The sequence below is a fragment of the Micromonospora sp. NPDC051227 genome (assembly GCF_044455385.1).
Classification (GTDB): Bacteria; Actinomycetota; Actinomycetes; order Mycobacteriales; family Micromonosporaceae; genus Micromonospora.
This window is the reverse complement of record NZ_JBITET010000004.1, coordinates 230,145-286,932: the sequence shown is the minus strand read 5'-3', so window position 1 is coordinate 286,932 and position 56,788 is coordinate 230,145. Positions and strand designations below refer to the sequence as shown.

50 protein-coding genes, 2 pseudogenes and 1 riboswitch (2 of these 53 only partly in view) are annotated in these 56,788 nt (G+C 72.6%); of the genes and pseudogenes, 22 read left to right on the top strand and 30 right to left on the bottom strand.

The genetic code is table 11. The features are described from left to right. A protein-coding gene (locus ACIA47_RS12760) for an aminotransferase class V-fold PLP-dependent enzyme (protein WP_396707709.1) crosses the window boundary here: on the top strand, window positions 1–1,237 show its 3' portion. The gene continues 32 nt to the left of window position 1, outside the view; 1,237 of the gene's 1,269 nt are visible here — the last part of the coding sequence; its start codon lies beyond the left edge, outside the window; it ends in the stop codon at window positions 1,235–1,237. A gap of 23 nt (window positions 1,238–1,260) precedes the next feature. Here the strand turns inward: ACIA47_RS12760 and ACIA47_RS12755 are convergent, their stop codons facing one another. Next, a complete protein-coding gene (locus ACIA47_RS12755; RefSeq protein ID WP_396708224.1) occupies window positions 1,261–2,520 on the bottom strand; it encodes an aromatic acid exporter family protein in 1,260 nt (419 codons plus the stop codon). A gap of 82 nt (window positions 2,521–2,602) precedes the next feature. Here ACIA47_RS12755 and ACIA47_RS12750 point away from each other — a divergent pair, with 82 nt between their 5' ends. After that, window positions 2,603–3,259 (top strand): metal-dependent phosphohydrolase, encoded by a 657-nt coding sequence (locus ACIA47_RS12750; RefSeq protein WP_396707707.1) that lies wholly within the window; start codon window positions 2,603–2,605, stop codon window positions 3,257–3,259. On the opposite strand, the gene ACIA47_RS12745 is transcribed toward ACIA47_RS12750, so the two are convergent. Beyond that, entirely contained in the window at window positions 3,231–3,515 is a 285-nt protein-coding gene (locus ACIA47_RS12745; protein WP_396707705.1) for a DUF4031 domain-containing protein, read from the bottom strand. The genes ACIA47_RS12750 and ACIA47_RS12745 overlap by 29 nt on opposite strands. A gap of 68 nt (window positions 3,516–3,583) precedes the next feature. Between ACIA47_RS12745 and ACIA47_RS12740 the strand changes: the two genes are divergently transcribed. Then, window positions 3,584–4,984 carry an FAD-binding oxidoreductase gene (locus ACIA47_RS12740; RefSeq protein ID WP_396707703.1) on the top strand — a complete coding sequence of 467 codons (1,401 nt, stop codon included), beginning with the start codon at window positions 3,584–3,586 and terminating at the stop codon, window positions 4,982–4,984. A gap of 10 nt (window positions 4,985–4,994) precedes the next feature. Here the strand turns inward: ACIA47_RS12740 and ACIA47_RS12735 are convergent, their stop codons facing one another. Both ACIA47_RS12735 and ACIA47_RS12730 read right to left on the bottom strand, forming a co-directional pair. After that, window positions 4,995–5,531: a hypothetical protein gene (locus ACIA47_RS12735; RefSeq protein ID WP_203121732.1), complete on the bottom strand. Its 537-nt coding sequence runs from the start codon at window positions 5,529–5,531 to the stop codon at window positions 4,995–4,997. Window positions 5,532–5,619: 88 nt separating this feature from the next. Further along, window positions 5,620–7,485 (bottom strand): glycerol-3-phosphate dehydrogenase/oxidase, encoded by a 1,866-nt coding sequence (locus ACIA47_RS12730; RefSeq protein WP_396707701.1) that lies wholly within the window; start codon window positions 7,483–7,485, stop codon window positions 5,620–5,622. A 212-nt stretch (window positions 7,486–7,697) separates the two neighbouring features. Here ACIA47_RS12730 and ACIA47_RS12725 point away from each other — a divergent pair, with 212 nt between their 5' ends. The 3 genes from ACIA47_RS12725 (at window position 7,698) to ACIA47_RS12715 (ending at window position 11,600) form a co-directional block, all read left to right on the top strand. Then, window positions 7,698–10,268 (top strand): S8 family serine peptidase, encoded by a 2,571-nt coding sequence (locus ACIA47_RS12725; RefSeq protein WP_396707699.1) that lies wholly within the window; start codon window positions 7,698–7,700, stop codon window positions 10,266–10,268. Between the two features lie 69 nt (window positions 10,269–10,337). Further along, window positions 10,338–11,273: a GNAT family N-acetyltransferase gene (locus tag ACIA47_RS12720; RefSeq protein WP_203126259.1), complete on the top strand. Its 936-nt coding sequence runs from the start codon at window positions 10,338–10,340 to the stop codon at window positions 11,271–11,273. Between the two features lie 78 nt (window positions 11,274–11,351). Beyond that, entirely contained in the window at window positions 11,352–11,600 is a 249-nt protein-coding gene (locus ACIA47_RS12715; protein WP_396707697.1) for a hypothetical protein, read from the top strand. A 56-nt stretch (window positions 11,601–11,656) separates the two neighbouring features. Here ACIA47_RS12715 and groL read toward each other — a convergent pair whose 3' ends face one another. The 3 genes from groL to ACIA47_RS12700 form a co-directional block, all read right to left on the bottom strand. After that, entirely contained in the window at window positions 11,657–13,279 is a 1,623-nt protein-coding gene (gene groL / locus ACIA47_RS12710; RefSeq protein WP_030490078.1) for a chaperonin GroEL, read from the bottom strand. A 269-nt stretch (window positions 13,280–13,548) separates the two neighbouring features. Beyond that, window positions 13,549–14,712 carry a hypothetical protein gene (locus ACIA47_RS12705; RefSeq protein ID WP_396707695.1) on the bottom strand — a complete coding sequence of 388 codons (1,164 nt, stop codon included), beginning with the start codon at window positions 14,710–14,712 and terminating at the stop codon, window positions 13,549–13,551. A 94-nt stretch (window positions 14,713–14,806) separates the two neighbouring features. Next, window positions 14,807–15,010 (bottom strand): cold-shock protein, encoded by a 204-nt coding sequence (locus ACIA47_RS12700; RefSeq protein WP_091402914.1) that lies wholly within the window; start codon window positions 15,008–15,010, stop codon window positions 14,807–14,809. 323 nt (window positions 15,011–15,333) lie between these two features. On the opposite strand from ACIA47_RS12700, the gene ACIA47_RS12695 reads away from it, so the two are divergent. Beyond that, entirely contained in the window at window positions 15,334–15,864 is a 531-nt protein-coding gene (locus tag ACIA47_RS12695) for a GNAT family N-acetyltransferase (RefSeq protein WP_396707692.1), read from the top strand. Window positions 15,865–16,051: 187 nt separating this feature from the next. Here the strand turns inward: ACIA47_RS12695 and paaN are convergent, their stop codons facing one another. From paaN to ACIA47_RS12665, 6 genes and pseudogenes are all read right to left on the bottom strand, one after another. Further along, window positions 16,052–17,725 carry a phenylacetic acid degradation protein PaaN gene (gene paaN / locus ACIA47_RS12690; protein ID WP_396707690.1) on the bottom strand — a complete coding sequence of 558 codons (1,674 nt, stop codon included), beginning with the start codon at window positions 17,723–17,725 and terminating at the stop codon, window positions 16,052–16,054. A gap of 100 nt (window positions 17,726–17,825) precedes the next feature. After that, window positions 17,826–18,846, bottom strand: a pseudogene (locus tag ACIA47_RS12685) (GNAT family N-acetyltransferase). A gap of 266 nt (window positions 18,847–19,112) precedes the next feature. Continuing rightward, the gene (gene thrC, locus ACIA47_RS12680) at window positions 19,113–20,399 is read right to left on the bottom strand and encodes a threonine synthase (RefSeq protein ID WP_203124475.1); all 1,287 of its coding nucleotides are present in this window, start codon (window positions 20,397–20,399) and stop codon (window positions 19,113–19,115) included. A 10-nt stretch (window positions 20,400–20,409) separates the two neighbouring features. Then, window positions 20,410–20,545: riboswitch (SAM riboswitch) on the bottom strand. Between the two features lie 44 nt (window positions 20,546–20,589). Next, window positions 20,590–20,829 (bottom strand): hypothetical protein, encoded by a 240-nt coding sequence (locus tag ACIA47_RS12675; RefSeq protein ID WP_396707688.1) that lies wholly within the window; start codon window positions 20,827–20,829, stop codon window positions 20,590–20,592. After that, a pseudogene (locus ACIA47_RS12670) lies at window positions 20,826–21,086 on the bottom strand (YbaB/EbfC family nucleoid-associated protein); the annotation flags it as partial. The pseudogene ACIA47_RS12670 and the gene ACIA47_RS12675, both read right to left, overlap by 4 nt. A 28-nt stretch (window positions 21,087–21,114) precedes the next feature. Beyond that, on the bottom strand, window positions 21,115–22,077 hold the full coding sequence (locus ACIA47_RS12665) for a DMT family transporter (RefSeq protein ID WP_203124469.1): 963 nt from the start codon (window positions 22,075–22,077) through the stop codon (window positions 21,115–21,117). Window positions 22,078–22,168: 91 nt separating this feature from the next. Between ACIA47_RS12665 and ACIA47_RS12660 the strand changes: the two genes are divergently transcribed. Then, entirely contained in the window at window positions 22,169–22,474 is a 306-nt protein-coding gene (locus ACIA47_RS12660) for a helix-turn-helix transcriptional regulator (RefSeq protein ID WP_112601087.1), read from the top strand. A gap of 77 nt (window positions 22,475–22,551) precedes the next feature. Here the strand turns inward: ACIA47_RS12660 and ACIA47_RS12655 are convergent, their stop codons facing one another. Then, the gene (locus ACIA47_RS12655) at window positions 22,552–23,007 is read right to left on the bottom strand and encodes a DoxX family protein (protein WP_396707685.1); all 456 of its coding nucleotides are present in this window, start codon (window positions 23,005–23,007) and stop codon (window positions 22,552–22,554) included. Window positions 23,008–23,272: 265 nt separating this feature from the next. Here ACIA47_RS12655 and ACIA47_RS12650 point away from each other — a divergent pair, with 265 nt between their 5' ends. Next, complete coding sequence (locus ACIA47_RS12650; protein ID WP_396707683.1) at window positions 23,273–23,953, top strand: DUF4232 domain-containing protein; 681 nt, start codon at window positions 23,273–23,275, stop codon at window positions 23,951–23,953. A gap of 9 nt (window positions 23,954–23,962) precedes the next feature. Here the strand turns inward: ACIA47_RS12650 and ACIA47_RS12645 are convergent, their stop codons facing one another. Next, window positions 23,963–24,829: an ABC transporter permease gene (locus tag ACIA47_RS12645; RefSeq protein WP_112582927.1), complete on the bottom strand. Its 867-nt coding sequence runs from the start codon at window positions 24,827–24,829 to the stop codon at window positions 23,963–23,965. Continuing rightward, window positions 24,829–27,693: an alpha/beta fold hydrolase gene (locus tag ACIA47_RS12640; protein WP_396707681.1), complete on the bottom strand. Its 2,865-nt coding sequence runs from the start codon at window positions 27,691–27,693 to the stop codon at window positions 24,829–24,831. The genes ACIA47_RS12645 and ACIA47_RS12640 overlap by 1 nt, the downstream gene beginning before the upstream one ends. 372 nt (window positions 27,694–28,065) lie before the next feature. Between ACIA47_RS12640 and ACIA47_RS12635 the strand changes: the two genes are divergently transcribed. The 8 genes from ACIA47_RS12635 (at window position 28,066) to ACIA47_RS12600 (ending at window position 36,914) form a co-directional block, all read left to right on the top strand. After that, window positions 28,066–29,244, top strand: a complete 1,179-nt coding sequence (locus ACIA47_RS12635) for a hypothetical protein (protein ID WP_396707679.1) — start codon at window positions 28,066–28,068, stop codon at window positions 29,242–29,244. After that, window positions 29,231–31,849 (top strand): nitrate- and nitrite sensing domain-containing protein, encoded by a 2,619-nt coding sequence (locus ACIA47_RS12630; protein WP_396707677.1) that lies wholly within the window; start codon window positions 29,231–29,233, stop codon window positions 31,847–31,849. The genes ACIA47_RS12635 and ACIA47_RS12630 overlap by 14 nt, the downstream gene beginning before the upstream one ends. After that, complete coding sequence (locus ACIA47_RS12625; protein WP_091402960.1) at window positions 31,846–32,319, top strand: roadblock/LC7 domain-containing protein; 474 nt, start codon at window positions 31,846–31,848, stop codon at window positions 32,317–32,319. Before ACIA47_RS12630 ends, ACIA47_RS12625 begins: the two co-directional genes overlap by 4 nt. After that, window positions 32,316–32,804, top strand: a complete 489-nt coding sequence (locus ACIA47_RS12620) for a DUF742 domain-containing protein (protein ID WP_396707674.1) — start codon at window positions 32,316–32,318, stop codon at window positions 32,802–32,804. Before ACIA47_RS12625 ends, ACIA47_RS12620 begins: the two co-directional genes overlap by 4 nt. Continuing rightward, on the top strand, window positions 32,782–33,537 hold the full coding sequence (locus tag ACIA47_RS12615; RefSeq protein WP_186718233.1) for an ATP/GTP-binding protein: 756 nt from the start codon (window positions 32,782–32,784) through the stop codon (window positions 33,535–33,537). The genes ACIA47_RS12620 and ACIA47_RS12615 overlap by 23 nt, the downstream gene beginning before the upstream one ends. Window positions 33,538–33,575: 38 nt before the next feature. Next, on the top strand, window positions 33,576–34,076 hold the full coding sequence (locus ACIA47_RS12610; protein WP_396707672.1) for a hypothetical protein: 501 nt from the start codon (window positions 33,576–33,578) through the stop codon (window positions 34,074–34,076). A 36-nt stretch (window positions 34,077–34,112) separates the two neighbouring features. Further along, window positions 34,113–36,326 (top strand): AAA family ATPase, encoded by a 2,214-nt coding sequence (locus tag ACIA47_RS12605; protein WP_396707670.1) that lies wholly within the window; start codon window positions 34,113–34,115, stop codon window positions 36,324–36,326. 93 nt (window positions 36,327–36,419) lie between these two features. Further along, window positions 36,420–36,914: a hypothetical protein gene (locus tag ACIA47_RS12600; RefSeq protein WP_396707668.1), complete on the top strand. Its 495-nt coding sequence runs from the start codon at window positions 36,420–36,422 to the stop codon at window positions 36,912–36,914. A 51-nt stretch (window positions 36,915–36,965) separates the two neighbouring features. Here the strand turns inward: ACIA47_RS12600 and ACIA47_RS12595 are convergent, their stop codons facing one another. The 9 genes from ACIA47_RS12595 to ACIA47_RS12555 all read right to left on the bottom strand — a co-directional run bounded on the left by ACIA47_RS12595 (window position 36,966) and on the right by ACIA47_RS12555 (window position 43,880). Continuing rightward, window positions 36,966–37,475: a GNAT family N-acetyltransferase gene (locus tag ACIA47_RS12595; protein WP_203126534.1), complete on the bottom strand. Its 510-nt coding sequence runs from the start codon at window positions 37,473–37,475 to the stop codon at window positions 36,966–36,968. 149 nt (window positions 37,476–37,624) lie between these two features. Continuing rightward, window positions 37,625–38,512: a hypothetical protein gene (locus ACIA47_RS12590; protein ID WP_203126532.1), complete on the bottom strand. Its 888-nt coding sequence runs from the start codon at window positions 38,510–38,512 to the stop codon at window positions 37,625–37,627. Continuing rightward, window positions 38,481–39,188, bottom strand: a complete 708-nt coding sequence (locus tag ACIA47_RS12585; protein WP_396707665.1) for a DUF3618 domain-containing protein — start codon at window positions 39,186–39,188, stop codon at window positions 38,481–38,483. Before ACIA47_RS12585 ends, ACIA47_RS12590 begins: the two co-directional genes overlap by 32 nt. A gap of 22 nt (window positions 39,189–39,210) precedes the next feature. Continuing rightward, entirely contained in the window at window positions 39,211–39,609 is a 399-nt protein-coding gene (locus tag ACIA47_RS12580; protein WP_396707663.1) for a phage holin family protein, read from the bottom strand. After that, a complete protein-coding gene (locus tag ACIA47_RS12575) occupies window positions 39,606–40,244 on the bottom strand; it encodes a hypothetical protein (RefSeq protein ID WP_203126525.1) in 639 nt (212 codons plus the stop codon). The genes ACIA47_RS12580 and ACIA47_RS12575 overlap by 4 nt, the downstream gene beginning before the upstream one ends. A 214-nt stretch (window positions 40,245–40,458) precedes the next feature. Beyond that, window positions 40,459–40,839 carry a DUF3263 domain-containing protein gene (locus tag ACIA47_RS12570; RefSeq protein WP_396707661.1) on the bottom strand — a complete coding sequence of 127 codons (381 nt, stop codon included), beginning with the start codon at window positions 40,837–40,839 and terminating at the stop codon, window positions 40,459–40,461. A 110-nt stretch (window positions 40,840–40,949) separates the two neighbouring features. Continuing rightward, window positions 40,950–41,966, bottom strand: a complete 1,017-nt coding sequence (locus ACIA47_RS12565) for an ABC transporter permease subunit (protein WP_203126521.1) — start codon at window positions 41,964–41,966, stop codon at window positions 40,950–40,952. Next, entirely contained in the window at window positions 41,963–42,973 is a 1,011-nt protein-coding gene (locus ACIA47_RS12560) for an ABC transporter ATP-binding protein (protein WP_396707659.1), read from the bottom strand. The genes ACIA47_RS12565 and ACIA47_RS12560 overlap by 4 nt, the downstream gene beginning before the upstream one ends. Window positions 42,974–43,094: 121 nt before the next feature. Beyond that, a complete protein-coding gene (locus ACIA47_RS12555) occupies window positions 43,095–43,880 on the bottom strand; it encodes a DeoR/GlpR family DNA-binding transcription regulator (protein ID WP_091403015.1) in 786 nt (261 codons plus the stop codon). A 200-nt stretch (window positions 43,881–44,080) separates the two neighbouring features. On the opposite strand from ACIA47_RS12555, the gene ACIA47_RS12550 reads away from it, so the two are divergent. The 3 genes from ACIA47_RS12550 to nagA are packed head-to-tail and all read left to right on the top strand — an operon-like array spanning window position 44,081 to window position 47,122. After that, window positions 44,081–45,010 carry an SIS domain-containing protein gene (locus ACIA47_RS12550; protein WP_203126520.1) on the top strand — a complete coding sequence of 310 codons (930 nt, stop codon included), beginning with the start codon at window positions 44,081–44,083 and terminating at the stop codon, window positions 45,008–45,010. Between the two features lie 55 nt (window positions 45,011–45,065). Further along, entirely contained in the window at window positions 45,066–46,016 is a 951-nt protein-coding gene (locus tag ACIA47_RS12545; protein WP_396707657.1) for an ROK family protein, read from the top strand. Beyond that, window positions 46,013–47,122 (top strand): N-acetylglucosamine-6-phosphate deacetylase, encoded by a 1,110-nt coding sequence (nagA, locus tag ACIA47_RS12540; RefSeq protein ID WP_396707655.1) that lies wholly within the window; start codon window positions 46,013–46,015, stop codon window positions 47,120–47,122. Before ACIA47_RS12545 ends, nagA begins: the two co-directional genes overlap by 4 nt. A 57-nt stretch (window positions 47,123–47,179) precedes the next feature. Here nagA and ACIA47_RS12535 read toward each other — a convergent pair whose 3' ends face one another. Continuing rightward, a complete protein-coding gene (locus tag ACIA47_RS12535; protein WP_396707653.1) occupies window positions 47,180–48,403 on the bottom strand; it encodes a DUF4032 domain-containing protein in 1,224 nt (407 codons plus the stop codon). Between the two features lie 119 nt (window positions 48,404–48,522). Between ACIA47_RS12535 and ACIA47_RS12530 the strand changes: the two genes are divergently transcribed. Next, window positions 48,523–49,260, top strand: coding sequence for a phosphatase PAP2 family protein (locus ACIA47_RS12530; protein ID WP_203126452.1), 738 nt, complete (start codon window positions 48,523–48,525; stop codon window positions 49,258–49,260). 11 nt (window positions 49,261–49,271) lie between these two features. Next, window positions 49,272–50,507, top strand: coding sequence for an APC family permease (locus tag ACIA47_RS12525; protein ID WP_396707651.1), 1,236 nt, complete (start codon window positions 49,272–49,274; stop codon window positions 50,505–50,507). A 16-nt stretch (window positions 50,508–50,523) separates the two neighbouring features. On the opposite strand, the gene ACIA47_RS12520 is transcribed toward ACIA47_RS12525, so the two are convergent. The 4 genes from ACIA47_RS12520 to ACIA47_RS12505 form a co-directional block, all read right to left on the bottom strand. Beyond that, complete coding sequence (locus tag ACIA47_RS12520) at window positions 50,524–51,309, bottom strand: ABC transporter permease (protein ID WP_396707649.1); 786 nt, start codon at window positions 51,307–51,309, stop codon at window positions 50,524–50,526. Next, the gene (locus ACIA47_RS12515; protein WP_396707647.1) at window positions 51,306–52,295 is read right to left on the bottom strand and encodes an ATP-binding cassette domain-containing protein; all 990 of its coding nucleotides are present in this window, start codon (window positions 52,293–52,295) and stop codon (window positions 51,306–51,308) included. The genes ACIA47_RS12520 and ACIA47_RS12515 overlap by 4 nt, the downstream gene beginning before the upstream one ends. 30 nt (window positions 52,296–52,325) lie before the next feature. After that, on the bottom strand, window positions 52,326–55,169 hold the full coding sequence (locus ACIA47_RS12510; protein ID WP_396707645.1) for a BTAD domain-containing putative transcriptional regulator: 2,844 nt from the start codon (window positions 55,167–55,169) through the stop codon (window positions 52,326–52,328). A 367-nt stretch (window positions 55,170–55,536) separates the two neighbouring features. Beyond that, window positions 55,537–56,788, bottom strand: partial view of a potassium channel family protein gene (locus tag ACIA47_RS12505; RefSeq protein WP_396707643.1) — the 3' portion only. 719 nt of this gene lie beyond the right edge of the window; 1,252 of the gene's 1,971 nt are visible here — the last part of the coding sequence; its start codon lies off the right edge, out of view; its stop codon occupies window positions 55,537–55,539.

Genomic DNA, 56,788 nt, shown 5'->3' with positions numbered 1-56,788 from the left:
CCTGCCCACCGTGCCGTCGGCGCCGTCCGCGCCGCTCGACGTCCTCGGCGTGCCCGGCGAGATCAACCTGGACTACGCGGCCAGTGCGCCGTGCGCCCGGGCCGCCGCCGACGCGGTGGCCGAGCTGCTGCCCTGGTACGCCAGCGTGCATCGCGGAGCGGGAGCGCTGTCGCGGCGATGCACCCTCGCGTACGAGCAGGCCCGGCAGACGATCGGCGACCACTTCGGCGCTCGCGCCGACGATCACGTGATCTTCACCCGCAACACCACTGACGCGCTCAACCTGCTGGCGCGGGCCGTGCCGGCCGGCACGACGGTGGTCACGAACGCCGGCGAGCACCATGCCAACCTGCTGCCCTGGCCGCGCGGGTCGGTGCGGCTGCCGGTGCCCAGCGACAGCGCCGGGGCGGTACGCGATCTCGCCGCCGCCCTCACCGAGCTGCGCCGGGGCAGCAGCCCGGCGTTGCCGGTGCTGGTAGCGGTGACCGGTGCGAGCAACGTGACCGGTGAGCGGTGGCCGGTCGCCGAACTGGCGCGGGTGGCCCACCTGCACGGTGCCCGGATCGTGCTCGACGCCGCGCAGCTCGCCCCGCACGCCCCGGTCGACCTGCTCGCGCTCGACGTCGACTACCTGGCCGTGTCCGGCCACAAGCTGTACGCGCCGTTCGGCGCGGGCGTGCTGATCGGTCGGGCCGACTGGTTGGACGCCGCCCCGCCCTACCTGGCCGGTGGTGGCGCCACCAGCCACGTCGGGCCGGCCACCCACGACGTGACCTGGGCGACCGGCCCGGCCCGCCACGAGGGCGGCACCCCGAACCTGCTCGGAGCGGTTGCGCTGGCGGCGGTGTGCAAGGCGCTCGACGAGGCGGACCAGGGCGCGCTGGCCGCCCACGAGCAGGCCCTGCTGACCCGGCTACGGACCGGCCTCGCCGCCCTGCCGCACGTCGTCGAGCTGCGCACCTTCGGCCCGGACGCGCCCCGGGTCGGCATCGTCTCTTTCGTGGTCGCCGGCCGGGACTCCGCCGAGGTGGCCACGCGGCTGGCCGCCGAGCACCACATCGGCGTACGGGACGGGTTGTTCTGTGCCCACCCGCTGGCCCGGCGTCTGCTCGGCGAGGCGGCGGGTCGTACCGGCCGTCGGGACCTGCCGCCCACCGCGCTGCGTGCCAGCATCGGGCTGGGCAGCACTGCCGCTCAGGTGGACCGGTTGCTCGCGGCCCTGGCCGAGTTGGGCTGAGGCCGCCCGGCGGCGGTCACCGCTCAGCCGACCGGCGGGGCGGTGGGTGGCTTCGGTGTCTCGCCGGGCTCGGCGGGCTCACCGACCGGGCGCTCCTGCTCCCCGAAGGCGGTGCGGATCCACCGGTTCGCCTCCTCCTGCTCGATACCGGAGGCGACCAGCAGGTCGCTCGCGGTGGTGCGGACCTGGGCGACCACCACACTGCCGGAGAAGCCCACCCCGTCGCCGTACGCCCGGCCGGCCTCGCTGACCGCCCGCAGCGACCGCTCCCGGGCCTTCTCCGGCTCCTCACCGGCGGCGAACTCGTGCTTGAGCAGCCGGACCGACTCGGCGAGGTGACCGATCGCGTCCGGCATCGGATCGGGCACCGGTTCCTCGTCCTCGACCAACGTGACGGACCGGCGGATCAGCGTGCCGCTGTTGCGCATCGCCCGGTCGATCGGGTCGGCCGCCTCCGCGTAGTGGGTCAGTTCGTCGCGGCGGTGCCAGCGGGCCGGGGAGAGGGTGGCGGTCTCCTTCGCCCCCTCGATCGCCTCGCCCAGCGTGGCCAGTTCCTCCTTGTTGTTGCGCAGCTTCTCCAGGGCGCCCTGGAGAGTGGCGCGGTCCCGGTTGCGCAGCCCGTCCGCTGTGGCGTCGAGTTGGGCGGCGAGCAGGTCCAGGGCGGGTCGGGCGGCCCGGTTGATCACTCGCAGCGGGTTCAGTGGCAGCAACACCGCCGTGACCAGCAGCGCGATCCCACCGCCGAGGAACGCGTCGACGAAGCGCGGGATCTCCAGATTCTGGGTCGACGGGCTCAGCGTCACGATCAGCACCGCAGTGGCCGCCGCCTGGATGACGATGGCCACGCTCGCCCCGGCGAAGATGGTGAGCAGGATCGCCACTGTGACCACCAGGCCGAGCTGCCACGCCCCGGTGCCGAGCAGGTAGATCAGCAGGTCGCCGACGGCCACCCCGACCCCCACCCCGACGATCAACTCGATGGTCCGGCGGAACCGCTGGCCGACCGACGCGGCAAGGGTGCCGACCGCGGAGATCGGCGCGAAGACCGGTTGCGGGTTGCCGAGCACCTTGTGCGAGATCAGGTACGCGAGCCCGGCCGCCAGCCCGGCCTGCACGGCGAGCCCGCCGGCCATCCGTACCCGGTGCAGCCGGTCGTGCAGGGTGGCCCGGCCGCGGTGGCGCAGCTGTTCGGTGGCCTCGGCGATCCGCGCGCCGTCGATGTCTACCAGCCCTTCGCGCAGCGCGGTACGTCGCACCACCGGAGGTCGCTTGTCCCGGGCCACGGCCATGGGCGCGACTACCCGTGGTGGGCCGGCTGAACCCTCCCTTCGGGCGCGTCGCGGGCCGATGCGGGAGACTCGGGCGGTGGTTGATCTGTTGGACCGATGGCGGGCGGCGGCCCGGGGTGCCGGCGCGAGGCCCGATCCGGATATCACCCGGGCCGGCGAGCAGTTGATCGTCCGGTGGCGGGAGCCGCACCGGCACTACCACACGCTGACCCACCTGACGGCGGTGCTCGATGTGGTGGACCAGCACGCCGACCTGGCCACTCGGGCCGACGCGGTCCGGCTGGCGGCCTGGTTCCACGACGCGGTCTACGACCCCCGGGCCGCCGGCGACGCCAACGAACGGGACAGCGCCGCGCTGGCCGAGAACGTGCTCACCGGGCTCGGGGTGCCGGCGCCCACTGTGGCCGAGGTGCGCCGGCTGGTGCTGCTCACCGCCGGGCACACGGCGGCACCGGGCGACCGGGACGGTGTGCTGCTCTGCGATGCGGACCTGGCCGTGCTGGCCGCGCCGCCGGCCCGCTACGAGCGTTACGCGGCGGCGATCCGCCGGGAGTACGCCCATGTGCCGGAGCAGGCCTTCCGGGTTGGGCGGGCCGCCGTGTTGACCGGCCTGCTGGCGCTGCCCGCGCTGTTCCGGTCGCCACCGCTGGCGAGCCGGTGGGAAGAGCCCGCCCGGGACAATGTGCGCCGCGAGCTGGCCGCCCTCACCGCGGAGCCGGAGAACGCGGGCTGACCAGGTGCTTCGGTCGACGCAGGTCGGCGGTGCGGAGCAACCGGACCAGCTCCCGGCTCGGCACCACCTGGGCACCGAGCCACACCGCCGCCGCGAACCGGTCGGCCGGAATGTCGTAGTGGTCCCGGTCGAAGCCGCGCCGGGGCGCACCGAGCGCCTCGGCGAAGGCGTGCAGCTCGGCGTACGAGACGTCACTGATCAGGTGCGACCAGAGCCGACCGCGCCACGGCCAGGCCGGCCGGTCCAGGTAGAGCATGGTGCCCAAGTTATCCCGCCCAGTCGATCATGTTGATGATCGCCCGGTACCGCCTTAACCTCGGCTGCATGGCCCCCACCGCGCTCCTCGACGACCTGCGCGCCGCGCTCGGTGACGACGCCGTGCTCACCGACCCGGACCTGCTGCGCATGCACCAGCGCGACGAGGCCGACCTGTGCGCCGCCGGCGTTCCGCTGGTGGTGACCCGCCCGCGCGACACCGAGCAGGTGGTCGCCGTGATCCAGGCGGCGGCGCGGCACGGCGTACCGGTGGTGCCGCAGGGGGCGCGGACCGGGCTGGCCGGCGCGGCGAACGCGGTGGACGGCGCGGTCGTGCTCAGCACCGTCGCGATGACCGAGATCCGCGAGATCGACCCGGTGAGCCGGATCGCGGTGGTCCAGCCCGGGGTGGTCAACGCGGCGCTGGCCGGAGCGGTGGCCGAACAGGGCCTCTGGTACCCGCCGGACCCCGGCTCCTGGGAGTCGTCCACGATCGGCGGCAACGTGGCCACCAACGCCGGCGGCATGTGCTGTGTGAAGTACGGAGTGACCACCGAGTACGTGCTCGGCCTGGAGGTGGTGCTCGCCTCCGGCGAGGTGCTGCGCACCGGCCGGCGTACGGCCAAGGGGGTGGCCGGCTACGACCTGACCCGACTGTTCGTCGGTTCGGAGGGCACCCTCGGCGTGATCACCGAGGTGACAGTGGCGCTGCGGCCCGCCCCGGCCGAGTCGCTGACGCTGGTGGCGGTCTTCGGATCCACCGCCACGGCCGGCGCGGCGGTGGCGGAGATCGCGGCTCGCGGGCTCACCCCCAGCCTGCTGGAGTTGCTGGACCAGACCCACCTGCGGGCGATCGAGGCGTACCAGCCGATGGGGTTGCGGACCGACGCGCAGGCCCTGTTGCTGGCCGCCGCCGACACCGGCTCCCGGGCGGCCGACGACCTGGCCGTGCTGGCCGAGGTGTGCGAGGCCGTCGGCGCCGACGAGGTCTACGCGGCCACCGACGCGGTGGAGGCGGCGGCGCTGCTGCAGGCTCGCCGGCTGGCCCACCCGGCCATGGAGAAGTTCGCGGCGGACGCCTACCCGGGCGGCAACGGCGGTCTGGTGATCGACGATGTGGCGGTGCCGCGCGGCGCGCTCGCCGCGCTCCTGGACGGGGTCGCCCGGATCGCGGCCGAGTGCGACGTGCCGATCGGCGTGGTAGGGCACGCCGGGGACGGCAACATGCACCCGAACATCGTTGTCGACCGGGCCGACCCGGCGAGCGTGCAGCGGGGTCGACGGGCCTTCGACGAGATCATGCGGCTCGGCCTGGACCTGGGCGGCACCTGCACCGGCGAGCACGGGGTGGGGCTGCTCAAGCGGGACTGGCTGGCCCGGGAGATCGGGCCGGTCGGTGTCCGGGTGCATCAGGCGATCAAGTCGGCGCTCGACCCGGCCGGCCTGCTCAACCCGGGCAAGGTGCTCTGACCGGCTTCCGTCAGCCCTTGACCTCGGCCGGGGTCGCCTGGGTGAGCAGCAGCAGGATCTCCCCGGCGACCGGCGTGAGCTCCTCACCCGGGCAGTCCTGCGAGGTGATCAGCCCGGTCGAGGTGATGAGGCTGGACGTCAGCGCGTCGATGCAGGTTGTCCGGTACCGCCGGGCCTGATCGGTCTCGTCGGCCAGCGCCGGGTTGGCGAGCAGCACCTGGAGCCGTTCGGTCAGCTCTGGTGCGAGGGTGCCCCGGGAGGTCACGCCGTCGCCGGCGCAGTCGACGCACTGCCACGCGCCGTTCCGCTCGACGCTCAGGGTGCGCATCGGCCCGTCTTCGCCGAGCCGCTGGAGCAGGCTGACCTGACCGGCGGCGACAGTGGTGGGGATCTCCAGCTGCGAGCTGCCACCCGCCGTGCCGGCGGTCGGTTGCGCCACCGGGGTGCGCGGCTTGTCTCCGTCGAAGAGGGAGCACCCGGTCAGGGCGCCGACGAGCGCGACGGCGAGCAGGGGTACGAGCAGACGAGGGCGCGCGCGGGCTAGCACGCGCGGAAACCTACCCCACCGTAGGTAGCGTTCGAAACCACCATCCGGGTCGGTATCGATGGTTACCCATCGGTAACGTCGCAATTCGTCATCGAGCGGACGGGCGCAGCTCCGCCTGGTCGTCGTCACCCCGGTCGGCCGCGTAACCCCGGACGTCCGGAGCACCGAGCCGGGCCGCGTCCGCCGCCGCGTCGTCCGGCATCAACTGGGACTGCCGCTCCGCCTCGACCCGAGCCCGGTAGTGCTCGACCTCGCGGGCCCGGGTGGTCGCGTCCCAACCGAGCACCGCGCCCATCAACTCGGCGGTGTGCTCCGCCGACTCCAGCCCCCGGTGGCTGGTCTCGAACGAGATCCGGGTCCGCCGGGTCAGCACGTCCTCCAGGTGCAGCGCGCCCTCGGCCCGCGCCGCGTAGGCGACCTCCGCCGCCAGATACTCCGGAGCACCAGCCAGCGGGGACGCCAGCAGAGGATCGGCGTCTACCAGCGCCAGCAGGTCCAGGGTGAGGGTGCCGTACCGCTCCAGCAGGTGCTCAACCACGCCCACCGGCACGCCGTGCCGGCGCGCCAGGTCGGCCCGGTCCCGCCACATGGCCGGGTACCCGTCGGCGCCGAGCAGCGGCAGGTCGGCGGTGCGCGACGAGCGGGCGCCGCCGAGCCGGCGAGCGGCCCGGTCGACCACGTCGGACGCCATCACCCGGTACGTCGTGTACTTGCCGCCAGCGACCAACAGCAGCCCGAGCATCGGCTCGAAGACCGCGTGCTCACGGGAGAGCTTCGAGGTCGAGTCGGCCTCGCCGGCCAGCAGCGGCCGCAGCCCGGCGTACACGCCCTCGATGTCGGCGGTGGTCAGCGGCCGGTCCAGCACGGTGTTGACCTGCTGGAGGAGGTAGTCGATGTCGCGGGCAGAGGCGGCCGGGTGGGAACGGTCCAGCCGCCAGTCGGTGTCCGTGGTGCCGATGATCCAGTGCCCGCCCCACGGGATGACGAAGAGCACCGAACTCGCCGTACGCAGGATGAGCCCCGTCTCGCCGGTGATCGCCGAGCGGGGCACCACAAGGTGCACCCCCTTGGAGGCGCGCACCCGGACGCCGGGCCGCAGGCCCACGTCGTTGAGCATCCGGGACATGTCGTCGCTCCACACGCCGGTGGCGGCGATGACGGTGCGAGCCTGCACCTCGAACTCCGCGTCCGGCGAGCCCGGCGGCGCCTCCAGGTCCCGGACGCGGACGCCGGTCACCTCGCGCGCCTGCCGGATCAACCCGACGGCGCCGGCACTGCTCACCACAGTGGCACCGAGACTGGCCGCGGTGCGGGCCAGGGTGACCACCAGCCGGGCGTCGTCGACCTGCCCGTCGTAGTAGCGGATCGCCCCGGCCAGCGCATCGGCCCGCAGACTCGGGAAGATCCGCCGGGCGCCCTCCCTGGTCAGGTGACGATGCAGGGGCATGCCCCGGCCACCGCCGAAGATCCCGGCGAAGGCGTCGTACGCGGCCACCCCGGCGCCGTAGTACGAGCGGCGGAAGACCCGGGCCGGCAGGTCCCGCAGGCCCCGCCCGGCCGGCAGCGGCACCATGATCGGCACCGGGCGCACCAGGTGCGGCGCGAGCCGGGTGGCCAGCAGGCCGCGCTCGGTGAGCGCCTCGTGGACCAGATGGAACTCCAACTGCTCCAGGTAGCGCAGGCCACCGTGGATCAGTTTGCTGGACCGGCTGGAGGTCCCGGCGGCAAGGTCACGGGCCTCGACCAGCGCCACCTTCAGGCCCCGGGACGCCGCGTCCAGGGCGGCACCGGCTCCGGTCACCCCGCCACCGATGACCAGCACGTCGAAGCGCTCCGCACGCAGTCGACGCAGGTCGGACGCACGGCGGACCGGTGAGAGCTGACCGGCGACGGATCGGGAGACATTGGGGTCGCGCACCCGTCCACCGTATCCGTCGAGCCACCGTCCCGACATTCGCCGCCCGCCCCGGGGCGACCTTCACGTCTCGCTGCCACACCTCTGGGCGGTCCGCGCGCCCTGTCCGATTAAGGCGGATGCCGTGCGTCGACCGATCGGAGATCTTGGACAGTTTTCGTTACGAGCTAACGGAAACTGTCCGAGATCTGCGCGCCTCTTCGAGGAGGCAGTCGGTTCGAAACCGTTCACCATGGTCGTAAGGTTCTCGGATGCACGCTCAACCTGCGCAACCCGGACTCAGCGACCGCACTTCCCCGTGGCCGGTCGTCGCGGCCGTGCTGGTCGGCTGCTGGACGGTTGCGGTCACCGTGGGCACCCAGACCGGTGGCTGGCTCACCGATCAGGTGCTTCTGGGCTTCGGACGGGACCGGCTCGGCTGGCTCTGGCCGGTGCTCGGCCTGGCCACGGTCGTGCTGGTGGGCACGCCCGCCCTGCTGCTGGCCGTGCTGCCCCGGTCGGGCGCGGTCCGGGCCACCGGGCGGGCCTGGTTGATCGGGGCACTCGCGCTCGGCGTGCTCACACTGCTGCGGGTCGTGCCGCCGGTGCACCATGAGGCGTACCTCGCCGCGCTGGCCGGCGCCGCGTTGCTCAGCAGGCTCGCCGTGCGCTGGTCGGCGCGCTGGTGGGCGTACCCCGAAGCGGCCGGCGCTGTCGGCGGCCCGGCACCCACCGGAGACCGCGACGCCACGCGGTCCGAGGCCATCGGAGACGGCGACGCCACACAGCCCGAGGCCACCGGAGACGGCGACGCGACGCGGTCCGCGGTTGTCGGGGACCTGGCGTCGGTCGGACGGCGCGTGCGCCGGGTTGGCCCGGTGCCGCTGCTCGCGGTCGCCGCCGGGCTGGCGCTGCTGCTGCCGTGGGCCTGGTTGGGCGCGCTCGGCGGCCTCCTGGAGACCGCACTCGCGCTGGTGGCGGCCGCCGCGCTCGGGGTGCTGGCCGCGACCCTGCTGGATGCCCCCTTCTGGTCCCTGTTCGCGGCCGGGCGACCGCCCCGGCCGGCTCGGCTGGTGCTGGTGGGCGGCCTGGTCGCCGGGGTGGCGCTGCTGCTGCTCGCGGCCGGGGCCGGCCAGTCCGGCGCGCAGTTGCCCGCGCTACTGACCCTGCCGCCGGTGGGTTTCGCGCTGGCCGCGCTCTGGGCAGCGACCTGGCGGCCCGCCGCCGATCCGGCCGAGGCCATCCGCGCCGGTCGAACCGCGACCGGCTGGCTCGTGGCCCTGGCCGCGCTCGGCCCGCTGGCCTTCACCGACCCGGAAGAGATCAGCCTGCTTCTGGTCGGCACCCGGGACATCCCGTTCTGGGTGGCGGCCGCCGCCGGCGTCGGGCTGGCCGTCGCGGTCCTGGTCGCCATCGGGTACGCGGTGCTGCTCGCCCGGCCGACGGCACGCACCCCGAACAGGCGGGTCGCCGCGGTGGCGGCCGTGGTGCTGCTGGTCGCGTTCGCTGTGGTCGACCTCGGCCCCGGCCAGCCGGGCCTGTACGGCGAGCGGCTGTTCGTGGTGCTGCGTACGCAGGCCAACCTGAGCGATCTTCCGACCGCCGCGCCGGGTCGAGCGGGACGGGACGCCCGCGCGGCGGAGGTCTACCGGCGGCTGGTGACGACCGCCGAGCAGAGCCAGCGCGACCTGCTCCGAGGTTTGAATCGGCTGCGTCTCGACCCGGTGTCGTACTACCTGGTCAACGCGGTCGAGGTGGACGGCGGCCCGGCGGTGCGGGCCTGGCTCGCCCGCCGACCGGAGGTGGCGCGGGTACTGGTCAGCCAGCGCCTGCGGCCACTGCCGGCCCCGGCCGGGCAGAACCGGGGCACAGCACCCGAGCCCACCGGCCCAGAGTGGAACATCCGCCAGATCGGTGCCGACCGGGTGTGGTCCCAACTCCGGGTCACCGGCACTGGCATCGTGGTCGGCAGCTCCGATTCGGGGGTGGACGGCACCCATCCGGCGCTACGAGCCGGGTTCCGTGGTGGAAACGACTCCTGGTACGACCCGTGGGACGACACTCGGAGCCCGACCGACCAGGGCGGGCACGGCACCCACACGGTGGGCAGCGCGGTCGGGCGGGACGGCATCGGGGTGGCACCGGACGCGCAGTGGGTGGGCTGCGTCAACCTGGACCGCAACCTGGGCAGCCCCGCGCACTACCTGGACTGCCTCCAGTTCATGTTGGCGCCCTTCCCGGCTGGCGGCGACCCGTTCACCGACGGCCGTCCGGAGCGCGCCCCCCAGGTGCTGACCAACTCGTGGGGCTGCCCGCCCATCGAGGGTTGCGACCAGCGCGTTCTGCGGCCGGCCACCGCCGCCCTCGACGCCGCCGGGATCTTCGTGGTCGCCGCGGCCGGTAACACCGGCCCGTGGTGCGCGTCGATCGACGATCCGCCCGCCCCCTACCCGGACGTGCTGACAGTGGGCGCTGTGGACGCCCAGCGGCGGGTCGCCGAATTCTCCTCGCGGGGGCCGGTGCCGGGCGGCTCGGGTAAACCGGACGTGCTGGCACCGGGGGTGGGCGTGGTGTCGGCCATGCCGGGCGGCACGTACGCCGCGCTGGACGGCACGTCGATGGCGACCCCGCAGGTGGCCGGGGTGGTCGCGCTGATGTGGTCGGCGAACCCGGCGCTGGTCGGCGACGTGACCCGGACCCGGCAGATCCTTCGGGACACCGCCACGGCGGCGACGCCCACCTACCGCTCCGACAGCCCCTCCGACGCCTGTGGTGCCCCGTCGAACGTCACCGGTGCCGGTCAGGTCGACGCCTACGCCGCCGTTCGCGCCGCCCAGCAATAGGCAGGTTTCCTTCCTGAAGCGCTGAGCCGGGGGTGCGCCTCCCCACCCGGTGATCTAGGGTCGGCGACCATGGACGCCGAGATCACCGTCACCGAGCTGACCGCCGACCTGGTCCCCACCGTCGTACAGCTCTGCCAGCAGGCTCTCGACCTGCCCGAGGACGCCGCCGAGGCGGCTGCCATCGTGGACGTGCTCTGGACCCGGGCCATCGCCGACCGGCCGGTGGTCGGGCTGGGCGCGTACCGGGGTGGGGACCTGGTGGGGGTGCTGATCTGTTCGGTGTCGTCGACCGAGCCGGGGATCGGGCACGTCGACCTGGTCGCGGTCCCTGCGGATCAGCGGCGTCGGGGCGTCGGCCGGGCGCTGCTCCAGCGGGCCGAGCGGGTGCTCGCCGAGCGCGGGGCGACCGAGGTGCTGCTGGCCGGAAACCCGCCGTACTACGCGTGGCCGGGAATCGACGTCCGCTACACGCCGGCGGTCTGCGCCGCCCTCGCGCTCGGCTACCAGCACGACCGGACCGCCTGGAACATGACAGCGGACCTGTCGTACGACGGGTCGCCGGCACTGCGGTCCACCGAGGCGACGGAGCGGCGGCTCGCCGATCAGGGCGTCACGGTACGCCGGGCGGAGCCGGCGGACCTGCCGGCGCTGTCGGCGTTCGCCCGGTCCACCTTCGGCGGAACGTGGGACGGCGAGCTGGCCGGGTCCGTGGGGCGCGCCGACGCGGGTTGCCACCTGGCGGAGCGGGACGGCGAGGTGCTCGGCTTCGCCGCGTACGGGTCGTCCCGGCCGAGCTGGTTCGGGCCGATGGGCACCGCGCCGGCCGCGGAGGGGTCGGGCATCGGTGGGGTGCTGTTGCGGCGCTGCCTGCGCGACCAGCGGGCGGCGGGGCTGGATCGGGCACAGATCGGCTGGGTGGGGCCGGTGCCGTTCTATTCGGGCAGCGCGGGCGCGCGGATCGAGCGGGTCTTCTTCCTGTACCGGCGAAGCCTACCGACGGCATAACCGGGGCAAACAGGACATGGATCCATTCGCCCGCATCGGCCATCGACGCCCCCTACCGTTTTGGTAGAGGAGGCAGCCATGACCACGGATGACAACCAGACCGAGGACGGCCCGCCGATCACCTGGAAACCGGTCGGTGAACTCCCCGGCCAACTGCCGTTCGACCGGCTCGACTACGGCGACGCCGAACAACTGGCCGAGATGACGACCGACGCTGAGCCGTCGGTGGTCGAGGAGCCGCGGGAGATGGTGGACGCGCCGATCCAACTGCTCCCGCCGTACAACCGGGCACAGAAACGGCGTAACCAGCGCCCACTACCAACCTGACGACGAACGGGGCGGACCGCGTCAGCGGCCCGCCCCGTTCGGTGTCGGAACTGGACTCAGAAGTCCATGTCCCCGCCACCCGGGCCAGCCGGGGCAGCCGGGGTCTTCTCCGGCTTGTCCGCGACAACAGCCTCGGTGGTGAGGAAGAGCGCCGCGATGGAAGCGGCGTTCTGCAGCGCCGAGCGCGTGACCTTGGCCGGGTCGATGATGCCCGCGGCCAGCAGGTCGACGTACTCGCCGTTGGCGGCGTTCAGACCGTGACCCGCTTCGAGGTTACGGACCTTCTCCACCACGACGCCGCCCTCAAGGCCGGCGTTGACGGCGATCTGCCGCAGCGGGGCGTCCAGCGCCACCTTGACGATGTTCGCACCGGTCGCCTCGTCGCCGACCAGGTCGAGCTTGTCGAAGGCGGTCTTGCCGGCCTGCACCAGCGCGACGCCACCACCCGGGACGATGCCCTCCTCGACGGCGGCCTTCGCGTTGCGAACGGCGTCCTCGATGCGGTGCTTGCGCTCCTTGAGCTCGACCTCGGTGGCCGCGCCGACCTTGATCACCGCAACGCCGCCGGCCAGCTTGGCCAGCCGCTCCTGCAGCTTCTCCCGGTCGTAGTCGGAGTCGCTCTTGTCGATCTCGGCCCGGATCTGGTTGACCCGGCCCTGGATCTGCTCGGCGTCACCGGCACCGTCGACGATGGTGGTCTCGTCCTTGGTCACCACGACCTTGCGGGCGCGACCCAGCATGTCGAGGCTGGCGGCGTCGAGCTTGAGGCCGACCTCCTCGCTGATGACCTGGCCACCGGCGAGGATGGCGATGTCGGTCAGCATGGCCTTGCGGCGGTCACCGAAGCCCGGCGCCTTGACGGCGACCGACTTGAAGGTGCCACGGACCTTGTTGACCACCAGGGTGGCGAGGGCCTCGCCCTCCAGGTCCTCGGCGATGATCAGCAGCGGCTTGCCCGACTGCATGACCTTCTCCAGGATCGGGAGCAGGTCCTTCACCGACGAGATCTTGCTGTTGGCGATCAGGATGTACGGGTCGTCGAAGACGGCCTCCATACGCTCCGGGTCGGTCATGAAGTAGGCCGAGATGTAGCCCTTGTCGAAGCGCATACCCTCGGTGAGCTCCAGCTCGAGCCCGAAGGTGTTGCTCTCCTCGACGGTGATGACGCCTTCCTTGCCGACCTTGTCCATCGCCTCGGCGATGATCTCGCCGACGGTGCTGTCGCCAGCGGAGATGGAGGCGGTGGAGGCGATCTGCTCCTTGGTCTCGACGTCCTTGGCGAGCTTGGACAGCTCCTCCGAGACGCTCGCGACCGCGGCCTCGATGCCCCGCTTCAGGGCCATCGGGTTGGCGCCGGCGGCCACGTTACGCAGGCCCTCGCGAACCAGGGCCTGGGCCAGGACGGTCGCCGTCGTCGTGCCGTCACCGGCAACGTCGTCGGTCTTCTTCGCGACCTCCTTGACCAGCTCAGCGCCGATCTTCTCGTACGGGTCCTCGAGCTCGATCTCCTTGGCGATGCTCACACCATCGTTGGTGATGGTGGGGGCACCCCACTTCTTCTCGAGCACGACGTTGCGGCCCTTCGGGCCGAGGGTCACCTTTACGGCGTCGGCGAGCTGGTTCATGCCACGCTCGAGGCCGCGGCGCGCCTCTTCGTCGAACGCGATCATCTTTGCCATACGGCGTTGTCCTCCTGGACACTCACGGCCACCCGAGTGTGTGTCCCGGATGGGCCGCCTGGTGTACGCACTTGGGACGTCGCCACCAGGCGACGACGACGTCCTTCGGCCGGGCCGGATAGCCCGCGACGACCGGCCATGTGCCGCCCCGGCGTCTCCACGCCGGTGCAACCTGGCCCCACCGTCCCGACCGCTGGCACTCACGGTATGCGAGTGCCAATGACTTGTTTAGCACTCTCCCCTGCCGAGTGCAAGCACGATGGGGCCGCTCAGCCGAGTTCCGCGGCCAGTCCGGCAGTGTTCACCGGCGCCTCATGGGCCCTCTGCTCTGCGTACGTCACCAGCAGACCGATCATCTGGGCGAGGTGCGCCGGCAGGGCCAGCACGGCGGTGATCGCGATCACCACCACCGTCCCGGCGGCGGTACCCGCCGAGGAGAACGGATCCGTTCCGAGCGCGGAGGTGCCGATCCCTTCCAGGCCACCGGGGATCAGGGTCCCGACGATCACCGCCACGGCCACCAGGGCCACCCGTCCGAGCAGCAGGCCGAGCCGGTCGTGGAACATCCGGAACGATCGACCGATCGGGTTGTGCCGTTCGAAGAGATAGACCGGGCCGGCCATGCTCAGCGCGAAGGCCAGGTAGATGCCCGGCAGCACGCAGAAACAGACACCGACGCCGATCAGCAGACTGACCAACAGGGTCCAGCCCCACAGCCCGAGTGCCCGACGCAGGCCGTAGCGCAGCGCAGACTCCAGGCTGGCCGGCTGACCGGCCGCCTGTTGGGTGATCACCCAGGTGCCGGCGGCCCACCCGACGGCCTGCACCAACCCGACCACCAGGCTGCCGCCGACCAGTAGGACCAGGAGGCTCAGCAGCTCGGCGGCGAAATTGTCCGGCAGCGTGGGGGTCGACGTCGATTCGGCCTGGGCGGCCCACTTCGCCGACGGGTCCAGCCCGAGGGAGACCACCGAGAGCACCGCCGCCGGCAGCACCTGGGTGAGCAGCATGATCGGCACCAACTGCCGCCAGCCCCGACGCAGCGCTCCCCCGCACCGGTTGAACCAGCCGCCGATGCCGGCACCGGGCGGAGTGACCAGGGCGTCGTTCGGGTCGAACCCGTATCCCGGCGGGTACCAGCCGACCGGCGGCCCCGGGTACCACGGCTGCCCGCCGTAGGGACCCGACCCGGGCGGGTAGCCCCCGGTAGGCGGGAACGCCCAGCCCTGCGGCGGCGGGGCCGCACCCCAGGCGCCCTGCCCGGGGTCCCACCCGGGCGGCGGACCGGCGGGGCCGGAGGACGGGCCGGCCGGGGGCATGCCCGGCCCCCAGCCGGGGGGCGGACCGGCGTGGCCGGGGCTGCCTGCGGGCGAGGACGGGTCCGGCTCCCCCGACCCGGGGGACGGAGTGGACGGGGGCGGCTGGTCGGTCATGAACGCTCCTCACATCGGCTGGAACGGTTCACGATCTTCCCGGCTGCGCGCCCCTGCCGCAGCCCCGACTCACGGGGCCGATCGGCCAGGAAGCTCAGCCGATGACGCGTACGTGCTCTGCCTGTGGGCCCTTCTGGCCCTGGGTGATCTCGAACTCGACCCGCTGACCGTCGTCCAGCGCCTTGTAACCGTCCATCTCGATCGCGGAGAAATGGACGAACACGTCCTGACCGCCGTCGACGGCGATGAAGCCGTAGCCCTTCTCGGCGTTGAACCACTTCACGGAGCCCTGTGCCACGGTGCACTTCCCTCACTCTGCGCGGCGTTGCCTGACTCGGCGCACGGCACGGCCGGGCGCCCCGGACCACCGACTCAGCGATCGATGACCGCCATTGAAGCAGGTGACCGAAATCGCACGCTACACGAGGAGTGACGGCCGCGCACGGCCACAATCAGACAGACTTCGGGGCGTCCCGACCGCGCTGATCGGCCGGGTTCTCGAGCCACCGGATTCGCCCGCGTCATTGCGAATGGAGGGATGGTCGCAGGGTGGCCCCGAGTTGACGGCGGTCGGGCCCAGCTCGCGAAACGCCATCTCTGCCCTGTGGTAGGCATGCGGACATGACCACCGACATGGGCTCACCGGCCCTGCGGCTCGCGGAGATCCGCCGGGTCCGGCCGGAGGACGCCGCCCGGATGCGGGCGCTGCGCCTGGAGATGCTGGCCGACGCGCCGTTGGCCTTCCTGGAGACCCTGGCGGACGCGGCGGCCCGACCGCACAACGAGTTCGCCGCCCGGGTCGCGTACACCTCCGCCGGTGCCGGTAACGCGCAGTTCGTCGCCGACCCGGGCGGCCGGCTGGTCGGGCACGCCGGTGGTACGACCCACCCGAACGAACCGGGGCTGACCGTGATCTACGCCGTGTACGTCACGCCGGCCTGGCGCGGCAGTGGCCTGCTCGGCGAGCTGATCGACGGGGTGGCAGCCTGGTCGCGAGCCTGTGGCCGACCCGAGCTGCTGCTGGAGGTGGTGGTCGGTAACGACCGCGCCTACCGCGCCTACCAGCGCCTGGGCTTCAAGGACACCGGGGTACGAGTCCCCCACCCGACCATCCCAGCCCTCACCGAGCTACAGATGCGCCGCCCCGCCTAGCCTCCCCAGGGCAGAACCCCGGTGATGCCCCCAAGGTCGGACGCGTCAGCGGCAACCGTGCCCACAAAGGGTTTCCGGGGCAGCCCGCCTCGCGCAGGGATCAAGCCTGACCGCCCGGAGCGGCGCGGGCTGCCCCGGAACCCCCAACCGCGAGGAACGGGACAGCCCCGGAAACCGCAACCAAAGGTCAGACGTGCCGCCGAGACTGCACGATCCGGAACCGGTTGGCGACGTACGCCCCGTCGGTCAGCGCCGAGTTGGCCGCCGCGTTGGCCCCACTGCCGTGGAAGTCGGAGAACGCCGCCGACTGGTTGACGAAGACACCGCCGGTGAGGTTGCAGGACAGGTGCACCCCGACCTCGACCGCCACCGCCTCGGTTGCGTCCAGCACGGCCTCGTCGGTCGAGTAGACCCCGGCGGTGAGCGCGCCCTTCTCGCCGACCGTCCGGCGCAGCAGCTCCAGGCTGTGCGTGGTGGAGTCGGTCGCGATGGCGAACGAGATCGGCCCGAACCATTCCCGGCCGTACGTCTCCGCGTCGTCCGCGGTCAGCTTCACGATCGTCGGGGTACGTACCACCGCGTCGGCGTACGACGGGTGGGCCACGGCCCGCGACTCCAGCACCGGCTCGCCGACCTTGGTCACCTCGGCGAGCCGCTCCAGCACCCCGTCGTTGACGATGGCGCCGGTCAGCTCCACACCTCGGGCCGGGTCGGCGGTGAGCTTGCCGACTGCGGCGGCGATCCCGCCGGCCACCTCGTCGAAGCTCTTGTGCCCCTGGTCGGTCTCGATGCCGCCGGCCGGGATGAGGATGTTCTGTGAGGTGGTGCACATCTGCCCGCTGTAGAGGGTCAGCGTGAAACCGAGGTTGCGGCACATGCCGGCGAAGTCGTCGGTGGAGTCGATGACGACGGTGTTGAGGCCGGCCTTCTCGGTGTAGACAGATGCCTGCCGGGCGTGCGTCTCCAGCCAGTCGCCGTACTCGGTGGAGCCGGTGAAGTCGACGATCTTGACGGAGCGGTGCAGGGCCAGGTCGCTGGCGAGCTTCTCACCGGGCGCCTCGGCCGCCAGCATGATCAGGTTCGGGTCGAACCCGGCCTCGGCGAGCACCTCCCGGGCGTACTTCACGGTGATGGCCAGCGGCAGCACCGCGCGCGGGTGCGGCTTGACGATCACCGGGTTGCCGGTGACCAGCGAGGCGAACAGGCCGGGGTACGAGTTCCAGGTCGGGAAGGTGTTGCAGCCGATCACCAGCGCCACCCCACGCGGCACCACGTGGAACGTCTTGGTCATCCGCAGCGGGTCACCCTTGCCGGCGGCCTTTTCCCAACCCGCCGTGCCCGGGTGCCGGGTCATCTCGGCGTACGCGTACGCCAGCGCTTCCAGCGCCCGGTCCAGCGCGTGCGCGCCACCGGCCTGGAAGGCCATCACGAACGCCTGCCCGCTGGTGAACTGCACCGCGTTGGCCAGCTCGAAGATGTGCTTGTGCAGCCGGTCGAGGATCTCCAGGCAGACGCCCACCCGGGCCTGCGGGCCGGCGTCGCGCCATGCCGGCAGCGCGGCGGAGGCGGCGGCGACCAGTTCGCCGGTGCCGGCGTGCGGGTACCGCACCGCCAACTCCACCCCGAACGGGCTCGTCTCGGTGGCGACCCGGTCGCCGCTGCCGGGCTGGTCGAGCGGGAAGTCACCGCCGAGGTACGCCTCGAAGGCGGCCTTGCCGTCGGCGGCGGCGGTCTCGCCGTACACCCGGGGGCTGGGGGATTCGGGATAGGCGGACCAGTAGCCCCGCTCCGTGATCGCGGTCAGCGCACGGTTGAGGGTGTCGGCGTGCCTGTCGTACAGGGGATGCGGGGTCTCCGTCATGCCCGCCATCATGCCTGAGTCACGTCCGCGAGCAGTAGCGCGAATGCCCGGCAGCGGCGCATGCCTGAGTCAGGTCCGCGAGCAGTAGCGCCGATACCTGTCAGAGGGTGAGCTGCCAGTCGGTCCAGCAGTCCACCGGGCGGAAGCCGAGCTGCTCGTTGATCGCCACCATGTAGCTGTTGCTGGCTGCGTTCCAGGTGTCGATCACCTGTACCGCCGGCTCGTGGGTGAGCAGGTGGTGCAGGTTCTCCGCCTTGGCGATGAGGCCGAGCCGGTGGCCACGGTGGGCCGGGTCGACGATGGTGATCTGCTGGAACGCGTGCCAGTCGACGGCGGCACCCACGTCCAGCAGCGTCCAGGCGACCAGCCGGCCGGACGCCTCGTGCCGCATCCCGAGGTGGTAGCGCCGCCGGCCGCGGGCGTCCAGTGCCCGCTCGTTGCCGCGGATCCGCTCGGCGTCCACCTGCTCCGGCTCCCACTGCACGTCGCCCATGGGCGCGTCCATGAGCAACCGGCCGTCCAGGTAGGCGATGTCCGCCACGTACTCCTGCGGCGTGGTGCCCTGCCAACAGACGGAGTGATAGCCCTCGGCTCGCGGTCGGGCCTGGGCGAGCGCCGCGCGCAGGGCGACCCGGTCGATCTCGCCGACGTCGAGCCGGCGACGCACCTCGGTCAGGGCGGGCTGGGCACCGGTCGCGGCGGCGAACGCGTCACCGGCCACGCTTCGGGCCGGCCCGTCGGGCAGCGCGGAGACGGCCATCGCCACCACCCGCTTCCGGCCGTGCTGGCGGAGCAGGCGCAGTCCGTACTCGTGCAGGGCCCGGCCAACGCCCCGGCGCCGCAGCTGCGGATGCACCAGCAGCTCGGCGGTGGCGTTGTCGGTGTTGTCGAGTTGCGGCAGGTCCAGTTGGAGGTAGCCGGCCGGCACGCCGTCCAGCCGGGCCAGCGCCCAGATCGACCGGGTGCCGGGCATCGGCGTGTGGAACAACGCGTCGAAGCGGCGCCGGCAGAAGGGCGGGAAGTCCGGGAGATCGGCGTCGTTCGCCGCCGACCCGATCCGGTACGCCTCGTCGACCGAGGTGCCGGTCGGCGCCGTCGAACGACGCGATGGTGATGCTCATGCCGGTGAGCGTGCACCGTGCAAAAGCGATCGGGCCAGCGAATTACTCGCTGGCCCGATCGAACGTTGGTCGGGAGGGACACTCGCACAACGCCTCCGGCGTTGGGTCGCAAGAACTTCAAAAGTCTTCGGCGAAATGCCCTCCCGCACGGAGCATCTTGCGCCGTCCGGTTCCTGTCGTCAAGTCCGTAGCGGCGGGTTTTCCACACTCACAGCGAAAACCCAGTTACCCAGTGATCGACTCGGCCCCGGGTCGGAGCGAGCCCGTCAGCCGAGGAGGCCGGCGTCGCGGGCGGCGCGTAGCGAGGGCTTGATGTGGTGGGTCGGCCCGACCTGGCCGGCCACCGCGTCGATGGTCTTCAGACCCTCGCCGGTGTTGAAAACGACGGTCTCGGCCGTCGGGTCGAGACGACCGGACTCGACCAGCTTGCGCAGCACGGCCACTGTGACCCCACCCGCGGTTTCGGCGAAGACCCCGGTGGTCCGGGCCAGATCGCGAATGCCCGCGCGGATCTCGTCGTCGTCGGCGTACTCCATCCAGCCGCCGGTGCGGCGGACCGCCTCCAGGGCGTAGAGGCCGGCCGCCGGGTCGCCGATGTTGAGCGACTTGGCGATGCCGGTGGGCTTGACCGGGACGATCGTGTCGGTCTCGGCGTGCAGGGCGACGGCGATCGGGTTGCAGCCGGCGGACTGCGCGCCAAAGACCTTCCAGCCGTCGGCGGGCGCCTCGACCAAGCCGATCTCCACCAGCTCGGAGAACGCCTTGTCAATCTTGGTGAGCAGCTCGCCGCTGGCCATCGGGATGACCACCTGCGCCGGGATCCGCCAGCCGAGCTGCTCGGCCACCTCGTAGCCGAGGGTCTTGGAGCCCTCCGCGTAGTACGGCCGGACGTTCACGTTGACGAACGCGGTGTCCTCGAATTCGTCGGTCTCCACCAGCTCGCCGCAGAGCCGGTTGACATCGTCGTACGAGCCGTCGATGGCGACCAGTTCGCCGCCGTAGACGGCGGTGGTGATGACCTTGCCCTGCTCCAGGTCGCTGGGGATGAAGACCACCGAGGGCGCCCCGGCGCGGGCGGCGTGGGCGGCCACCGAGTTGGCCAGGTTGCCGGTCGACGCGCAGGCGAACCGGCTGAAGCCGAGTGCCTTGGCGGCGGTGAGCGCCACCGAGACGACCCGGTCCTTGAACGAGTGGGTGGGGTTGGCGCTGTCGTCCTTGACCCAGAGCGGCGCGGTGATGCCCAGCTCGGCGGCGAGGTGCGGGGCCGCCACCAGTGGGGTCAGCCCCGGGTCGAGGGTGACCCGGCTGGCCGGGTCCTGACCGGCGGGGAGCAGCGCGGCGTACCGCCAGATGTTGTTCGGGCCGGCCTCGATCTGCTCGCGGGTGACGGTGGCCAGTGCGGCGCTGTCGTAGTCGACTTCCAGCGGGCCGAAACACTCGTAACAGGCGTGCTGGGCGGCGAGCGGGTAGCGGGCCGAGCAGGCACGGCAGACCAGTGCGCGGGCGGGGCTGGCAGCGGTGTCAATGCCGGAGGTGACGAGCGTCGACGTCATGTCGAGAGTCCTCTCATCTTTCCCCGCATCGCACGGTGCGGCGGGGACGGAATTGGCACCTGCCCCGCGGGTCGCTCAGCGGTGAGCGCGCGGGGTGGTTGCCGGGGCGTCGTCGGGCCGTATCCCTCAGCCCCTCTGGATGAGGTATTAAGTTGTGCCGTCGAGTCTAGGACAACGCTGTCGGCCGTTGCTACGGCAGATCCCACGGTGTGAGCTGCCCGCCGGCATCCCGGCGGGCGGTGTGCTGCTGGTCAGCGCCGGCGTCGACGCCGACGTACAACGCCACGGCCCAGAGGACGGCCAATACGGCCAAAAGAATCCAGCAGGCCGTCACGAAGTCTCTGCCCGTGGGCCGTTCGCTGCCGGCGAGCAGCCAGACCACACCCGACACGGCGCTGAGCGTGACCAGGGCGCGCTGCGCGGGAGTCATCGCTGCCGCCGCGGTCGGTCGGCACCGGGAATCGCGGCCCCCGGGTCGGCCAGGATCTCGGCGACCGAGCGGCCGCCGATGGTCAGCGACCCGAGCAGGGCCGTGCGGGCCTGCTCGGCTTCGGCTTCGGCGGCTCGAATCGCATCGCGGACGTGCTCGCCGAGGGTGAGGTTGTCCACGGCACGCCGGGCCTGCGGCGTGATCCGTACGTCGAGCAGTTGACCGCCCACTCCGACGGTTGCGATCACCGCACCGTCGCCGGCCGCACGCCGCGCGGTTGGCGGGTCAGCGGGCGCTCACCGCCACCGGGTCGGTCACCGCGATGGGGTCCGTCACCGCGCTCGGTCGAGGCAGCGAGGTGGTCCGGGGCCGGGCGGCGAGGTTCGCGGCGATCAGGGCGGCGATCGTGATGGCGGCCCCGACCAGTTCGACGGGCTCCGGGCGGTAGCCGCGGGCGATCTGCACCGCGAAGGTGGTCACCGGGACCAGGTTCATGAACAGCGCGGCGTTGGCGGCACCGAGTCGCTGCACGCCGGTGTTCCAGGCCAGGACCGCGATCACGGCACCCACCAGCACGGCGTACGCCAGTTGCGGGGCGACCGCCACGAGGTCGGCGGTGGCCGGCGCGTGCTGCCAGCCGACGGCGTCGGCGCCGATGCTCAGGCCGAGCATCGCGGCCGTGCCGCTGAGCGCGGTCAGGGTGGTGAAGCGCAGCGGCGACCACTCGCCGAACCGGCTGGCGCCGTGCGTGTAGATGCCCCAGCCCAGCACGGCGCCGATCATCATGAGCCCGCCGAGGCCGAACTGGCCGAGCCCGGCCAGACTGCCGCGCGTGATCACCAGGCCGACGCCGAGGAGCGCCACCAGGGAGAGGGCCAGCAGCAGCGGCTTCGGGCGTACGCCGTCGCGGGCCCAGCGGACCAGCTGGGTGATCACCGGGGTGGTGGCCACGAAGAGGGAGATCTGCTGCGGGGCGGCGTGTTCGAGCGCCAGGTTGGTGAGCAGGTTGAAGCCCGCGAAGCCGACCACTCCGAGCACCACCACCTCCAGCGCCCGGCCGCCGTGCCGCAGCGCGCCGGCACCCTCGCGGAGCAGCAGGATGGCGACCAGGACGACGGCGGCCAGCAGGTAGCGCGCTGTGGTCAGGTTGAGCGGGTCGACCCGGTCGAGCGCGCTGGCCAGGATCGGGAACATCACGCCCCAGCCGAGCACGGCGACCAGTGGGAACGCGGTGGCGCGGGATCGCATCGGCAACTCCAATGTTCGAGTATCGTCGAACCAACGACACCGACCATAGGACGTCGTTCGATAGTTGTCGAACAAGGGTTACACTGGTCACATGGAGCCGCACGAGCCCGACCTGACCGCCGTACCGGTCACCAGCGTGTTGGCCGCACTCGCCGACGACGTGCGGCTACAGATCGTCCGGGCACTCGCCGAGGGCGGCGAGTCCGCCTGCGGCAGTTTCGACTTCGGTGTCTCCAAGGCGACCCGTAGCCACCACCTCAAGGTGCTGCGCGAGGCCGGGCTGACCCGAACCCGGGCCGCCGGCACCAGCCGACTGGTCCGGCTCCGCCGGGACGAGCTGGACAAGCTCTACCCCGGCCTGCTGGACGCGGTCCTCACCCAGCGCCCGCCGGCCTGACTCCGCCTGTCGGCCGACCCGGGCGCGCCGCCGAAGCCGCCTCGTCGAGACTTCGGCGACGCGTGGTTCGGCTGTGGTCAGACGGACACCGCGTCGGGCTCGGCCGCCGAAGCCGATGCCGAGGGGGCGTCGGTGCGACGCCGGGCGAGCAGCGTGTCGAGCGCCCAGGCACCCGGGCCGAGAGCCGCGACCAGCAGGAACGCCCAGCAGAAGAGCGCCGCCCGCTCACCTCCGTTGTGCAGCGGCAGCAGAGCATCCGGCTGGTGCACAACGAAGTAGGCGTACGCCATCGAGCCGGAGGCGAACAGCGCGGCGGGTCGGGCGAAGAGCCCGACCAGCACCAGTACGCCGCAGACCAACTGGATCAGGGCGGCCCACCAGCCCGGCCAGGTGCCGAGCGGTACCGCCTTGCCAGTCATCGGGTTGCCGCCGAACAACCCGAATACCGAGGACAGGCCGTGCAACGTGAACAGCAGGCCGATCACGATGCGGAACAGGGACAGGGTCGGCCCGCCGAGCCGAGAGACGTTCATGGCGCCTCCATCGAGGAAGGTGAATGGGTCTCGTCGAGCCTGAGGCATGCAGGCATCGAAAGCCATAAGTTCCTTGCTGATGGGATAATCCCTCGTGAAAACGGTGTGAGCGAGGACGCCGGCACCCTCCCCTGGTGCTGTCGCAAACGATCAAGCTCCAAAAAAGGCGCACCAAGAGAGGTCCCCCACCAGTTCACGTGACAGCGCAGGGAGAGCCGGCGGGGCCAGGCGTCGGCGGGCTGCGCAAGTGGGCGAGGATCAACGGATGATTCCCCGCGACACGGCAGCACTGCGACGCATCACCGCGACGGTCGCGTCGACTCTCGCGCTCGGCGGCTGCACTCCCGGCGACCATCGGGGCCAGGGCGGGGACCCGAGCGGGCCGCCCCCCGGGTTGAGGGCGGAACCCGGCCCGACCGCCAGCACCGAGCCGCCGGCCGAGTGCCCGACGGGCGGCGTTCGGATCCGGTCGACCGGCGGGGACGCCGCGATGGGTCTGCGCGCCCTCGGCCTGGAGTTGGTCAACTGCGGCGAACACCCCTACCAGCTCAACGGGTACCCGGTGCTGCACGTGTTCGACGAAACGCGCGAGCCGATCATGCTGCGGGTGGTCAACGGTGCCAAGGAGATCACCTCGGGCTTCGACCAGCCACCCCGGCAGGTCATCCTCGCCGCCGGGGAGCGGGCCACCGCAGTGGTGCTCTGGCGCAACCTGGTCACCGATTCGACAGTGGTGGCCACCAACGGCGAGTTCCTGACGGTGGCGCCCGCCGCCGGGCAGCCGGCCGACGAGGTCGACCCGGACGGGCCGATCGACCTCGGCAACACCGGCCGGATCGGCGTCAGCGCCTGGAAGAAGGCCGACCCGTCCACGCCGGTGCCGGCCCCGCCGCCGGCGCCGAGCGCGGTGCCGTCGTCGGTGAGCCCGCCCGGCAGCCGGCTGTGAGCCGACCCGCTACGACGTGATGTCCTTGCGGGTGAAGCGCCAGAACGCCAACCCCCAGAACAGCGTCGCGTAGCTGATCGCCGAGATGCAGCCGCGCACCACATCGTCGGTCTGCACCGGAGTCGACAGCAGACCCAGCCAGGCGGTGCTGAAGTGGGTGGGCAGGAAGTCGCGCAGCGCGCCCAGGGCGGTGATCTGGTCCAGGATGCTGGACAGGATCCAGAGCAGAACCGCACCACCCACCGCGCCCAGCGCGGCGTCCGTGATCACCGACAGCAGGAACGCCAGGCCGGCCACCACCAGCAGTACGACCGCCAGGTAGCCCAGCACGGCCAGCAACCGGAGCAACCCCTCGGTGGGTTCCAACTCGGCGGCGACGGTGCTGCGCAGCGGCGACCAGCCATAGCGCAGGGTGCCGGCCAGCAATGCGGTGCCGGCCAACAGCAGCAGGGCCAGTCCCGAGTACGCGAGGGCGACCACCAGCTTCACCGTCAACAACCGCGCCCGAGGCACCGGGATCGCCAGCAGATACCGCAGGCTGCCCCAGCTCGCCTCGCTGGCCACCGTGTCGCCGCAGAACAGTGCGACGACCACCACCAGCAGGAACGACGCCGACACGAAGATCGAGAACAGGGTGAAGTTGAGCCCGCCCGAGGTTGCCAACTCAACCAGGCTGGCGAACTCGTTGCGACCGTTGTCGTCGTCGCCGCCCGAGTCGAACTGGAACGCGATCAGGATGATCAGCGGCAGCAACACCATGAACCCGAGCGCCAACTGGGTCCGCCGCCGGGACGCCTGCCGACGGAACTCCGCCACGAACGGCATGGTCGCCGATGGCCGGTAGCCACGGGCCTCACCCGCGTCAGTAACAACCATCACCGGTCACCGCTTCCCCGAGAGTTCTCGCCCACCAGGGCGAGGAACGCGTCCTCCAGGCGCCGCCGAGGCACCACCCGGTCCACCCCGATGCCGGCGCGCACCAGCTCCGCCACCACCTCGCTGCGGGCCGTGCCGTTGGTGTCGACCACCAGTTGGCCGTCGCTCTCCGGCAACACTCGGACCCCGTGCAACCGGTCCAGCACCGCCCGGGCCGCCACCGGGTCGGTGACGTCGAAGAGCACGCTCGGCGACTCGCCCACGATCTCCTCCACCGGCCCGGACGCCACGATCCGGCCCTTGTTCACCACCACCGCGTGCGTGCACGTCTGCTCCACCTCGGCCAGCAGGTGGCTGGAGACCAGCACCGCCCGGCCGTCAGTGGCGTACCGCTGGAGCACCCGGCGCATCTCGGCGATCTGCGGCGGGTCGAGCCCGTCGGTCGGCTCGTCCAACACCAGCAGTTCGGGAAGGCCGAGCATGGCCTGGGCGATGGCGAGCCGCTGGCGCATCCCGTGGCTGTAGTTCTTGATCCTCCGGTGCACCGAGTCACCCAACCCGGCGATCTCCAGCGCCGCGTCGAACTGCGCGTCCTCCCACGGCCGCCCGGTTGCCCGCCAGTACGCCTTCAGATTGTCCAGACCCGACAGGTGCGGCAGGAAGCCCGGCCCCTCCACCAGCGCCCCGATCCGGGACAGCACCGGCGAGCCGGGCACCAGCCGACGACCGAAGACGTAGATCTCCCCGGCGGTCGGCTGGGTCAGCCCCATCAGCACCCGCAGGGTGGTGGTCTTGCCGGCACCGTTCGGCCCGAGCAGACCCACCACCTGACCGGGATGCACCTCGAAGTCCACGTTCGACACGGCCACGAAGCCGTCCGCGTACTCCTTGCGCAGTGCGCGCACGGCCAGCGGGGTGTCCGCGTACTCCGGATGCACCGACCGGTCCTGGCGGCGGTGCCGGCGGCGGACCAGTGCGACGACCACGACGAGCCCGATCACAATGGCGGCGAGCAGGCCGGCGAGCACCCAGCGCCAGATGGTCGCCGCGGTGGGGATCGGCTCGCCGTCGACGGTGGGCAGGCTGACCGCACCGTCCGCGGCCACCGTGTAGACGGTGGGCTCGGCGGGCGTGATGTACGCCTGGTCGGAGGTGGCCACCACCAGCCGCAGCCGGTGCCCGGCCTCCACCCGGCGGACGATCCCGGGCAGCGTCACGGTGACCGGGCGGGCGTCCTGCACCTGCTGCGGTAGGCCGGTGAGCCGGATCGGGGCGACCAGGCCGTTCGGCAGGGTGGCCGCACCGTCCGGGTCGACGTCGTAGAGCTTGACGAAGAGCACCGCCTCGCCGGTCGGCGACGCGGCCCGCACTGTGACGGTGGGCGCACCGGCCACGTCGACCGCCTCGGTCAGCGGGGTGGACTCGAACTGGGCGTGCTGGCCGGGCACGTCACCGGCCACGCCGTCCAGCAGCGAGGCGAGCCCGCCGGCGAACGGGATCGAGGAGATGGCGGCCGGGTTGCCGTTCGGCGGGTTCGCGATCGGCTGTGCCGGGCCGGCGACCGTCACCTCCCGGCGGGCGTTGCCGGCGAGGCCGGGGTAGTCGGCGCGGCGGAAACCGGTGGCGACGAGACCCCGGTCGAGCGCGTCGAAGCCGGCGATCCGCGACCAGGTGAAGTCGTCGCCGGGCGCGTCGCCCTCGCCCTTGACGTAGTGGTCGAGCCACTGGACGGTCAGGAACTTCACCCGGTCGGAGTCCGAGCGGGGACCACTGCCACCGTCGTGTCCGCCGGTGAACCAGGCGACCCGTACCGGGGTGCCGGCGGCGGCGATGCCGCGCGCGTTCGCGTCCGCCTCACCGAGTGGGAAAAGGGTGTCCGCCTCGCCCTGCACCAGCAGGGTGGGGGCCTTGATCCGGTCCAGCACACCGGCCGGGCTGGAGCGGCGCAGCAGGTCCACGGCCGCCTGGTCGGCGCGACCGGTGGTGGCGATCCGGAGGTACGCGGCGCAGACGTCGGCGGCGAACCGGCCGCAGGACGGGTCGGCGGCACCGGCCGGGGCGCCACCCGGACCGGTGCCGGGGCCGGCACCCGGCCCGGGGCTGGGCGGGCCGGCCGACGCCGGTGCGCCCTGCGGCTGGGCGGCGGTCGCACCGGAGAGCCCGGCCGGGCCGGAGCCCACGTTGCCGCCCCCGCCGAAGAAGAGGCCGGCCCAGCCCTTCTTGAACACACCCTCGGTCGGCGCTCCGCCGGTGCTCTCCGGCAGGAACGCGCGGGACAGGTCGTTCCAAGTGATCATGGGCACGATCGCGTCGACCCGACGGTCCTGGGCGGCCAACAGCAACGCCAACCCACCGCCGTACGAGCCGCCGACCACACCGACCTTCGGGTCGCCGGCGGCGTCGGTGCGCACCTCCGGCCGCGCGGCCAGCCAGTCCAGCAGCCGCTCAGCGTCGCGTACCTCGTAGTCCGGGTTGTCCAGGTGGATCTCACCGCCGCTGCGGCCGAAGCCCCGCGCGGTCCAGGTGAGCACCGCGTAGCCGCGACCGGCGAACTCCTCCGCGTCCGAGCGCACCGACTCCTTCGTGCCGCCGAACCCGTGCGCCAGCAGCACCGCCGGCACCTTCCGACCGGACGAGGCGTCGTCCGGCAGGTAGAGGGTGGTGTCCAGGTTCACCGGTTGGTCACCGGACGGTCCGGAGCGGACGGTGAGCATCGCGCTCTCGGTGCGTACGCCCGGTCCCTGTGGCCACACCGCCCAGGTCACGGCGGCGGCCAACAGCACGACGACCACCGCGGCGGCGATCGCCCGGCGGCGGGTGGGAAGGGCACGCCGGAACCACGCGGCCGGCGACGGCGATGTCATGCGGCACACGGTACGGCCCACAGCCTGAGCGTTGGCTGAGATCCGCCGTACGTCCGTCCGGTTGCCCCGATCGGTGCGCGGTGGGGCGCGAGCGCGCACCGATCGACGCGGCACAGTGAGTTGAGTTCGGATCCCGTGAATTCCGATCTTCCGCGGATATCCACCTCGATCCCTCCATGTCACACCCACAGCTGACACAGAGCGTGCCGGTAACGCGGACAAATGGTGACATGGCTCGAAGTGACGCGAACCTGACTAACCGAGTTAGGTCTGCCCAGGCGGGGGTTCGATTAGTTTTCCGGTCCGGTGCACGGGACTTGTCGGCCAGCCCGACGCCGCGCCGATCAGCGCCCCACGCCGGAGGAGACACACATGACAGTCCCCGCGCCGCGGGCCCGTCGACGGCCGTCCACGCTGGGCCGGCTGCTGCCCCTGCTGCTCATCGGAGCACTGCTGGCACCGTTGGGCCTGCTCGTCACGTCGAACTGGCGGCAGGTCACCGACGATCGGGACCTCGCCGCCCGGGAACGGCTCGGCGTGCAGTACCTCACCGCGCTGGCGGCGGTCACCGACGCCCTCGTGGAGGCCCAGTCCAACGCGGTCAACGGTCGCCCCGTCGCCCGGGAGGCGTTGAACGGGGCGGTCGAGAAGGCCGCCGAGGTGGACGCCCGCATCGGCGGGGAGCTGCTCAGCCAAGAACGCTGGGCCGGCGTACGGGCCAAGCTGGAGGCGCTGCGCGGCCGGGGCGCCGCCGACCCCGAGGCCGCCTACACCGCCTACGGCGAGGTCTCCGACCTGCTGCTGGCCCTGCACCGGAAGGTCCGGGAGAGCTCCGGGCTGGTCCGCGACCCCGAGGCCGACTCATTCTTCCTCCAGGACAGCGCCGGTCAGGAACTGCCCGAGGCGGTGGTGGCCGCCGGCCGGCTGGCCGACCTCGCCACGCTGGTCTCCCGCCGGCCGGCCGCCGAGCAACCGCGCGGCCTGCTGGAGCTGACCGGGCTGCGGGTGTCCGCCCTGGCCCCCGCCGCTGATCTCGTCGACAACCTTCGCTCGGCCGTGGACGGTTCGGAGAGCACGGACCTCGGTGCCAACGTGCTGACCCCGCTGGACACCTACCAGCGTTCGGTGGAGGCGCTTGCCGCGTACTCCGTGCCGGGCAAGGAAACTGGCGTGGTCAATCCGGGCCAGTTGAGTGCCGCAGCGCTCAACTCGCACCGCTCCGCCCGCCAACTTCAGCCGGTCATCCTCACCGAACTAGACGCGGTGCTGGCCGAGCGCATCGACCGGCTCAACCGGGACCGCTGGCTGACCGCCGGGGCGGGTGTCGTCGCCGTCCTGCTGCTGAGCTGCCTCGCCGCGTTGCTGGTCGCCGCCGCTCGCCGGGCCCAGCGTCGGGCCGCCCTGGCCGCGATCCACGCGGAGAGTCCCGACACCCCGCCACACCGCGACCCGTGGCAACCGCCGGCCGACGAGCCGCGCGCGCTGCAACCGGTCGGGGCTGCCGGTGACCCGGAGACCGCACAGTGGGGGGCGTTCGATGCTGCTCGGTAGGCTCCGGATCCGCGGCAAGCTCGCGCTTCTCGTGGTGATTCCGCTGCTCAGCATGGTCGGCCTGGCCGTGCCGGTGATGCTCGACCGGGTCGCCGCGGCACAGCGGGCCGGCGACACCGCCGACCGTGTCCGGCTCGCCAGCCGGGTCGGCAGCCTGGTCCAGGACCTCCAGCAGGAACGCATCCTCTCCGTCGGCTTCCTGCTCGGCCGGGTCGAACGCAGTGAGCTGGTCCGTAAGTCCGCCGACGTGGACGACCGGGTGGCCGACCTGCGGGCGGCGCGGAGCGACGCCCTGACCGACCAGGTCGACAGCGCCCTCGACGGCGTGTCCGGCCTCATCGACCTGCGCACTGCCGTCCTGGCACGGGCCGCCAACCCCGGTCAGGTGATGGACGCGTTCGGCCCGGTCAACAAGGGGATCATCGAGTCACTGCGGCTGGTGGTCGGGGTTGACACCGACACGTTGCCGGGCCGTCAGGTACTCGCCCTCGACGGGTTGCTCCGCGCCGACGAGGGCCTGGGCACCTGCGCCACCCTGAGCCTGCTGGTCAAGGCGATCGGCACCCCGGACACCACCGCCGGGTACGTGGCGTGCATCGCCGCGCTCATGGTCGACAACTCGCGCTTCCGCAGCCTGATCACGCCCGAGCAGCTCACGGTGGCCCAGCTCAACGACGCCGCCGTGGCCGCGCGTACCAGCCCCGACTTCCTGGTCAGGAGCGCCCGGGATCCGGCCGCCGCGGTCCGCGACGTGCCGATGGAGGCGCTCTTCCCGGCCGTCCGCACGATGATCCGGCTCGGTCAGTTCGTCGAGAAGAAGCTGGTCGCCGACGTGCTCGCCGAGGTGACGGCCGAGCAGCGGCGAGCGCTGACCGCCGCGTACCTGGTCGGTGCCGCGGCGGCGTTGATCCTGACGTTGGTGGTGCTGCTCAGCGTGGCGGTGGCGCGGACGGTGGCCGGACCGCTGACCCGACTCACCCGCTCGGCCGACCGGGTCGCCCGGGTCGCCGAGGCGGAGCTGGTCCGGGTCACCGACGACGAGGCGGAGAGACCTCAAGCGGTCCGGCTGGAGCCGGTGGACATCCGCGCCAACGACGAGATCGGCGACCTGGCGCGGGCCTTCGACCGGGTGCAGAACACCGCGGCGCAACTGGTCGAGCGGCAGGTCGCCGGCCGACGCAACGTGGCGCAGATGTTCGGCCACGTCGGGCGCCGTACCCAGAACCTGGTGGGTCGGCAGATCGCGCTGATCGACCGGCTGGAGCGGCAGGAGGCCGACCCGGGCCGCCTGGAGCACCTGTACCGACTCGACCACATCTCCAGCCGGTTGCGGCGCAACGCCGGCAGCCTCGTGGTGCTCTCCGGCTCGGCCGGAGCCGACGCGCACACCGCGCCGGTGCCGCTGGCCGACGTGGTCCGGTTGGCACTCGGTGAGATCGAGGACTACACCCGGGTGGAGGTGCAGGTGCCGGCGGGCGTCTCGGCCGCGCCGGCGGTGGTCGGTGACCTCGTCCTGGCGCTGGCCGAGCTGATGGAGAACGCCACAGTCTTCTCTCCGCCGCACACCCGGGTGCTGGTGGCCGCCGAGACGTCCGGCCTCGGCGCACGGCTCACAGTGGTGGACCACGGCATCGGCATGAGCGAGCAACGCCTGGCTGAGGAGAACGCCCGGCTCACCCGCCGGGAACGGCTCGACCTGGCCCCGACCGAGGTGCTCGGTCTCTTCGTGGTGGGCCGGTTGGCCCGTCGGCACGGCTGGCAGGTCGCCCTGGCCGCCACCGGCGGCGGAGGGGTGACCGCACAGCTGGAGATCCCGTCGACGTCGCTGGTGCTGCGCCGCGCCGACCGCGCCGGGGCCACAGTGGCCCGCGCCGCGGTGCCGGATCGGGACCGACGTACGACGGCCACGCCCGACCCCGAGCACGAAGCGCGGCCCAGCGCGGTGGCCGTCGCCGTGCCGGCCCGCTTCGACTCGGACCTGCTGAGCCGGGCCACCCTCAGCCTGGACGCCGGCCCGTCCTGGAACGCGTTCGGTCGGGGCCAGCCGGAGCAGGCCGCTCCCGAACCCCGGAGCACCGAACCGGTGGGCAAGCCGGGCGGGCCACGGGTGCGGCAGCGGGTTCCCGGGGCGACGCTGCACGCCGCCGCCCCGACGACCCGGCCGGTGGACGCCACCGGCGCAGACCCCGCCGCCGCCCGCGCGCTGGTCGAGGCCTTCCAAGCCGGTGTACGCCGCGCCGAGCTGCACGTGGCGCCGGGCATCGACGGCGCGTCGGCGCGGACGGCCAGCGACCCGTCGGCCAGCGCCGGGGCGGCCATGGTGGACTTGGGCACGACCGTCGACCTGCCCAGCACCCCGGGAGGCGCCGGCCCCACGGTGCCGCGTGGTGGTGGCTCGACCGATGCCGCACCGGAGCGGCCCCGGTTGAGTCGACGGGTCCCGGGAGCGAACCTCACCGCCATCCCGGTCTGTCAACCGCCCAGCACCCACCTCGGTGACCCGGCCGAGGTCCGCGACCTCATCAGCGAGTTCGAGGCGGGCGTCGCCCGCGCTCTCCGCGAAGTCAGCCCCGACCACCGGAACGAAGAAGGATCATCACGGTGACCAGCCCCTTCCTGCACGACAATGTCGACCAGAGTCAGCCCAGCGCCAATGGGGACCTCAGCCCGGAGGCCCGTACGTTCAACTGGCTGCTGGACTCCTTCACCTCCAGCACCGCCGGCGTCCTGGAGGCGATCGCGGTCTCCTCGGACGGTCTGCTGATGGCCATGTCGGCGATCAAGGATCGTTCCAACGCGGAGCGGTTGGCCGCCGTCGTGTCCGGAATGACCAGCCTCGCCGGTGGGGCCGCCAGTTGGTACGCCCTCGGCGGCCTCAACCGGGTGATCGTCGACATGGCCGACGGCTACCTGCTGATCAGCGCGATCAGCAGCGGTTCCGTGCTCGGGGTGGTCGCCGACCGTTCGGCGAACCTGGGCACCGTCGCGTACGAGATGACGCTCTTCGCCGGGCGGGCCGGGGGCGCCCTGACCCCGCGACTGATCGTCGAGTTGAAGAACGCCGTTCAGCAGTGACTCCCGACGTCGCCGGCGAGGATCCGGACCCGGACCCGAGGGTTCGGATCCGCCCGTACCTGCGCACGTCACCCTCGACCGGGGTGGGCGCGGCGGCGACACCCGCGCTGCCCGAGCCGGAGCCGGACGGGGACCAACCGGGCGGTCCCCGTCCGTTCGTGCTCACCTCCGGGCGGGTTGCGGGTGCCGACCCGGCGATCGGGCTGGAGACCCAGGTGACCGTCCGCACGGACAGCGGCTGGTGGGCCGGCCCACCCGGCGCCCTGCTGGCACCGGAACTTCAGACCATCATCGCGCTCTGCGCCGAGCCGATCTCGGTGGCCGAGATCTCGGCCCGCGCCCGACTGCACTTCGGCGTGACGCGGGTCCTGGTCGGCGACCTACGCGCCGCCGGGCACCTGGACGTGCACGTGACCGACACCGACGACGCTGTCGACCCCGATCTCATCCTGCGAGTGATTGATGGACTCCGTGCGATCTCCTGAATGGCCGGTCGCCCCGCTCGGCGGGGTCGCCGCGAACAGCGCCGCCGCCCGTTACGGCATGTCCCCGGGCACCGGGCCGATAGTCGGGCGGGCGGGCCCACCGCCGACCGCACCGCCTCCGTACCGGCCCTCGTCCGGTGCGGGGTCGATCCCTCCGACCGGTAAGCCGGCCGCACCGCCGATCCCGGTCAAGATCCTGGTGGCTGGTGGGTTCGGGGTGGGCAAGACCACCACCGTGGGCGCGATCTCCGAGATCGCGCCCCTGACCACCGAGGCTGAGATGACCACCGCCGGGATCGGCGTGGACGACCCGGGTGCCCGGTCCACCAAGACCACCACCACTGTGGCGATGGATTTCGGCTGCGTGACGATCGACCGCAGTCTGAAGCTCTACCTGTTCGGCACGCCGGGGCAGACCCGGTTCGGCTTCATGTGGGACGACCTGGCCCGGGGAGCGCTCGGCGCGCTGGTGGTGGTGGACAGCGCCCGGCTGGACGACTGCTTCCCGGCCATCGACTTCTTCGAGCGGGCGGGGCTGCCGTTCGTCGTCGGGGTCAACGCCTTCGACGGGCGACTGGCCCTGGAACTCGGCGAGATCCGTTGGGCGTTGGCCATCGGCGATCATGTACCCCTGGTGCAGTTCGATGCCCGCGACCGGCTCTCGGTGCGGGACGCACTACTGGTCGTCCTGGACCGCGCGCTGGACCGCGCTACCCGGGACAGGAGGGCCTGAGCCGACCAGCTCCGGCCGTGGCGGGAAGAGGTGATCTGGTGAGGGGCGACCTGGACGAGACGCTGGCCCGGCTGGCCCGACGTGAGGAGGCGTCGCGCCGTCGGGCCGCCGACCGTGACGACACCACCGCACCGCCGAGCTCGCCCGGCCTCGGCGGTGACACCCGCAACGCCCGGTCGGGCCGCCACGCGGGGGTGGAGGCCCCGAGCGAGGTGGCCGGATGGGGGCCGGTCGAGGAGGTGGCCGAGGCGATCCGCCAGGTCGTCGGGGCCTACCCCGGACTGGCGGTGACCGTGCAGGTGGAGCACGCCGGGCGGACGTACCCGATGCGGGTCTCCTGGGACGGGCCTGCCGTCACGGTCGGACCGGTTCCCCCGCCGACGCCGGTGGAACCCCCGCCGGCCTGGCCGCTCTCCGGCCGGACGGTGCCCGCCTGGGCACCCGGTCCGGACGGGTTGGCCCCGGACCCGGCAGCCCGGTTGGCCGAGCTGATCCGGCGCGACCCGACGCTGTTGGACGAGCTGGATCCGCGGCGCTGACCGGCGGGGCTGGCTGCCGGCGGCTACGGTCGGGCAGTGGCGCAACCCGACCTGACCTTGACGGCGAGCCTGCGGCCGGCGGCGCTGGACGCCCGACGGGGCATCGTGCGCCTGCACCCGGAGGCGCTGACAGCGCTGGGGCTGCGCCCCGGCGACCCGGTCCGCCTTGTCGGCCGCCGGGAGACGGCCGGGATCGCGGCGGCGGCCGGGCCGGGCGCGAGCAGCGCCCTGCTGTACGCCGACGACCTGACGTTGGGCAACCTGGGTCTGCGCGACGGCGGTCAGGTGCGGGTGAGCCCGGTGCCGTTGGTCTCTGCGAGCCGGGTCGTCCTGGCCGGGCCGGTGGGGGTCGTCGCGGCGGTCAGCCCGGAGATGCTCCGGCTCGCCCTGCTGGGCAAGGTGCTCACCGCCGGGGACGACGTGTCGCTGCTGCCGCAGGACGTGCTGCCGGACGCCTCGGTCCGCAGCCTGGTCGAGGCGGCGCGACGCAGCCTCGCCAACACCGTCGGTTTCGCCTGGACCAGCACCCTGCTCAGCGTGGTCACTGTCGAGCCGGCGGCCGGCGCGCTGGTCACCATGGGCACATCGGTCGCCTGGGAGCACGGTGCGACGACCCACGGCGGGCCCGCCCCGGTCGGCGCCGCGCCGCCCCGTCCGGGCACGAGCGCCGACGCCGTTCCGGCTGAGGACGCGCCCGACGTGGACGAGCTGCCCGGGCTGCGGGCCCAGGCCGAGGAGCTGACCGAGCTGCTGGACCTCGGCTTCCACCACCGGGAGGTGCTGGGCCGGCTCGGCACCACCATCTCGTTGGGGGTGTTGCTCGTCGGCCCGGCGGGCTCCGGGAAGTCGGCGCTGGTCCGGGCCGTGGCCGCCCGGGTCGGTGCCCGCGTCCACCCGCTCTGGGCGCCGGAGGTGGCCGCGTTGGCCGGTCAGGCCGCCGCCGAGCGGTTGCGCGTCGCGGCATCGTCGGCCCGGGCCGAAGGGCCGGCGGTACTGCTGGTCACCGACGTCGAGGCGCTCGCCCCCGCGGACGATCCCGGTCCGGTGGCGACGGTGTTCCGTCAGGTGCTCGCGGAGAGCATCCGCGCCGGCGTCGCCGTGGTCTGCACCAGCGGCCGGCCGGAGGCGGTCGACCCGGCACTGCGCGCCCCCGACCTGCTGTCGCTGCGGATCAGCGTCCCGCTCCCGGATCAGGCGCTGCGCCGCGAACAGCTCACCGTGCTGACCCGGCAGGTGCCGCTGGCCGACGACGTCCGGCTGGACGAGGTGGCCGCGCGTACCCCCGGGTTCGTCGCGGCGGACCTGGCCGCGCTGGTCCGGGAGGCCGGGGTGCGCGCGGCGCTGCGGCAGAAGTCCGCCGAGACGCCGACGGTGTCGATGGCCGACTTCACCGCCGCCCGGGAAGTGGTCCGGCCCACCACGATGGCGGCGTCAACCCTGGATCTGGCCTCGGTGACCCTGGACGACGTGGGCGGCCTGGACGAGGTCAAGCAGACGCTGACCGAATCGGTGCTGTGGCCGCTGACCTACCCGGACACCTTCGCCCGCCTCGGCGTGCAGCCGCCGCGCGGCGTGCTGCTCTACGGGCCGCCGGGCTGCGGCAAGACCTACCTGGTCACCGCACTGGCGGGGTCGGGGCGGGCCAACGTCCTGTCGGTCAAGGGGGCCGAACTGCTCTCCAAATGGGTCGGTGAGAGCGAACGCGCGGTCCGCGAGCTGTTCCGTCGGGCCCGGGAGGCGGCCCCCACGCTGATCTTCCTGGACGAGGTGGACGCGCTGGCGCCGGTACGCGGCCAGGCCACCGACGGGGGCACCACGGACCGGGTGGTCGCCGCCCTGCTCACCGAGCTGGACGGGGTGGAGACGCTGCGCAACGTGGTGGTGGTCGGTGCGACGAACCGGCCGGACCTGGTCGACCCGGCGCTGCTGCGGCCGGGCCGGCTGGAGCGGCTGGTCTACGTGCCGCCGCCGGACGGACCCGCCCGCGCGGAGATCCTGCGGGCCGCGTCCCGGCAGGTGCCGCTGGCACCGGACGTCGACCTGCCGGCTCTCGGCGACGAGCTGACCGGCTTCTCCGCCGCGGACTGTGCGGCGCTGATCCGAGAGGCGGCGCTGGCCGCGATGCGGGAGTCGCTCGCCGCCGCCACGGTCACCGCTGAGCACGTGTCGACCGCACGGGCCCGGGTACGACCGTCGCTGGACCCGGCCCAGGTCGCCGGCCTGGCCGCGTACGCCGCCGACCGGGAGTGATCAGACCAGCACAACCTTTCGTCGCGCCCAGGACGTTCCCAAGGCGTCACATTCCTCAGTGGAATCATCCACTGCGACGTCAGGTGGTGTTCCTTGCGCAAGCTGCTCTCTCTTCTCATCGTCCCCCTCGTGGCGGCGGCGACAGTGGTCTCGGTCGGCGCACCGGCGGCGGCTCATCCGGCGAAGCCGTTCCCCGCCCGGATCGCGCTGCCGAACGGGATCGTGGCACTGCCGGACGGCGATCTGCTGGTCGCGCAGATGCTGAGCGGTCAGCTCGTACGCGTCGACCCGCGTACCGGCGGCAGCCGCCTCGTCGACCTCGGGGGCTACTCGGTGGAACGGGCCGACGGGCTGGTGCTGCGCGGTCGCACCCTCTACGTGATCCGGAACCTGACCAACGTCGTCGCGGTGGTCCGACTGAACGCCGGCTACACCGCAGGAGTGGTGCAGCGCGAGATCACCGGCCCGCAGCTGCGTTCGCCGGCCACCGGCGATCTGCTCGGCTCGGCGTTGTACGTGGTGAACGGCCGGTTCGACGTGGAGTCGACGCCGAGCACCGACTACGACATCGTTCGGCTGCCGGCCTGACCCAGGCGGTCGGGGCGGCCCCTGCGGTCGCCGCCGAACTCGACGGGCAGCTCAGAGAGCGGGTGGCGTCGAATCGAGGCAGATTTCGGCGCGCACCTTGCCGCCGTCCGCGCGCAGTTTCGCGCCACACTTCTGCAACACGGCGACCGCGCCGATGTTGTCCGGTGTCGTCTCGGCCACCACGGCCCGCATGCCCGCCAGAGCGGCGGCGTTCAGCAGCTCCCGTAGGGCGGCGGCGCCGATTCCCTGCCCGCGCGCCGACCGGCCGAGCCACATCCCGGTCTCCACCGTGCGCGGCTCGTCACAGCGCGTCATCCGGACCATGCCCATCACCTCGCCACCGACGAGGATGGCGTACATCTGCGAACCGGTCGGGCCGTCCAGCCCGCCGAAGCTTGCCCGGTGGAATTCGCGGAACGCCTCGCGACGGGCGAGCGACCAGCCGGCGGGTGCCTCGACCGGGGGCATCACATCACACGGCTCCGCCTCCGCAGCCGCTACGGAGAGCAACGGCTCCAGGTTTCGTTCGTCCACCGGCTCCAGCCGGACCGCACCCGCCACGTGCCGCAGTCTGCCGCTCTCATCGGCCGAAGTCCACCCCATTGGCCATCCACTGGCGGTCCGGACAGCGGTACCGGCCGGTCGGGCGGCCCGGGTGTTCCACATCACGCTCTGTTGTCACCCGACCGGGTGTCAGGGGACCAAAACACCTACCCGAACTCGCAGAACACCACCGAAGCGTCGTCGGTGGACTTGTGTCGGCGCAGTCGGTCGGGGTGGTCGCGCTCGGCGTCCCGCACCCGGTCCAGCAACGCGCCCGGACCGTCGGCGCTCAGCAGGTCGAGCAGACCAGCCCAGTCGGTCAGCGCGAACTGCTCCACCGCGCTGGACGCGCCGTCACTGAGCAACGCTGCCCGCCGTAGCGCCCCCGGACCGTGCCGGGGCGCGGTCCCGGTGACCGCGTGAAAGGCCGCGTCCGGGTCCGAGGCGGCCACCCAGTAGCCGTGGGTGCGGTTCATCCGCTCCCGCTGGACGCTCACGGCGTGCCGGAACCGGGTGACCGGGTCCGCCGCGCCGCCCGGCACGATGGCCACCGTCTCCCGCAGCTCCGCCATCGCCGCGTCCAGCCGGTTGTCGGTGACCACGCTGACCTGCCCGCCGGCGTCGAGGACCAGCGGGCTGTCGCAGAGCACCAGGTAGTCCACCTGGTCGCCGCAGTCCCGCAGGAGGCAGACCGTGCTGGACGGGGTGCCCGGATGGTCGAGGTCACACTGCCCGCCGTGGTCGGCGCGTACGGCGAGGACGGCCGCGGCCAGGTTACTGGTCAGCCGGGCGGCAGGGCGTACCGCCTCGGCGACGCCGATCCGGGCCGCCAGGTGCCGGACGTACCACTCGGGCCCGTGCACGCAACCGGTGTCGAAGCCGTCCGGCACCGTCGCGCCGTCCAGGACACCGACCAACGGGCCGAACCGGAAGACCAGATCCTCGTTGACCGGCCGGCCCGGGGCCGGCGCGGACGCGGAGCGTACCCGCATCACCGACGCCGGCCCCGGCGCACCGATCGGGTCAGCGCTGGCGAAGGTCGTCGGCGGCCGCATGCGTCTCTCCCTGCACCTGACCGGCAGCCGAACGGCCCTGGTCGCGTACCGCGGACAAGCCCTGCTGGGCGCTGGACCGCACCGACTGCGCCGCCTGCTGCGCGGGCTCCCGCAGGTTGTCCTGCATCTGGTGGCCAACCTGGCTCGCCTGCTCGCGCAGCTCGTCGGAGTGCTCACTCACCATGTTCCGCGCGCGCCCGGCGAGGTGCCGCTCACGCCCGCTCGGCGGGATCAACGAGGCGGCCAGCAGACCGACGCCGAAGGCGACCAGGCCAGCGGCCACCGGATTGCCCTGGGCCTGCTCCCGAGACTGGTGCCCGAGCGAGCGCGCCTCGTCCCGCACCGAGCCCATGACCTCCCGAGACTGGTGCCCGAGCGAACGCGCCTCGTCCCGCACCGAACCCATGACCTCCCGAGACTGGTGCCCGAGCGAGCGGGTCTCGTCGCGAACCGAGCCGGCCATGTGCGACACCCGCTGGCTGGCCTCTTGCCCCATGTGACTCGAGCTGCCCATCACCTTCTCCTTCGCTCGGGTGAACGCGCTGCGGGCCTGCCCGACGCGGTCACCGGCGATCCGACGCGGGTTGACCTTGTCGGTCAGCGCATCGACGTCACTGCTCAACTCGTTGCGGGTGGTTTCGATCTCCCGCCGGATCCGATCCGGATCACTGGACATGACCTGTTCCCTCCCGACTCGTTCATCGACCCCGCAGGGCGTCCGGCAACTCCCGGGCAGTCTGCTGCGTCCGGGGTAGAACCCCCCCACGTGCCCGCTTCAGCTGGGTTCGGGCGTTGATGAAGAGACCACCGGCCACGGCGGCCCACAGGACCGCGACGATCAGCGCCGCCCATCCCTGGTCCATCGTGTTGGACAGCCCCCACCAGAGGGCGTACGACACGAACAGCACCGCCAGGAACCCGGCCAGCCCGGCACCGCCGAACATACCGCCGGCCTTGCCCGCCTGGCTGACCTCCTCGCGCAGCTCGGCCTTGGCCAGCTCGACCTCCTTGCGCATCAGAGTGGAGACGTCCCTGGTCACTTCGCCCAGCAGTTCGCCGACCGAGGCCTGGTTCCGTTCCTTCTCCGGGGCACTCATGGCGCCACCCCGCCGGGCAGGTCCGACTGCTGCCGACCGGCGGCCGAGACGTTCTGCGCCCGTGCCGTCCCCACGTACGGCTGCTGACCGGTGTCGGCTGGTGCGCCCCGCGCGGGTGACGGAGCACCGGACGCGCTGCCACCCTGACCGTTGCCCGAGGACGGCGCGGTCAGACCCCGGGTGAGCCGTCCGACGAGCAGCCCGGCCACCGCCGCGCCCGCGAGAAAGGTCCCCGGGTGCTGCCGCGCGTACGTGCGTACCTCGTCGAGCACGTCGCTGGGCTCGCGCTCCTCGAGCCAGCCGGCGGCCTGCTGGGCGGCGTCGGCCGCCTTGCGTACCACCTGACCGGCCAGCCCGGAATCGCCGTCCTGTTGGGCCATCGAACTGAGGTTCTGACCCAGGTCGCGCAGGCCTTCGGCGGCCCGCCGCTGCTGTGTCTGCGCCTGATCGCGAAGCTGCCCAGTGGCCTGGCCGGTCAACTGCTGGGCCTGTCGCCGCGCCTCCGCAGCCACCTGTCCGCCCTGCTCAGCGGCGGTGTGGGCGACCTGACCCCCGGCCTGCGCGGCCTGCTGGCCGACCCGGGATGCCTCCTGGCGGGCCTGCTGTCCTCTGCCACTCTGGTTCGTTGCCGTCATACCCCGCTCCCTTCCTGGGCCCAAGGTCGCGTGGGACCTCGGGACGCCTCCCGCGTACCCGCCTGGTCAGCCGGCATGCGGCTGGGCGGGCGGTCGGGGACCGCCGACCGCCGGGCCCATGGCCGACGCCGGCGATCTTGCACTTTGTGTCGCGGCAAAGACGCACAAAAGACGCGAAACGGCCGCAGAAAGTGCAAGATCGCGGGGCGTTCGGTCAGCGGCGGCGATTACGGGCGCGGGACGAGCGCAACCGGCGGAGTCGGCTGATCAGCACGGGGTCGGCGGCGAGGGCCGCCGGATTGTCCAGCAGACCGTTGAGGAGCTGGTAGTACCGGGTCGACGAGATCCCGAAATTGTCCCGGACGGCCTGCTCCTTGGCACCGGCGTGCCGCCACCACTGCTGCTCGAAGGCGAGGATGGCCCGCTCCCGCTCGGTCAGCCCCGCCGCGGGATCAGCGGGCTGCGCCGACTCGTCGGTCTCGATGGGCGGGGCAGGTCGGGGATTCGGGACGGTCGGCCCGGTGGCACCCGCGACCTCACCCGGACGAGCGTCGGTGGACGGCTCGGGGGCGGCCGGGGTGGCGTCGGCGGACATGCCGCTCAGCCTAGCCAGCGGCGACCAGGGACGCAGCAAGCGGCGCGGCCGGTCCGTACCGCCGGGAACCCCGACGGCCGGGTCGGCCGCGCCGCGTCACGTCGGTCAGGTCAGGAGATGTCGCGGCGACGCATCGCCCAGAGCGCCGCCCCGAGGATCACCACCACCCCGACCGAGAGCAGGACGGAGGACTGCTGCCAGGTGATGTCCATCGTCGCCGGTTCGCACGACCCGAAGTAGGTCGCGTTGCAGGAGTTGTAGTCCTCCAGCTTGACCGTCTTCGTCATCCAGGCCAGCGCGTACGTGGGCAGCAGCCAGGCCTCGGCGAACCGCACGCCCGCCATGGAGAGCAGGATGCCCAGGCCGAACTGGCCGACCACCATCACGGCCACCACGCCACCGAGGGCCATCGCGGTGTGCCGACCCAGCGAGGCGAGGGCGAAGCCGATGGTGGTGAGCACCAACACCAGCACCACACCGCGTACGCCGGTCAGGATGAACGACTGCCAGACCCCGGAGGTCATCTTCTCGGTGCTACCCCGGAAGGTGGCGACCGCCCAGAACCCGGCAAACCACAGCACCGCGGCCGGAAGCGTCACCGCCAGGATGCCGGTGAGCAGCGCGGCCAGCTTGGTGAGCAGTACGGTGAGCCGCTTCGGCCGCCAGAGCAGCAGGTTCATCATGCCGCCGGTGCTCCACTCGGCGCCGACGAAGGACGCGCCGATGACGAACCCGACCAGGGCGAGGATCGCCGCGAACGGGATCAGTGTCTCGTCGAACGTCTCCTTGAAGTCGAACGTCGAGGGCAGGAACCAGCTCGCCTCGATCTGGTCCCGGGACGGGGCGGTGATCACCGAGCAGTCGTCCGGGTAGCGGCCGTCGGTCGCCGTGCCGGCCGTCTTGGCCTGCTCGCACGCGACGCGCTCCTGCTCGCTCCAGCGCACCTGCTCCTGGTACTGCTGGTCGGCCTGACGCTCGGCCTGGGCGAGCTGGCCGGCGTCGATCTTCTGGTTGGTGAAGAACACCCCGACCACCACCGCGGCCAGCACCAACAGGCCGAGCAGTGACATGTAGCGGGTGAAGCGCCGCTTGCTGAGCCGGCGCAGCTCGGTACGAAAGAGGCTCACGCGCCCCACCCTCCTGCGGCGGGACCGGGCTGACCCGTTCCGCCGACCTTCATGGACTCGTCGACCTGCCGGTGCTGACCGGGTACCGGCGCGGTGGCGGTCAGTTCGAGGAAGACGCTCTCCAGATCGACGGCGATCGGCGCCAACTCGCTGACGTAGAGGTTCTTCTCGGCGAGCAGCCGGGTCACCGACGCCGGCTTGTCGACGCCGGCCAGCATCAGGTGGTCCGGGTGACCGGTGACCCGGATCCCCGCCGCGGTGAGCGCCTCGGTGGCCACCGGCAGGTCGCTGACCGCCTCCAGCCGGATCCGGACCGCACCGGAGGAGTGCTGCGCGAGCACCTCGTCGACCGGGCCGAACGCGACCCGCCGGCCGAGCGAGATGATGGTGACCGAGTCGCAGATCAGCTGGATCTCACCGAGGATGTGGCTGGACAGCACCACTGTCATTCCGGACTCGGCGAGCGTGCGCATCAGCGTACGCATCTCCCGGATGCCGCCCGGGTCGAGGCCGTTGGCCGGCTCGTCGAGGATGAGCAGCTTCGGGTTCTTCAGCAGGGCCGAGGCCACGGCGAGCCGCTGCTTCATGCCCAACGAGTACGTCTTGACCCGCTCGCCGGACCGGTCGCGTAGCCCGACGAGTTCCAACACCTCGTCGACCCGGACGGCCGGCACCTCGCCCGCCCCCGCGAGCAGGGACAGCGTGTCCCGGGCCGTGAAGTGCGGGAAGAACTGCGGGCTCTCCACGATCGCGCCGACCTGGCCGGCGACAGTGGGCAGCGCGTCGGGAACCTCGTGCCCGAGCAGCGCCATCCGGCCGCCGTCGGGTCGGATCAGGCCGAGCAGGGTACGCAGCGTGGTGGTCTTGCCGGACCCGTTGGGGCCCAGGAAGCCGTGCACCTGCCCCGCGTCGACCCGCATGTCGAAGCCGTCGAGCGCGTTGCGGGTGCCGCGTCGACGACTCTTGTACGTCTTACGTAGACCTTCGATCTCCAGGACAGCTGGCAAGCTGCACCTCCCCCGATGGGTGGGCGTGACAGCCGACACCATACGCGGTATGCAGAAGCGCGCAATACGCGGTATGCATCGACGCGCCGATCAGGCCAGTTCGATGACGGAGCGTGACCTCTCAGGCGCAGATGACCTGTACGCCGGCAGCGCGGAACGCGTCCACCACCTCCGGCGCGGCACCGGAGTCGGTCACCAGCGTCTCCACCCGCTCGACCGGGCAGATCCGGGCGAAGGCGTGACCCCCCAGCTTGGACGAGTCCGCGATGATCACCACGCGCTTGGCGCGGGCCACCATCAGGTTGTTCATCGCCGCCTCCCCCTCGTGGTGGGCGGCGGCGCCGAGCTGCGGGTCGATCGCGTCCACGCCGAGCAGGGCGACGTCCAGGGTGACCTCGCGCAGCAGCGCCCCGCCCAGCGGGCCGACCAGCTCGAACGACTTCGGGCGCACCACGCCGCCGGCCACCACTACCTTCATCCGGGATCGGACCAGCAGTTCGTTGGCGATGTTCAGCGCGTTCGTCACCACTGTGAGCTGGGCACCCTCGGCGCTGGTGTTCAGATCCGGTCGCACGGCGAGCGCCCTGGCCACCTCGGTGCTGGTGGTGCCGCCGTTGAGGCCGACCACGGTGCCCGGCGTGACGAGCGCGGCGGCGGCCGCCCCGATCCGCTGCTTCTCGGCCGAGTGCTTGGCCGTCTTGTAGCGCAGAGGCAGGTCGTACGACACGCCGTTGGCGACCGCGCCGCCCCGCGTCCTCGTGATCATTTGCTGCTGCGCGAGCTGGTCGAAGTCACGCCGGATGGTGGCCTGGGAGACGTCCAACCGCTCGGCTGCCGCCTCGACGCTGACCCGGCCGTTGTCGGTCAGCATTTCGAGCAGGGCGTTCCATCTGGCGTACCGGTCCACCGCGGGGGCCCTCCCAGCAACTGCACGGACGGTGATTGATTGCGTGCACACTAGTGCGCGAAACTAGGCTGGCGCAAAAGACTGACCTGCGCGATCGGCCGGCCGGTTGCCATGGTCACCCGCGTTCGCGCAGAATAACGCGCGAAATGCGGGTCTAACGAGCCGTATTGCGCACCGATCGGCCCTGCGAGGAGTTTCCCATGGCGTACGTGGACGCGGAGATCGCGAGCCAACCCGACTGCTGGCGGGAGGCGGCCAGGCTGGCCGAGGACGTACGCGGTGACCTGCCGCGCCCCGGGGAGCGGGTCGCCGTCGTCGGTTGCGGCACGTCGTGGTTCATGGCGATGGCGTACGCGGCCCGCCGCGAGCAGGCCGGCCAGGGTGAGACCGACGCGTTCCAGGCGTCCGAGTTCCCCGCCGGCCGCCGCTACGACCGGCTGATCGCGATCACCCGCTCCGGCACCACCACCGAGGTGCTGGAACTGCTCGCCGCCCTGCGCGGACGGACACCCACCACCGTCATCGTCGGTGACCCCACGTCCCCGGCGGTCGAGCTGGCCGCAACCACCGTGGCCCTGCCCTTCGCCGACGAACGGTCGGTGGTGCAGACCCGCTTCGCGACCACCGCGCTCGCCCTGCTCCGGGCGCAGCTCGGCGACCCGGTGACCGCGCTCGCCGCCGACGCCGAGGTGGCGGTGCGATCCCCGCTGCCGATCGACCCGGCCACCATCGAGCAGGTCACCTTCCTCGGTCGGGGGTGGACGATCGGGCTGGCCCAGGAGGCGGCGCTGAAGTGCCGCGAGGCGGCCACCTTCTGGGCCGAGGCGTACCCGGCGATGGACTACCGGCACGGGCCCATCTCGGTCGCCGCGCCGGGCCGGCTGGTCTGGGCGTTCGGTGAGCTGCCCGAGGGGCTGCCCGAGGACGTGGCCGCCACCGGCGCGGCCTTCGTGCACAGCCGCACGCACGGCTGGCGCACGGTGCTGGGCAGCTGGTCCGCCGGCCGTACCCCGGTCGATCCGATGGCCGACCTGATCCTGGCCCAACGCTTCGCGGTCGCGCTGGCCACCAGCCGGGGCCTCGACCCGGACGCGCCCCGCCACCTGACCCGGTCCGTGGTGTTGGCGTGAGCGCGAGGAGTGAGCCGGGTTTGCGAGCCCCGCAGTCGCGAACCGAGATGGCACCATGAGCGACCGCGTGGTCGTTGCGCTGGACGTCGGCGGCACCGGCATGAAGTGCGCGCTGGTCCGCCCGGACGGCGTCGTGGTACGCACCGAACGGCACCCCACCGACGCTGCACGCGGCCCGGCCGCCGTGGTCGGCACCATCCTGGAGGTGGCCGGCGGGCTTGCCGACAAGGCCCGCGCCGACGGGCTCACCCCGATCGCGGTCGGCATCGCCGTGCCCGGGGTGGTGGACGAGGCACGCGGCGTCGCGGTCTGGTCGGCGAACGTGGGCTTCCGGGACGTACCCCTGCGGGACCTGACGGTGCAGCGGCTCGGCCTGCCGACGGCGCTCGGCCACGACGTGCGCGTCGGTGGTCTCGCCGAGGCCCGGCTCGGCGCCGGACGCGGCACCGGGCACGTGCTGTTCGTGGCGATCGGCACCGGCATCGCCGCCGCGCACGTCGTCGACGGCACGGCCGCGGTGGGTGCCCACGGCGCCGCCGGGGAGATCGGCCACATCCTGGTCCGTCCCGACGGTCCGCGCTGCGGCTGCGGCCGCCCCGGCTGCCTGGAGGCGGTGTCGTCGGCCGCCGCGATCGGCCGCCGCTACGCCGAACTCGCCGGCGAGACCGCCGACGCTCCGGTGACGGCGGCCGAGGTGGCCGAGCGGGCCGCGGCCGGCGAACAGCTCGCCGGCCAGGTCTGGCGGGAGGCGGTCGAGGCGCTCGCCGACGGCCTCGCCAGCGGGCAGGCGCTGTTCGACGTGGCGACGATAGTGCTCGGCGGCGGCCTGGCCCAGGCCGGGGACCTGCTGCTGACCCCGCTGCGGGCGGCGCTGCACGAACGAATGACCTTCCACCGGGAGCCGCAACTGGTCGCGGCAGCCCTCGGCGACGAGGCCGGTTGCCTCGGTGCCGCCCTGCTCGCCCTGGACGCCGTGGGTGTCCGTGACCATCAGGAGAAGCGATGACCGTACGGGTGAACGGCCGAGTGGTGACCCCGACCGGAGTCGTCCGACAGGGCTGCGTCGAGTGGGACGGTGACCGGATCACAGCGGTGGCCGAGTATCCGTCGGTGCGCGACGGGCACTGGATCCTGCCCGGCTTCGTCGACATGCACACGCACGGCGGTGGCGGGCACACCTTCACCACCGGGGACGCCGACGAGGCCCGCGCGGCGGCCGACTTCCACCTCGCCCACGGCACCACCACACTGCTGGCGAGCCTGGTCAGCGCGCCCTTTCCCCTGATGCGTACGGCCACCGAGGCGTTCGCCCCGTTGGTCGACGAGGGCGTGTTGGCGGGAATCCACTTCGAGGGGCCGTACCTGTCGGCCGCCCGCTGCGGCGCGCAGAATCCGGAGTACCTGCGTGACCCGTCGACCGACGAGCTGACCGAGCTGATCGAGCTGGGTCGCGGCGCGATCCGGATGGTCACCCTCGCCCCGGAGCGCGACGGCGCACTGGAGGCGATCAAGCTGCTCACCGCGCAGCGGGTGGTGGCGGCGGTGGGTCACACCGACGCCACGTACGAGCAGACCCGCGCCGCGGTCGCCGCCGGCGCGAGTGTCGGCACCCACCTGTTCAACGGGATGCGGCCGGTGCACCACCGTGAGCCGGGGCCGGTGGTGGCCCTGCTCGACGCGCCCACCGTGATCTGCGAGCTGGTCACCGACGGGGTGCACCTGCACGACGGCATCCTGACCTTCGTCACCGCGACCGCCGGCCCGGACCGCGCCGCGCTGATCACCGACGCGATGGCCGCCGCCGGCATGCCCGACGGCGAGTACGAGTTGGGCGGCCAGGCCGTCACCGTCGCCGACGGGGTGGCCCGACTCGCCCGCGACGGCGCGATCGCCGGCAGCACGCTGACCATGGACGCCGCGCTGCGGCACGCCGTGAACGCCGGAATCCCGATCGCCGACGCCGCACGGATGGCGGCGACCACCCCGGCACGGGCCATCGGCCTGGGTGACCGGGTCGGGTCCCTCCAGGTGGGCCTCCGCGCCGACCTGGTGGTGCTCGACGAAGACCTCAACGTGGTGCGGGTGCTGCGCGGAGGCTCCTGGGTGGAGTGATACCGGTCCGGGTGCCGCGCCCGGGAGCCGAGGCTAGCCGGACAGCCAGGCTGGGCCTCAGCTGAGGCTGGGGACTTCCACGCCGAGGATGGCCTGCTCGTCGGGGCGGTGCACCAGCACGTCGGACAGGTACGACTGGACCGCGTGGCGCATCCCGACGTCCCGGCCGGCCTGCTCGGAGAGCAGCCACTTGTGCTCGATGATCTGGGCGAACAGCTCCTGCGGCTCCAGCTTGCGGCGCAGGTTCGCGGGGACGGCCCGGACCACCGGCTCGAAGACCTCGGTGAGCCAGCGGTGGGCGGCCTGCTGCTCGTCGACCAGGTCGCTCTCCGCGCGGTAGGCGTCCAGGTCGTTGAGCAGCTTGCGGGCCTGGTTCTCCTCGGCGTCCAGTCCGGTCAGCCGCAGCAGCCGCCGGGTGTGGTAGCCGGCGTCGACGACCTTCGGCCGAACCAGGAACCGCCCGTCGTCGATGGACGACATGGCTACCTCGGCGACGTCGAAGCCCAGCTCGTTGAGGCGGCGGATCCGGCCCTCGATGTCGTGCCGGGCCTCCCGCTCGATCGCCTGCTCGTAGGTGATCTCGTGCCAGAGCCGCTCGTAGCGCTGCACGACCTCCTCGCAGACCACCTCCGGGTCGATGGACTCGTGCAGCAGGCCGGCGGCCTGCAGGTCCAGCGCCTCACCGAAGATGTTCACCCGGGCGATCTCCAGGTCCTCGCCGCGCTGACCGTTGGAGAGCGAGTTGTGCAGGGCACCCGTCTCCGCGTCCACCAGGTAGGCGGCGAAGGCGCCCGCGTCCCGCCGGAACAGCGTGTTCGACAGCGAGCAGTCGCCCCAGAAGAAGCCGGTCAGGTGCATCCGCACGATCAGGGCGGCGAGCGCGTCGAGCAGCCGGCTCATCGTCTCCGGCCGGAGGGTGTGCGAGAAGAGCGCCCGGTACGGCAGCGAGAACTGCAGATGCCGGGTGATCAGCACCGATTCGAGCGGCTCCCCGTCCTCGGTCTGCCGGTCGGCGACGACCGCCACCGCCTCGACCGAGGGAAAGTCGATCCGCTCCAGGGCCCGGAGCAGGTCGTACTCCCGCTCGGCGATCCGCTCGCGGGTCTCCTTGAACGCGTACACGTAGTCGCCCAACCGGACGAAACGGACGATGTGCCGGGAGATGCCCTGCGGCAGCGCCACCAGGTGTTGGGCAGGCCACTCCTCCAGCGGTGTCGACCAGGGCAGGTCGAGCAGCGCCGGGTCCACGAGGGCAGACGTGATCCGCACGGGCACAAGCATGACTGGTCGCCCCCGCATCCGCCCCTGATCGTGGTTGGGCCCACAGCGCCGCACACCCCGGCCTCGCACCGGGCCGGTAGCGTGGTCGCGTGCTCAAACCCACAGCGGTACGACGTGACCTGCGGCTACGGCCCGTCCGCCCGGCCGGCTGGTGGTTCGACGTTCTCCTGCTGGTCGGTCTGGTCGGGTTGACTGTGGCGCTCGCCGCCGATCAGCTCTTCGGATTGGACCGGGCGGTCGCCGACTGGGCCGACGGGCACCGGCCGGCCGCCGCGTACTGGGTGGCCCGGGTGCTGAACTTCCTCGGCCAGGGCACTCCGCTGACGTTGATCGCCGCCGGGCTGGGCGTGCTGCTGGCCGTCCGGCTGCGGTCGGTGCGGCCAATCCTGCCTCCGGTGGTCGCGTTCGTGCTGACCAACCTGACGATCGGCCCGCTCAAGATCTGGACCGCGCGCGCGGCACCGAGCGCCAGCGTCAAGGAGCCGTTCCTGACGCCCGAGCAGACCCTGCCGCTGTTCCACGACGACCTGCCGGTGCGGTTCGCCCAGTCCTACCCGTCGGGGCACGTCGCCAACGCGATCGTCTGGTACGGGGTCATCGCGCTGCTGCTCGCCCCGCTGGCCCGCAGCTTCGGCCGCCAACTGCCGGCCCGGCTCGTCACCGTGATCCGCGTCGTGCCGCCGCTGGTCGTCCTCACCACCACCACCTACCTCGGCTGGCACTGGCTGACCGACTCGGTGGCCGGGCTGCTGCTGGGCCTGCTCCTGGACCGGCTGCTGCACCGGGCACCCTGGGACGGCGTGCCGCTCCCCGGCCGGTTACACGGATGGGATCGGCCGTTCACCTCGTACCCCTAGGGTTCTAGTTCGTGAATCAACTGGCGCGGCGGCTGGGCGTACCCGATGCGGTTGTCATCGGGTTGGGCTCGATGCTCGGCGCGGGCGTCTTCGTGGTCTTCGGCCCGGCGGTGGCGGCGGCCGGCGGCGCCGGCCTGCTGCCCGCGCTGGCGCTGGCCGGCTTCGTCGCCTTCTGCAACGCGACCAGCTCGGCGCGGCTCGCGGCCCGTTACCCGGAGTCCGGCGGCACCTACGTCTACGGCCGGGAACGCCTCGGGCCGTTCGCCGGGTTTCTGGCCGGTTGGGGCTTCGTGGTCGGCAAGACGGCGAGCTGTGCGGCGATGGCACTGACCGTCGGGGCTTACCTCTGGCCGGGCCAGGCCCGGCTGGTCGCCGTCGGCGCGGTGCTCGCTGTCACCGCGGTGAACCTGCGTGGCATCGGCAAGACCGCCACCGTGACCAGGGCGTTGGTCGCGTTGGTGCTGGCGGTGCTGGCAGTGGTCACGGTCGTCGGCCTGGTCGTTGGGCCGGTGCATCTGGATCGGCTCGGCGAGCCCGGCGGTTCGGCGCGGGGCGTGCTCACCGCCGCCGGGTTGCTGTTCTTCGCCTTCGCCGGGTACGCCCGGATCGCCACGCTGGGCGAGGAGGTCCGCGACCCGCAGCGGACCATCCCGCGCGCGGTGCCGCTGGCGCTCGGGGTGGTGCTCGTGATCTACCTGGTGCTGGCCGTGGTCGCCCTCGGCGTGCTGGGCGCCGACCGGCTGGCCGATTCCGCAGCGCCCCTGGTCGACGTGGTGACCGCCGCCGGGCTGCCCGGCCTGGCGTGGGTTGTCCGCGCCGGTGCCACCATCGCGGTCGTCGGGGTGCTGCTGTCCCTGGTCGCCGGGGTTGGTCGGACCACCCTCGCCATGGCCCGCCGCCGTGACCTGCCCGGCGCGCTGGCCGCCGTGCACCGGGTGCACCAGGTGCCGCACCGCGCCGAACTGGCGGTCGCCGCCGTGGTGATCGTGGTGGTGCTGCTCGGCGACGTACGCGACGCGATCGGCTTCTCCAGCTGCACTGTGCTCGTCTACTACGCGATCACCAACGCGGCTGCGCTCACCCTGGGCCGGGACCCGGACCGGCGGTTGCCGGTCCGGGTGCTCGCCGGTCTGGGGCTCTTCGGTTGCCTGCTGCTGGCGGTCAACCTGCCACTGGGCAGCGTTCTCGCCGGCTTCGGTGTGCTCGCCGTCGGTGCCACCTTCTACGCGCTGCGGGCTCGCCGCTGACCCCGGCGGGCGGGAGTCAGCGGCTCAACCGCTGGTAGCGGTGCACGGCCAGTGGAGCGAACGTCGCGATCAGCAGCACCGGCCACAGCACCGCCAACAGCATCGCGTGCTCGGCCGGCCAGGAGTCGCCACCCAGGCCCGGGTTGCCGAACAGTTCTCGGATCGCCGCGACGGTGGCCGACAACGGGTTCCACTCGGAGATCGTCCCGATGACCGGAGGCATCAGCTCGGGCGACACGAAGACGTTGGAGATCGCGCTCAACGGGAACGCCGCCGGAAAGACGATCACACCGACCGTGTCCGGGTTGCGGACCAGCAACGCCAGGTAGATCCCGACCCAGGTGATCGCGATTCGCAGCAGCAGGAGGAGACCGACGGCGAGCAATGCCTTGCCGACACCCTGTCGCCACTGCCACCCGACGAGCAGGCCACACACCAGGAGGGTGGACATCTCCAGCAGGGCGCGCAGCAGGTCGGCTGCGCTGCGACCGGTCATCAGGGCGGACCGGGCCATCGGCATCGACCGGAACCGGTCGACCACGCCCCGGCTGAGGTCCAGCGCCACGCCGGTCGCGGTGGCCCCCAGCCCGTAGAGCATCGTCATCACGAAGACCCCGGGCAGCAGGAACTCGCGGTAGCTGCCACCGCCCGCCACCTGCATGCCGCTGCCGAACACGTACCCGAAGACCAGCACGAACATGATCGGCAGCGAGAAGTAGAGGATCAGCTCCTCCGGAGCGCGGATCACGTGGGTCATGTTCCGCCTGGTCATCGTCCAACCGTCAGCGATCACAGTGGTCATGCCACGTCCGCCTTTCGTCCCGCCGCCACGGGCTCGCGGGCCTCGTCCGGCCGGTGGCCGGTCAGGTGCAGGAACGCCTCGTCCAACGTCGCGCGCCGCAGGCCGATGTCCTCGACCGCGATCCCGGCGTCGTCCAGAGCGCGAACCACGTCGACCAGGCCGGCGACGCGATCGACCGCCGGCACGCTGAGCCGTCGGACCTCCCTGTCGAGGTCGGGCTCCGCACCGCAGATCGGCGCGACGAGTCGGGCCGCGTGGCCCAGGTCGGCCGCGTCGCGGACCACCACCTCGATCCGGTCGCCGCCGGTCATCGCCTTCAGTTGGTCCGGTGAGCCCTCGGCCACCACCCGACCGGCGTCGATCACCGAGATCCGGTCGGCGAGCTGATCCGCCTCCTCCAGGTACTGCGTGGTGAGCAGCACCGTCGTCCCGTCCGCCACGAGACCACGCACCAGATCCCACACCTGGTTGCGACTGCGCGGGTCCAGGCCGGTCGTCGGCTCGTCCAGGAACAGCACGCGCGGCGTGCGGATCAGGCTGGCGGCGAGGTCCAGTCGGCGACGCATCCCACCCGAGTACTCACCGGCGGACCGACCCGCCGCCTCGTCGAGCCCGAACCGTTCCAGCAGCTCACCGGCGCGTCGGCGGGCCTCCTGTCGGCCGAGCCGGAACAGCCGGCCGAACAGCTCCAGGTTCTGCCGGCCGCTGAGGATCTCGTCGACCGCGGCGTACTGCCCGGTCAGCCCGATCCGGGCACGCACCTCGTCCGGCCGGCGCAGCACGTCGTACCCGGCCACTGTGGCCCTTCCCGTGTCGAAGCGCAGCAGCGTGGTGAGGATCCGTACGGCCGTCGTCTTGCCCGCGCCGTTCGGTCCCAGCAGTCCGTGGACCGTGCCGGGCGGCACGGTCAGGTCGAACGTGTCGAGCGCGCGGGTCGGGCCGTACCGCTTGCCCAGCCCCTCGGCGACCACCTCGAATGTCGTCATGCCCCCACGGTGCGGCCGGGCGCTGACCGGTCACGCACCGCCCGCTGACGGCGGCGCACCGGCCTTCTCCGCTTCGTTGATCTCCTTCAGAACGAGAATGATCTCCGCACGGGCGGCCTCGCCGACATACCAGCCGGTCAGCCCGCCGGTCAACGCCTCCTCGCAGAACCGCCTCGCGGCGGCCAGGTCTCCGCGCAACCGGGCCACCTGGGCGAGGCCGAGCCGGGCGCTGGCCACGAACTCGGGCGCGCCGCTGCGCTGCGCGAGGAGCAACGCACCGGCGAAGTCGTCGTGCGCCCCCGCGAGGTCACCGGCGCGCAGCCTTATCTCGCCCCGGGTACGCAGCATGTCGGCCTGGTCGACGGCCGACCCGAGCGCCTCGACCAGTCCCATGGCCTCATCCATGTGGGCGCCCGCGGTCTCCGGGTCGCCCTGCCAGGCGGCCAGTTCGCCGAGCGCACCGAGTGTGATCATGGTGCCCCACCGGTCCCCGGTGCCGCGGAAGCCGTCGAGCGCGGTGGCCAGCGCGGCCCTGGCCCGGTCCCGTTGGTCACTCCACATCAGCGCCGAGCCGCTGCCCATCGCGCCGAGCGCGTTGATCCACGGGTCCGGGCCGACCAGCCGTCGCAGCTCCCCCATCAGCGCGTCGACATCCTCGGCACCGCCGGACGGCGGTCCCGTCGAGATCCCCGACAGGTACAGCAGGAAGAGTTGTCGGGGCGGCCGGTCGAGGCTGCGGATCACGGACCGCTGTGTCCCGAGGGACGGCAGATGGCCGGAGCCAGCCAGCGAGGCGTTGTAGACGCAGAGGGCGAACTCCTCGCCCATCCCCGGCGGCGCCTCGGTGCCGAGCAGTTCGAGGACGTCCGCGGCGAGCCGCGCCCCTTCACCGCGCATGCCGCGTAGCCACCAGTAGAACGACAGGGCCGCGACCATTCCGGCCGCCTCGGACGCGTCACCGGCCACGGTGGCCCGGCGCAACGCCGCGTGCAGGTTGTCCCGCTCCGCGTCGAGCCGTCGCAGCCAGTGCAGCTGCTCCGCGCAGCGGAGGTGATCGCTGGCGGTCCAGGCGAATTCCAGGAAGTACGCGGTGTGCGCGCGACGCAGCTGGTCGGCCTCGCCGGCCTCGGCGAGACGCTCGGCGCAGAAGGCCCGCACCGTTTCGAGCATCCGGTACCGACCGCCGGTCATCTCCACGAAGGACTTGTCGACCAGACCGGTGAGCGCGTCGACGAACTCGGCGGTGGGCAGGCCGCAGATTCGCTCGGCCGCCTCCAGCGTGGCCCCACCGGCGAAGACGGTCAGCCGTCGGGCCACTTCCCGTTCGGCGTCGTCGAGCAGATCCCAACTCCACTCGACCACGGCCCGGAGGGTGCGGTGTCGCGGCGACACGGCCCGATTGCCCGTCGACAACAGCCGGAACCGATCATCGAGACGTGCGGCCACCTCGGCCACGGACAGCGCACGCAGCCGCGCGGCGGCCAACTCGATCGCCAGCGGCAGACCGTCCAGGCTGCGGCAGATCCGCAGCACCATCTCGACGTTGGCCGGCGTGACGGTGAAGTCGGGCGCGACGTCGGCGGCCCGCTGGGCGAAGAGGCCGACCGCCGGGTACTCGTCGGCGTCCAGCACGGACGCGCCGAGCGGTGGCACTGTGAGCCCGGACAGCGGGCACAGCGCCTCACCGGCCAGCCCGAGCGGCTCCCGACTGGTGGCCAGGACGCGCAACGCCGGGCACGCGCTCAGCAGCCGGGCCGCCAGCCGGGCGGCGTCGACGAGGACGTGCTCACAGTTGTCGAGCACCAGCAGCAGTCGCCGCTCGGCGAGCGCCTCGACCAGCCGATCGGTGGTCTGCCAGCCCGGCTCGGCCGGGGCACGCAGGCCCGCGTCGCGCAGGCCGAGCGCGCTCAGCACCGCCTGCGGAACGTCCGACCCGTCGGCCAGCCCGGCCAGCTCGACGAAACGGACCTCCCCGTCGACCCGGCCCGCGGCCTCGATCGCCAGGCGCGTCTTGCCCGCGCCCCCGGGGCCGGTGAGGGTGACGAGCCGGCGCTCGCCGAGCAGGTCGCCGACGCGCTTGAGCTCCTCCTCGCGCCCGACGAAGGTGGTGAGTTGACTCGGCAGCACCGGTTCGGCCGACCCGCGTTCCTCGCCGCGCAGCACCGCCAGGTGGACCGCGGCCAACTCCGCCGATGGGTCGACGCCGAGCTGCTCGGCCAGCGTGTGCCGGGCGTCCTCGAACTCGGCCAGCGCCTCCGCCGGCCGACCCAGTGCCGCCAGGGCACGCATGAGCTGGCCCCGTGAACGCTCCCGCAGGGGATGCGCGACGACCAACTCCCGCAACTCCGCGATCAGCGCGCTCTGTGCGCCCAACGCCAGGTCCGCCTCGACCCGATCCTCGAGGGCGGCCAGCCGCAGCTCGTCCAGCCGGGCCGCCTGCGCCGGCGCGCCGGTGGCATCGGCCAGGGCGGGACCCCGCCACAGCTCCAGCGCCTCGCGCAACACGGCCGCCGCCCGGGGCCAGTCTCCGTCGCCCAGCGCGCGGCGGCCCGCCTCGGCGAGCCGTTCAAACCGGTACGCGTCGACATCGTCGGGATCCACGGCCAGGCGATAGCCGGCGGGGTGGAACTCGACCGGGTCGTGCTCGGCGGGCAGGGCCTGGCGCAGCCGCGACACCTGGGACTGGAGCGCGTTGGCCGCGCCCCGGGGCGGATGCTCCCCGTACAGGCCGTCGATCAGGCGCTCCGCGGAGACCACCCGGCCCGCGTCGAGCAGGAGGAGCGCCAGCAGCGCGCGCAGCCGCGGACCGCCCACGGGAACCTCTCGCCCGTCGGCCAGCACCACCTGGGTCGGCCCCAGGATGCGGAAACGCATGCCATGGATTGTCGCCCACTGCCGGCCGGTTCCTGCTGACCGATTCGCCGACCTTGCAGATCTGGAGGTCAGCCGCTGAGCGCGCGGCGAAGGTCCTTCATCAGCAGCAACAGGTGCATGGGGTCGGTGGGGCTGGCCTCGAACTTGGCCAGCCGCTGGTAGAAGTCACGGGCGGCCAGGTGCATCTCAGCCAGTTACAGCGCTCCACCGACCGGAGTTCGTTGAGCAGCGGCGCGCAGCTCGGCAACGACTGAGCGGTCGGCGGCCGAGTCTCTCAGAATTCTGAGCGCCTCCGCCTGGCGCCGTAGCTCAGCCTGGATTGGCGGCGACCCAAGGGTGCCGCACCGGCCGCGCCGGTGCCGTCAGCTCACTCGCCGGGCCCTTCATGCCGGCGCGTCAGCTCGAATTCGTCAGGTGGGCCTCCGGTGGTCGTCGGAGAAGCGCCCTCGGCGGGGGCAACGGGGTGCGCCGCACCGGCTCCCGAGTCCGTCCGCCCCGGCACCGAGGGAGACGCCGCCACTGGGGTGTGCACTCCGCCGTGGACCGATCCGGCCGGCCGGGGGACCGGGACCGGGACCGGGTGGGCGGGCGGGGCGCACTGCCGCGTCAGCCAGTCCAACCCGCGCCGCCGGGCGACCACTGTCAGCCGGTCGCCGGCGAAGATCACTTGCCTTTGGTCGAGGTCCTTCCACCAGATGGTCCTGGCGCCGCCCGCCGGGGTGCGGGCGATCAGCCGGACCTGCCCGTCCCGGTTGACCACACCCAGCGGTCGGCCGTCCAGCTCGGAGCCGACGGCGACCGGCACCTCGGCGACCGGCAACGCGTGCCTGTCGACCGGGATGGTGCTGATCACGGCGCGTTCGGTGAGCGCCCCGATGAAGGCCGGGGCGGCCAGGTAGGAGACCGAGCGGGACACGCCGAGCGCGAAGGTCTCCTCCACCCGTTCGGCGAAGTCACCGTCGAAGAGCCGAAGCACCACGCGCAGGTCGGCGCGGAGGTCGCGGGCAGCGAGCGCCGCCTCCAGGTTGGCCACGTCGTCGGTGGACGCCACCACCAGCGCCTGGCAGTCGGCCACCGAGGCGGCGACCAGCGTCTCCGGCAACGCGGCGTCGCCGACGATCAGCGGCACCTCCAGTTGGCGGGCCAGGGCGGCGCCGCGCGGCTCCGGATCCTTGTCGATCGCCACCACCTCGACGTCGTACTCGCGCAGCTGCGCCATCACCCGGGTGCCGACGTTGCCCAGGCCGATCACCACCACGTGCCCGACCCGCGCGGGTTGCAGGCGGCCGGTGTGCAGGGCCAGCCGGGCGTTGACGATGCCGTCCACCACGACGGCGGTGATCAGTGGGATCAGCGCCAACCCGGCCAGGTTGAGCACCACCTGCATGATCTGGGCGTCCGCCGCCTTGGTGGTGTCCGGGTCGGCGCCGCTGAGCGTGGTGACCAGCGTCAGGTACAGCGCCTCCAGCGGAGAGACGTCCTCGGCCCGGGAGATCAGCGCCCCCAGCACCGCGATCAGCGCGAGCACCGCCATCACCGCTATGCCGATCTTGCGGGTGGCGAAGCCACGTACCGCCCCCAGCACCACCGCGACCGGACGACGCCGCCGACGTGCCCGG

Bases quoted from the DNA above. Each gene is read 5' to 3' on its own strand.
- ACIA47_RS12550 (WP_203126520.1), top strand. From the start codon at position 44,081: ATGGCGTACGTGGACGCGGAGATCGCGAGCCAACCCGACTGCTGGCGG.
- ACIA47_RS12675 (WP_396707688.1), bottom strand. From the start codon at position 20,829: ATGACTCCCGCGCAGCGCGCCCTGGTCACGCTCAGCGCCGTGTCGGGT.
- ACIA47_RS12725 (WP_396707699.1), top strand. From the start codon at position 7,698: ATGCACGCTCAACCTGCGCAACCCGGACTCAGCGACCGCACTTCCCCG.
- ACIA47_RS12640 (WP_396707681.1), bottom strand. From the start codon at position 27,693: ATGACATCGCCGTCGCCGGCCGCGTGGTTCCGGCGTGCCCTTCCCACC.
- ACIA47_RS12515 (WP_396707647.1), bottom strand. From the start codon at position 52,295: ATGACGACATTCGAGGTGGTCGCCGAGGGGCTGGGCAAGCGGTACGGC.
- ACIA47_RS12575 (WP_203126525.1), bottom strand. From the start codon at position 40,244: ATGACGGCAACGAACCAGAGTGGCAGAGGACAGCAGGCCCGCCAGGAG.
- nagA (WP_396707655.1), top strand. From the start codon at position 46,013: ATGACCGTACGGGTGAACGGCCGAGTGGTGACCCCGACCGGAGTCGTC.
- ACIA47_RS12705 (WP_396707695.1), bottom strand. From the start codon at position 14,712: ATGACCGACCAGCCGCCCCCGTCCACTCCGTCCCCCGGGTCGGGGGAG.
- ACIA47_RS12630 (WP_396707677.1), top strand. From the start codon at position 29,231: ATGCTGCTCGGTAGGCTCCGGATCCGCGGCAAGCTCGCGCTTCTCGTG.
- thrC (WP_203124475.1), bottom strand. From the start codon at position 20,399: ATGACGTCGACGCTCGTCACCTCCGGCATTGACACCGCTGCCAGCCCC.
- ACIA47_RS12615 (WP_186718233.1), top strand. From the start codon at position 32,782: ATGGACTCCGTGCGATCTCCTGAATGGCCGGTCGCCCCGCTCGGCGGG.
- ACIA47_RS12655 (WP_396707685.1), bottom strand. From the start codon at position 23,007: ATGAACGTCTCTCGGCTCGGCGGGCCGACCCTGTCCCTGTTCCGCATC.
- ACIA47_RS12580 (WP_396707663.1), bottom strand. From the start codon at position 39,609: ATGAGTGCCCCGGAGAAGGAACGGAACCAGGCCTCGGTCGGCGAACTG.
- ACIA47_RS12730 (WP_396707701.1), bottom strand. From the start codon at position 7,485: ATGTCGGGACGGTGGCTCGACGGATACGGTGGACGGGTGCGCGACCCC.
- ACIA47_RS12665 (WP_203124469.1), bottom strand. From the start codon at position 22,077: ATGCGATCCCGCGCCACCGCGTTCCCACTGGTCGCCGTGCTCGGCTGG.
- ACIA47_RS12650 (WP_396707683.1), top strand. From the start codon at position 23,273: ATGATTCCCCGCGACACGGCAGCACTGCGACGCATCACCGCGACGGTC.
- ACIA47_RS12570 (WP_396707661.1), bottom strand. From the start codon at position 40,839: ATGTCCGCCGACGCCACCCCGGCCGCCCCCGAGCCGTCCACCGACGCT.
- ACIA47_RS12535 (WP_396707653.1), bottom strand. From the start codon at position 48,403: ATGCTTGTGCCCGTGCGGATCACGTCTGCCCTCGTGGACCCGGCGCTG.
- ACIA47_RS12660 (WP_112601087.1), top strand. From the start codon at position 22,169: ATGGAGCCGCACGAGCCCGACCTGACCGCCGTACCGGTCACCAGCGTG.
- ACIA47_RS12545 (WP_396707657.1), top strand. From the start codon at position 45,066: ATGAGCGACCGCGTGGTCGTTGCGCTGGACGTCGGCGGCACCGGCATG.
- ACIA47_RS12695 (WP_396707692.1), top strand. From the start codon at position 15,334: ATGACCACCGACATGGGCTCACCGGCCCTGCGGCTCGCGGAGATCCGC.
- ACIA47_RS12590 (WP_203126532.1), bottom strand. From the start codon at position 38,512: ATGCGGCCGCCGACGACCTTCGCCAGCGCTGACCCGATCGGTGCGCCG.
- ACIA47_RS12635 (WP_396707679.1), top strand. From the start codon at position 28,066: ATGACAGTCCCCGCGCCGCGGGCCCGTCGACGGCCGTCCACGCTGGGC.
- ACIA47_RS12510 (WP_396707645.1), bottom strand. From the start codon at position 55,169: ATGCGTTTCCGCATCCTGGGGCCGACCCAGGTGGTGCTGGCCGACGGG.
- ACIA47_RS12585 (WP_396707665.1), bottom strand. From the start codon at position 39,188: ATGTCCAGTGATCCGGATCGGATCCGGCGGGAGATCGAAACCACCCGC.
- ACIA47_RS12520 (WP_396707649.1), bottom strand. From the start codon at position 51,309: ATGACCACTGTGATCGCTGACGGTTGGACGATGACCAGGCGGAACATG.
- paaN (WP_396707690.1), bottom strand. From the start codon at position 17,725: ATGACGGAGACCCCGCATCCCCTGTACGACAGGCACGCCGACACCCTC.
- ACIA47_RS12745 (WP_396707705.1), bottom strand. From the start codon at position 3,515: ATGCTCTACCTGGACCGGCCGGCCTGGCCGTGGCGCGGTCGGCTCTGG.
- ACIA47_RS12720 (WP_203126259.1), top strand. From the start codon at position 10,338: ATGGACGCCGAGATCACCGTCACCGAGCTGACCGCCGACCTGGTCCCC.
- groL (WP_030490078.1), bottom strand. From the start codon at position 13,279: ATGGCAAAGATGATCGCGTTCGACGAAGAGGCGCGCCGCGGCCTCGAG.
- ACIA47_RS12740 (WP_396707703.1), top strand. From the start codon at position 3,584: ATGGCCCCCACCGCGCTCCTCGACGACCTGCGCGCCGCGCTCGGTGAC.
- ACIA47_RS12715 (WP_396707697.1), top strand. From the start codon at position 11,352: ATGACCACGGATGACAACCAGACCGAGGACGGCCCGCCGATCACCTGG.
- ACIA47_RS12645 (WP_112582927.1), bottom strand. From the start codon at position 24,829: ATGGTTGTTACTGACGCGGGTGAGGCCCGTGGCTACCGGCCATCGGCG.